Below are 57,671 nucleotides of genomic sequence, written 5' to 3' on the forward strand. Positions count from 1 at the left end.
TAAAAATGGTCAATGCTGACCCGATTGCCAGTCAAATTGCGATTAATCAATGTGAAGCAGAACTTTCAGCTTTGGGTGAAAGACGTCGTTTGGCGATGCGTGTACGTGATATCTTGACCCATTCGGAACAGCATTATTTAAGTATTGAAAATGTCGCAGATCGTCTGCATATGTCAGACCGTACATTAAAGCGTCAGTTGGCTGCCGAAGGTACTTCTTTCTCTACACTGGTAGATGAAGTACGTTATCGCCATGCCACATCGTTACTTTCCCGTACTGACTATACACTGGAACAAATTGCAGATGAACTCGGTTATAGTGATGTTGCAAACTTTAGTCGTGCATTTAAACGCTGGAGTGGTCGTAGCCCAAGTAGTTGGCGCAAAGACCCATACTTATAATGTGATTTATCACGATTATTTGTTTCGATGAATAAGTTTATCAGTATCTCTGCTTTCTGTTTTGATTAAAAAACCTGTATAACTCGTGCCAAAAATAAATTGATTAATGGAGTCATTATGAATCATCCTTCAAATTTGAAATATGCAGCTACACATGAATGGGTAAAAATTGAAGGTGATCTTGTGATTACTGGTATTTCTGACCATGCTCAAGATGCTTTAGGCGACTTAGTCTACGTTGAAGCGCCTGAAGTGGGTAGCCATGTGGTTGCTGGTGCTCAAGCTGGTGTAGTTGAATCCGTTAAAACAGCATCTGATATTCATGCGCCTGTTTCTGGTGAAGTTGTAGAAGTGAATACTGCCCTCGAAGATGATCCTGATTTTGTGAATGACGACCCGTATGGCAAAGGTTGGATTTATAAAATTAAACCAGACAATATTGCAGATGTTGAAAAGTTACTCAGCAATAGCGAATATGAAGCTGGTCTTTAATTTTTAAAATACTAATGCTTAAAAATAATGTTTAAACACAAAAAGATCAGATGAGTCTGATCTTTTTTGTTTTTGTCGTTAAATAAAGTATATAAAGGCATTTAATTAAGCCATCAGCAACAACTCCTGTTTCGAAAGCTGCTCTGCAACATCCAACAGCAATTGCTCCGTCTTATTCCACCCCAAACAACCGTCTGTAATAGATTGACCATAAGTCATATCACAAGAGATTTTTTGATTACCATCTACCAAATGACTTTCTAACATTACACCACGTACCTTGGTCACATGTCTTTCTTCAATGATTTGCTGTAAAACCAACGGTTGCTTTAAAGGATCTTTACTGCTGTTACCATGACTACAATCAATCACCAATGCTGGTAATTTCCCTTGATGCTGCTGGCGGATCTGTTGGATCGATTCTGCATCATAGTTTGTGCCTTTATTTGAACCACGTAAAATGATGTGTGCTAAAGGATTACCATGACTATGTACAAGACAAGGCAATCCCTTTTGGCCCATGGCTAGAAACTGATGAGGATGACTTGCAGATTGGATTGCATCTAAAGCAATTTGAATCGAGCCATCTGTCCCATTTTTAAAGCCAATACTAAAAGGCATATGACTTGAAATTTCACGATGAATTTGTGATTCGCTGGTACGTGCACCAATAGCCCCCCAAGCCAATAAATCATCAAAATATGCAGTTGCCATAGGGCTTAGAATTTCACTGGCGATCGGCAAACCTTTTTCAATAATTTGTAAATACAATTGGCGTGATTTTTCTAAACCCAATTGCATATCAGCAGATCCATCTAAATTTGGATCGTATAAAAACCCTTTCCAACCCACTGTTGTACGTGGCTTTTCAATATATGCACGCATCACTAGAAAGATTTGATCTGACACTTTTTCTTGTAATTGTATTAAGCGATCTGCGTATTCCAATGCGGATTTTTCATCATGAATAGAACATGGGCCTGTAATCACCAATAAACGGTCATCTGTACCATCGAGAATATTTTCAATTGTTTGGCGTTGCTCAGTGATTTGTAAAGCGAGCTTATGTTTTAATGCAAATTTTTCTTTTAACTCATAAGGTAAACTGAGTTGAGTTTCTATGGTTTGATTTTGTTGTAAAGCAATATTTAGTGCATTCATGATGTATTCCTTTGGACTCTATAAAGTCCGAACTTTTATTTGAGCGTATGGGATCTATTCAAATGGGCGATCAGGTTTTTCACTTGACCAAAGTAAGTCCAATAAAAGTTGCTAAAGTATACGTAGTTAAATTTCATCATGACATTCTCCAAAATCTTTACACTTAATTGATTCAAAATATTTTTAACATTCAGATATAAAAAAACCTGATCGGTGTTGCCGATCAGGTATTAACTTTGATGGGCAACCAATTCATTGCCCGAACGACTTCAGGCAATTATCTAAAGAATTGCCAGAAATAATAAGAAGTAGCGATTACAGGTTGCTTTTTCATCTTTATGTCGTTCATAAAAATCTATATTGAATTTACAATACCTGTAGTCTGTAGACTTTTCAAGCCCTTTTTTAAAGTTTTTCTATATTTTATGTATGGAATACAAATGATTGAGTTAAGACACAATTTAACCTAATCATTGGTGATAATCCAAAGCCCATCACTTCAACATTTCTTGTACTTGTTTAGCACAAATCGCTTGGCTAAATAAGAAACCTTGGCCAAATTTACAGCCCATGGCTCTTAAATTTTCAAGCTGCTGAATTGTTTCAATCCCTTCTGCAATAATATCTAAAGAAAGGATTGGACCTAATTTTGCAATACCTTCCACAATTGCTTTAATCGACTTTTCTTCATGCATACGACTCACAAAATTATAGTCAATTTTTAAACTATCTACAGGGTAATCTCGGATATGTGTCATCGATGAATGCCCTGTTCCAAAATCATCTAAGGCAATTCGAACGCCTTCTTGTTTAAGTTTTTTCAACGCTCTGATGACATATTCATAGCCACGGTCTGCCAAAACATGTTCAGTAATTTCAATTTCAACAAGATGGTGTGGAATTGCATACTGGGTTAAGCGCTTCAATAAAATCTCGGCATAATTATCCCGCATAAACTCTACAGGCGAAGCATTGATTGAAACAGGCAACACTTTAAAGCCTTGTTTGATCCAATGGGAAATATCTGTAAATATTTTATCATGCATTGTTTCACTGATTTTGGTTGCTAATTCAAAATCATTAAATGCTTCAGCAACTGTCGCTGGTAAATAAACATTTCCCTTTGGATCGCGCCATCTCAATAGTGCTTCGAAACCAATAATTGAGCAATCATCAAGTTTCACTTTAGGTTGATAAAATGGTTCAACTTGATTATTACGGATAATTTGACGTGCTGTGATTAATTGTTTCGCCTTGCCTTGAGCAATTTCAAACATGTCTACACCAAACATACGAATACCACCACGACCTTGTTCTTTAAGATCATTTAAAGCAGCATCTGCACATTTCAATAAACCTGAACCATCTTTGGCATCCTGCGGAAAAATTGAACCGCCAATACTCATTCCGCCATTGAGCAATTTACCACTATAAGTAATAGGTGCGTCCAATTGTTTCAATAATTTTTGGGAAACAGCCTCAATCTGCTCATGACTTTCCACATGGTCAATCACTACTGCAAATTCATCACCATCTAGTCTTGAGATATATGCATTGTCATCTAAACAATGTGCGAGACGCTTCGACAAGACTTTAAGTAAATGATCACCAGCAGAATGCCCTAAAGTATCGTTGATATACTTAAAATGGTCTAAATCAATTAGTAATAATCCAATTTTACTTCGATTCTCTCGGGCTTTAGTAATAGAGGATTTTAACTTTCTTTTAAATGCACGACGATTCATCAGACTCGTCATTTCATCAAATTCACAAATAACTCTTAATTTTTCTTCAGCAATACGTTGTTTCGTTATATCCCGTGAAACACATAAAATGCTAGTAGTTTGACCATTTTCATTGATAACAGGGGTTAAAATATTGTCCCAATACATGGTTAAGTTGCCGAACACACTTTTACCAGCAAATCTAGAATTCTTGCCTTTTACAGCTTCTTTAATGGCTTTTTTGCCTTGTTCACGCACTTCGGGTGGTAATAGTGCAAGCCATTCCATACCAAAATTTTTTACTTTTTCTTGCCCTAGTAAGGCAATACAACCAGATTTATTCATCTGTGAAACATAACCATCTGGTGTGATAATTTTAATACAGTCGACACTTACATCAAGCATATCGGTATTGGCTTTTAATGACTCATTGGTTTCACGTAATAGCATTACACGATCATGAATATTGGTACAGGTTATAGTCCAATCAAAAAATTGTTGTTTATAAACTGTACTTTGTGCAATCAACGAAAACCATTGATATTCGCCATTCACATGGCGGATACGGCATTCTTTTTCAAAACGTTGTCCAGTTTTTTGCGCTGATATCCAAATATTGTAGATATGCTCTGCATCATCTGGATGTAAGCATTTAATCCAATCTGAATCACAAATATGATGAGTATCTACGCCAATAAATTCTTTTAATGGTGTATTACAATATCCAATCCCTAACTTTGTCACCTAGATAAGGTGGGGTATCAAATCCAAGGCTTTTTTGACTTCATTCAAAATTTGCGCAGATCGAGGACTTATAGACTTTGGAAACGAATCCACCTGATTCAAACTCGAATGCAAAGGTAAATAAATGCCTGCCATAAATTAATCCTATCTATCAACGCAAAATTAAGATAAACCATCGTTCAAACTTATATGTATTTAAAATAACCACAGATTCATATATCACTTAAGCGTCGAGTCATTATTTTTTTCAAATAGTCATGTGACACAAATCACACTTTAAGTAATAAGTTTAAATTGTATACAATAAAGCTTATAAAATCTATTCTTTTAAGTTTTTAAGTATGTTTCAAATTTATGACAAATCCTTATTTATTTAAATTATCCTTAAATATCAAATTGATAAATAAATTTTATCTTTTGTAATAACAGTAATCCCGCTCTCTCTTTTGATTTTTCTAGAGAAACTTAATTCCATCATTGAGTTCTGCCCTTATTCCTAATAATCTTAACAATATGCATAATCAAATCAATCATTGCGCAATTTTCAAGCATATTAAAGAAGATTATTTTAAAAAATTAAATAAAAAATCATGATTATTAAATCTGAAAATTATTGAATAAAAATTCAAATCATTATCATTTAATAAATACATTTTAATTTAAGCAATTTACCTAAAATAATTTAAAGGTAATTTTAAATAACGAACACCATTCTTTTCAGGCTCAGGAAATTGACCTGCATTCATATTAATTTGAATAGCTGGAAGGATTAGTTTCGGCATAGACAATGTAGCATCACGTTGTTCCCGCATAGCAATAAATGCTTGTTTAGTGACTCCTGTATGGATATGGATGTTTTCTTCACGTTGGGTCTTTATGTTTGTTTGACAATGAAAATCTTGGCGTGATTCTGACAGGTAATCATGGCATAAATACAACCGAGTATACTCGGGTAAGTTAAAAATTTTCATTACAGAATCATAAAGTTGTGCAGCACTGCCCTTTGGAAAATCACAACGCGCTGTGCCATAATCAGGCATAAACAAAGTATCACCAACAAAGGCTGCATCACCAATCACATAGGTCAAACAAGCTGGGGTATGACCAGGCGTAGGGAGATTATATGCCTCTAACTTGCCAATCTTAAAAATCTCATGATCTTTAAATAAATAATCAAAGGAATGCTGTGCTTTTAAAGCCTCATAATCAAGATGATAAATTTGACTAAAAATATCTTGAACAGTCACAATTTTTTCACTCATGGCGATTTGACCACCTAACTGTGCTTTTAAGTATTGCGAAGCTGTTAAATGATCTGCATGTACATGTGTTTCAAGAATCCACTGCACTATAAGATGATGTTTTTGAATATACTCAATAATATGGTCTGCATGTGTTGTCGATGTTGTTGCAGATGCCGCATCATAATCCAATACACTGTCAATAATGGCACAGTATTGAGTTGCAGGATCAACCACCACATAACTAAAGGTATTACTGGCTTCATCAAAAAAATCTTGTACAAATGGATTCATAAAAAATTATGCTCCTGTCACTTTGCGATGAATCAACACGCCAAACAGCATGGCAGCAATAAAATATAGGGCTTGATAATGACCTAAACCAATCAATGTAAATGCTGGTGCTGGACAAATTCCAGCAATTCCCCAACCTATACCAAAAATGAAAGCGCCTGCAACTAACTTTGTATCGAGTTGGGTATTTTTTGGTAATTCGATCACTTCATTAAACACAGTCACTGATTTTCGTATCGCTTTTTGAAAAGGAATAAATGCGACTACAATTGCGCCGATCATCACAAAAGCCAGACTTGGATCCCACTGCCCGAATATATCTAAGAAACCGATGACTTTGGCTGGATTCGACATACCCGAAAGCATTAAACCTACAGAAAATAGCCCGCCAAAGATAAATGCAAAGATATTTTTCATGATTAAGCTCCAATCACATGGCGCATCACATACACTGTGATAAATCCAGCCAGCATAAAGATACAGGTTGCGACAATTGAGCGTTTAGACAAACGACTTATCCCACAAATTCCATGACCACTGGTGCAGCCTGAGCCTAATCTTGTGCCAAAGCCAACCAATAGACCTGCGATGACAAGTAAAATTGGGCTTGTCGTTAGGATCACAATTTCAGGATTAAAAATCTGTCCATAGATAAATGGTGTGATAAATAATCCCAACAAAAACCACAAAGCAGGGGTTTTAAAAATCGTGTGTGTATTGAGGACTTGTGCAATTAGACCACTTACCCCTGCTACACGACCATTTACAAATAGGTAGCCAACCACAGCAAATCCGAGCAGAAGACCTCCCCAAAAGGCCAATATAAAATCATGCATTGCTTTAAACCCATACAATATATGTTTTTATAATATATAATTATTTAAATTAATCAACTTCATCATTCAGATAAATATATGTAGAAATATGCAAATAAAAGGCATAACTGCAAATACAATCCCTATATGCTCTACCAAAGAGTTGCACAGCATTTTTTTAGTTTTGATTTAAAAATATGAATAATTTTATTTACTTTTATTTTTAAAAATCAATATTTTATGATTTATTTTAATTTTTAATACTTTCCCAATAGACTTCTTTTATAAGACCTTTTTAAGCAATGCATCAAAATAAAATCCCTCTTATCCTTGCCTTCTCAAAAACTAAGAAAGAACTTTCAATACCAATATACTTCACTCAGCAGGATTATTTTTAGGTTATGAAAGAGATATAATCATCAGATTAATTAAACTCACTCAATACTTTGTCTACAAACCATTTAGGGAAATACTCTACAACAGGATTTAGTTTTAGCACTTCACCCTTTTCTATCTCTGCAATAAAAGCTGCTTTTTCACCGTGACTTGAATTATCAAAAATATATGCACGATCTGAGGCTTCAATTGCCAACATCAATAAATCTAAACTACGGTAATAGCGCTCACAGATTTTCTGCACTGGTACAGCATGACCACCTGTAGCAACCCTATATTGCACACGTCCAATATTAATTTTTGGGTCAACGGTTGCCACATAGTACAGATATATTTTAAAGCCTTGTTTCTGGGCTTCACGTAGAAACTCAACTTTGCTGATATGCGACATCACAGTTTCAAAAGTGAAACTCATTTTTAACCTTAAAAATTCCATCCGAATAAAATCGATAATGCGTGCGCAAAGATAGGAGTCGATTTCATCTCGGTTAAATATAATGAGTCCATCCACAATTTGTGGTTTTGAGGTTAATAGCGGCACGACTTGGTCATTTTTTTTACGTTTTTTTTGTTTTAAAAATTTCAGTAACGCTGCGCTAGATAAATCATGATGATAATCATCTAAGCACAAACTTTGAGTCGCAGATAATTGTTTTTCAAGCTCATCTGCATTTAAATATGCCCCAATCTGATGGGGCGCTAAATAGTCTTTAATTGTGCTTTTACCTGATCCGTTTGGACCAGCAAACATTCTTATTCTCGGCTGTCGCATATAAAGTTATGCCATCACCTCTTGTTTCTTTTTACGTTTTAACACACTGTGTTTAAGCTTGGGAACCACATAGGCAGAAGATAAATCTTCAACAACTTTGACTTCACCATTGCTTTGTTGGACCAGCTGTTGATCTTTTACATAAGTGATTGTAGCGTTTGACTGACTTGCATGATTAAATGCCGCACTAAACGCATCGATAGCAAGCACTGGAATCGTTGCCTCCTCACGTAATGTCGTCTTCATTGCTGTAAATGTCGTCATGTCATATATCCTCAGCATAAACTTTAGCTGTAGTTACATCTTAACATATCACTTATTTTTGTCTATTTATTCATCATTGAACACAGAAAATCTATTTCCGTAGAAGATTAAAATACAATGTTAAGATATATTCACAAAATTGATTTAGAAATTCATCAAAAAACATATGCTAAAAGCCATACGACAACTTCCGACACAGTTATAATGTGCTAAATAACGGATAGAACCTGCCTATGTCTAGTGATCTTGAAATTGATGTAATGCGTGAATCAGCTTCTTCAGTGGTAACTATTTTAAAATCTTTAGCCAATACAGATCGCTTATTAATTTTATGCCATCTTGCTCAAGAAGAGTTAAATGTTTCACAAATAGAAGAAAAAACTCAGATCAACCAACCCACCCTTTCTCAACAATTGATGATGTTGCGTAAAAGTGATGTTGTTTCGACGCGCCGTGATGGAAAGCAAATTTATTATTCTATTAAAGATCAGAAAATGACGGTGGTATTGTCAACATTATATGATTTATATTGTCCACAAATTTAGCTTTTCTTTTAACATTAGATAAATTTAAAATAAAACAATACCTTATATACAAAAATTAGTTGTCACTATTTTTCTTAGCATTTTTTATGCATAATATATATGAAAATATGCTAATTAAATTCAAATGGCTGATCCTAAAGTTCAACTCAGTAAAATACTTCCTGTCTGGCAATGGCTCCAAGACTATAATGTTCCTAAATTTAGAGCCGATCTTCTTGCTGCTTTAATCATCATTGCAATGCTTGTACCACAAGGCATGGCTTATGCTATGGTCGCAGGCTTACCCCCTGTGACAGGCTTATACGCCAGTATTTTACCCATGATCATCTATGCCATTGTTGGCGGTAGCCCAACATTGTCTATTGGTCCTGTAGCACTGATTTCTATGATGACCTTTGCAACACTTGAACCCTTATATGAGGTAGGCTCACCAGTCTATATTCAAGCTGCATGTTTATTGGCACTTCTTGTCGGTATACTTTCAACTTTACTTGGCATTTTCAGATTCGGATTTTTAATTCGTTTAATCAGTCATCCTGTCATTAAAAGTTTTATCATCGCCTCCGCAGTGCTGATCGCACTTAGTCAAGTTAAGTTTATACTTGATATACCTTTAAAATCAGGCAATGTTATTGAGTTTATCCAAAGTATTTGGCAATACATTAACTTTACTAGTATTGAAACTTTGATTTTTGGGGTTTGCTCCATACTCTTTTTGCTTTACATGCCTGTTTTCTTTAAATCAAAGTTATGCAAATCATTTTCAAATTATCTTCAATTCTGGGTTAAAGCACTGCCCTTGGTTCTGGTGTTTATTTCGATTGCGTTAATACATTTCCTGCATATAGACCAATTTGGTATCAAAACTGTGGGTGAGATTCCTTCGGGATTTCCACCAATTGCCATGCCTTACTGGCGCTGGGATTTGGTGATCCAGCTTTTACCTGGTGCAGCCATGATTACCATGGTGAGTTTTGTCGAATCTATTTCTATTGCACAGACCACAGCATTTCAGCAACGTAGTGAGCTTAATAGTAATCAAGAGCTGATTGCACTGGGTTTAGCCAACTTTAGTGCAGGTGTCACATCAGCATTTCCTGTGACTGGCAGTTTATCACGTACAGTGGTCAATGCTGATGCAGGCGCAAAAACGCCTATGGCTGGCGTTATATCATCAATTTTTATCGTAATTGTGAGCTTGTATTTTACTGGGTTATTTAAAGAGCTTCCTTTGGCTATTCTTGCTGTCACCATTATAGTATCAATTTGGAAGTTAGTTGATTTTAAACCTTTTGTCGAAACATGGCATTATTCCAAAGCGGATGGAATTGCCATGTGGGTCACATTCTTTGGGGTATTGTGTATCGATATATCAACAGGTTTGATTATTGGTATTATTTCTACATTTTTATTGCTGTTATGGCGTATTAGCCGTCCGCATATTGCCGTCATTGGCTTAGTTGAAGGCACGCAACATTTCCGTAATATTTCAAGACATGATGTTTTAACAAGTACCAATATTGTGTCTATTCGTATAGATGAAAATCTAAGTTTTTTAAATGCCAATACCTTAAAAGAATTTATCATTTTAGAAGTCAGTAAACATCCAGAACTACATCATGTAGTGATCAATTGCTCAAGTATTAGTAATATTGATGCAAGTGCTTTAGAAACTTTGGAAGAAATCAACAGTGATTTAAATAAATTAAAAATCCAAATGCATCTCACAGAAGTCAAAGGCCCAGTCATGGATCGTTTAAAACAGTCCAATTTAATTAAACAGCTCAGTGGAAATATTTATTTAACGCATTACCAAGCCATGCATAAATTGGATGCTCAAACTTTTAGTTAAATAATCGTTTAAATTATCAACATTTTTCATTATGATTGCTGAAAAAGCTATATATTTTTTAATATCTTAATTTTTATGGCGAAATTGTATTATTTAAGTTTTCGCTTTTAGGTATAGAATACGCGGCTTGTTCATCGATTTTAGACCAGTTTAGGCATAAAGGTTCAACATGTTTGCTGCCCTAGCACGTTTAAGTTTAGTTACTCGTATTCTTATTGCCATTATTCTTGGTTTTATAGTTGCGTATCTATTCCCCAATTCAGCCCAATATTTCATTATTTTAGGCGAGCTTTTTATTAAAGCATTAAAATCCATTGCACCAATTCTTGTATTTGTCTTGGTTCTCTCGTCTATCGCTAACTTTAAAGTTGGCGAAGGCGCGAGCAACTTAAAACCAATCCTTGGATTATATGCAATTGGAATGTTACTGGCTGCTATTAGTGCAATTACGATAAGCACAATATTTCCAAGTACTTTAATTTTTGCCCACGCAAGTGAAGTTACTTTACAACCACCAGGTAGCGTAGCAGAAGTATTAAAAAATTTACTCCTCAGTTTTATTACCAATCCAATAACAGCTTTACATGAAGCCAATTTCATTGGGATTTTAGCTTGGGCGGTAGGCTTAGGTGCAGCACTGCGTCACGGTTCGGAAACGACTCAACAAGTGATTACAGATGTTGCAGATGCAATTAACGCTATCATTCGTGTCGTGATTGCTTTTGCTCCAGTGGGGATCTTTGGTTTAGTTGTTGCGACATTTGCGCAAGCAGGTTTAGAAACCTTAAAAAACTACGCGCACTTAATTGCTGTTCTTATTGGTACGATGCTTTTTGTTGCACTGATCATCAATCCATTAATTGTTGGTTTTGTGATGCGTAAAAACCCATACCCATTGGTTTTAAAATGCTTAAGAGAAAGTGGAATCACCGCATTCTTTACTCGTAGTTCTGCTGCCAATATTCCTGTAAACCTTGATTTAGCAAAACGATTAGGGGTAAATGATACCACTGCAAACGTTGCAATCCCTCTAGGTGCAACCATTAACATGGCTGGCGCTGCTGTAACAATTACTGTACTTACTCTAGCTGCGGTGCATACGCTTGGTATTCAGGTTGATATCGTCACTATGGTGATCTTATCTGTAGTCTCTGTGGTAACAGCTTGTGGTGCTTCCGGTGTTGCTGGTGGTTCTTTGTTGTTAATTCCTGTCGCTTGTGGTTTATTTGGTATTCCTTCAGAAATTTCAATGCAAGTGATTGCAATTGGTATGGTGATTAGTGTGCTTCAAGACTCAACAGAAACAGCATTGAACTCCTCGACTGATGTATTATTTACAGCAGCAGTCGATCTTTCTAAAAAGTAATATACAGCGTATATGAACAAAAAGAAGGAATTATGCCTCTACAGTATTTGCCCGTTTGGATTCAACTTGGTGCGTTTATGCTTGCGGTCAATGCAGGCATAATTAACGTACTTGGTTTAATTACCGTTCTACATCAATCTATTTCTCATATGACGGGCAATGCCAGTTTATTTGCGCAAGCACTTATTCATCAACAATATGAATATGTGCTTTACTTATTTATGGTGATTGTCAGTTACGTCATTGGTTCAAGTTATAGTGGCTTTATTTTAGGAAATAGCAATTTTAAACTCGAACGGAGATATGGTATTCCACTTAGTCTTGTGGGTGTGTTTATTCTCCTTTGCTGGTTATTTATTCCTTTTTATCCAAAATATGCTTTGCTTTGGGCGAGTACAGCAATGGGAATGCAAAATGCTATGGTCAGTCACTATAAAGGTACGATCATCCGCACTACACACCTTTCAGGGGTTTTAACGGATCTTGGTTTGGCTTTAGGTTATTTTTTTAGAGGCCTTGGCATTGAAAAACGCCGTGTGACACTACATCTACTGATTCTTTTCGGATTTATTCTGGGTGGACTGATTGCCAGTATAGTACATCCTTATTTACAATTAAATTCATTCCTTATCCCTGCTGGATTAAGTTTAATACTCAGCTTAACGTATTGGTTTATTTATTTTCGGCATGGTTCGAAACACATTTAATGGTTGGTTATTGTTATGGTCAAAAACGCGTTACAAGCACAGTTACTCAAAGCTGGCTTAGTAGATAATAAAAAAGCAAAGAAATTATCAAAGCAGGCACAGCATGAGCAACGTACAGGTCAGAGCAATGAAGCTGAGCTTAAAGCTAAAATTGAACAAGACAAGCAAGAAAAAATCAGTAAAGATCAAGCGCTGAATCAAGAGAAACAACGCGTTTTAGATGAAAAAGCCTTAAAAGCTTCAATTATCCAAATGATAGCTCAACATAAAATCAAAGATACAGATGGCGATGCGGTCTATCAATTTATTGATGGTTCAATTAAAAAAATCTATATCAATCAGCAAATTTATAATGCTTTAGTTTCAGGCAGTTTGGTGATCGCGCATGATAATAATGATGCGTATGCAATTTTACCCAAAGCTTTGGGTGAACGTATCAATGAAAAAATGAATGGATTTATTATTGTCAACAATTCTGAGAAGAATGAACAAGTGACAGATGAGGAAGATCCTTATGCTGCTTATGTTATTCCAGATGATTTGATGTGGTAATCCCCTGTTATATTTTTAGAAATTTCATCAGCCTAATGCTTCAATCATTAGGCTTTTTTTGATTTATAGTCAAACCATTTAATTATTCATACAATTAATTTTCATCAAGTCATTAATCAAAAATGAAGCTTAGGTTTTTATGTGAACTTTTAGAAACGATTGGTAATCAATTCGTTTTTTATACTTTTAAATCATAGATGCTTGTCCTAACGTGGGGCGACATGGATATCGCCGTTGGGCGGGGGTAAAGGACGTACCCCTCGCCCAACATGAGCAAAAACAAAGTACTGCTTTGTTTGCAGCGCAAGGTTTGGCAATCCCCACGAAAAGTGAGGCATCGCCTACGCAACGGTATTTAAACTTTGAATGTTAGATGTGGCATTGCAATGCTTTTATATCCAAGCAATTGATTTAACTAAAACTATTTTTAAGAGAAAATATATTCTTGTATCTGAGTTTTTTGACAGGTTGGCTATAAATAAAACAGTTTAAGTATTAAATTTATTTTTTATCCATGCACTTTTCCTCAAAATTTCTACATAATTGTGCGCTAATCTTACGCGAAATTACATAAATGGAACGATGCAACATGCACCGTAGAAAACTTTACTGGGGTACATTGAGTACTTTAAGCCTTACAATATGCGCTATCACCTCTGCAAGCCTTGCAAATGATGAAACGATATCTACAAATAAAACTATTGAAATGACTCAACATCAAGAAACTGAATCACCTCAACAATTAAAAACCTTGGTTTTTGCAGCGGAACAAACACCTGCTAAAGATCCTGATATCAGTGCGGTCGCTAAAACCATTGTGACACGTGAAGAAATGCTACAATTTGGCGATCAATCGGTCAATGATGCTTTAAGACGTGCAGCAGGTTTTCAAATGCCAACATTTGGACAAGGACCGCGTGGATCAAGCGGTTCAGGCAGCATGCGTTTTCGTGGTGGTGGCGCACCAGTATTTTTGATTAATGGGGAAGCTATGCAAGGTGGACCACGCGGTGGTATATCTATTGTTGACTCGATTACGCCTGAAATGATTGAACAAATTGAAATCACCAAACAACCTAGTGTAGCTCAAGCCTCAGTTGCCTCATCCGCAGTGATCAATATCATTTTAAAAGAACCCTTAGACAATGCTCGAATCAGTGGCAATGTTAAATTAGGATATGGCATCACCCAATCCGATCAAAAAGAAGAACAACGTAAAAATATCAGTGTCCAAGCAGATGGGCGTGATGGTGCATGGATTTATAGTGTTTCATCCAATCAAATGTGGAATGACAGTAAAACAAGCACAGAAATTGAAAATATAAATGGTACACGCCAACTAATACGCAGTACCAATCGTACTAATACCATGTTTGCACCACGTATTGAATATCAAATTGATGATCAACAAAAACTGGTTTCAGAAATTTTTTATCGTAAGAATGAAAGTGATGGCTCTAGCAGTAATCAAGTTCAAAATGATAAAAATGACAGTATTCGTTTAAACAGCCGTTATGAGCGTAAAGATAAAGGTGACTCAGACAAAGTCCGCTTGTCTATTGAAAAACAAAATGAAACTGAATCCACTCGTTCCAATCAATACAGTTCTTATATTGATGAAACTGTGAATGAGTACGGTTTAGCTTATGATGGGGTACGCAAGTTTGATGAAAGTAAACAAGTAAAATTTGGACTTGATGCGCGTGCCAATGAGCTAGCAAGCAATATTGCTGATACATTAGATGAGCAACGTTATGCACTTTATTTGGAAGGCAGTTTGAAATTTTCAAAACATCAAACGCTTACCGTGGGTGTGCGTCAGGAATGGTTAGAACGTTCAGGCTTGGTCGGTTATAGTGATCAAAGCCTAAGTCCTGTGCTTGCACATCGTTTAGACTTCAACGATCAATGGTCTTTGCAAACCAATATTAGTCGCGCCTATAAAAGTCCAAATAGTAACAATCTCATGCCGACTGTTTCCATTTCAACTGATGCTGATGCAGGTTCTATCAATAACCCAGACCGTGGCGGTAATCCCAATCTTCGACCTGAAAAAATCACTGCACTGGAAACGACCTTGGGTTATAACACTACTACAGGAGGTATAAATATTACGGCTTTTCATCGAGATATTGATGACTATATCGAAAAAGTGATTCGTCAAGAAGGTACACGTTTTGTTGAGCGTCCATATAATCAAGACCAAGCAACAACCTATGGTGTAGAAGTTTCCGGTCATTATGCTTTAAAACAAACTGAAAATGGTCATTCATTTATGTTGAATGGACAATTATCGACGGTACGCGCCAAAATCGAAGATACCGATCACAATACTCGTTTAGCCAGTGATGTTGCACCTTATACAGCTAGTACAGGCGTTTCATACAATTACCAGCCTTGGCAGTTAGCGACCAGTATTAATCTTACTTACACGCCAGAATTTACTCGTGCTCTAGATAATCTTGCCTATGATCGTACAAGTAACGAACGTGTAAATGTCGATATTAGTGCAACAAAACGCTTCCCTAAAGCTTGGGCAACAACACTGAGTGCTCGTAATATTTTGAGTACAGATTATAAAGAGCGTTTAAATAATCAAAGTGATGGTAGTTTATATGAAGCTCGAGTCAATGATGCTATTCCAAGTTTCTTGTTCAGTGTCGAGAAAAAATTCTAATTTTCATTGAAATAAATACATATATAAATCAAACTCTTATAAGTTACTTGCCAATAAATAATGAGTAAATAAACATAAATAAGTGATCCATTTAAAAACCGAAGTTTAGAAACTTCGGTTTTTCTTAATCTGCTTAAATATAAAAACCACAAATGATAAAACAGAGTAAACAGACGGTTTCTGCGATTTCTATACTTGCACCAATGGTGTCACCCGTAATGCCATCAATTCGTTGAATAAATTTATAGCGAAGATAAATTAAGGTCAAAATAAAAATCGTCGCGGTCACTAAACCTACCCAGACAAAATAACCTGCACCCAATAAACTAATACCAAAAATGATCATTGCCCAAGTTTTAGGAATATATTGAGCAATAGACCAACCTAAACCCTTTTCACGGACATATTCAGTGGTTAGAAATAAAAATAATGGTGTTAAACGCCCTAAAATAGGAAATAGAATCAAAGCAGTATAGTATTGCTCTTGTAATAACACATACAGTGCAGACCACTTAATCAAGCAGATAACAATTAAACTCAGCACACCAAATGGTCCACATGCTGGGTCTTTCATAATTCTTAAAGTATTTTCTTTATCACCAAAGCCACCGACCCAAGCATCCGCAGTATCGGCTAAACCATCTAAATGTAAACCACCTGTGAGTAAAATCCAGAGGACTAGAATAATAGTACTGAGTAAAACAACAGGTAAAACATGTAGAAAACTGGCAACGGCAAACAGAACCAAACCAATCAAAAGCCCAATCACTGGATAAAATAGCAGTGACTGACCATTTTGTTTTGGCGAAGGCATATTTTTTAAATGAACAGGGAAAACCGTTAGAAATTGCAATGCAATCAAAAATGGGGTCATTTATTGCTCTCCAATAACTCTAACTGCATGGTTTCACTGTCCAATATAAACCGATTTAATTGCCCAAGTTCTGCTGACATTTTTAAAATATCATCAAGAGATTGCTTTAGTGCAATACATTTTAAAAGCTTAATCACACCACCATGCGTCACAATCAAAGCAGTTTGGCTTTGGCTAATCAACATCTGCTCTTTGATTGCTTGTAATGCTTGCTTAATTCGATACTGAAAATCTAAATATCTTTCAGCATTTGGCGGGGTAAAATGTGTCGGAGATTGCCAAAAATTTTCCAATAACTCTGGGGACTTTTCATAAATCTGCTGTGTTGAAATGCCTTCCCAATCACCAAAATGTATTTCTTGTAATCGATGATCCTGCATTAGAGGTATTTTTACTTGTTCAGAAAGTGACTGTGCAAATGAAAAACAGCGCTTAAGGGGCGAGCTAAACATAAAATCCCAGTTCGTTTGCACAGAAGATTGATCATAAGAAATGGTCTGGTGCATTTGTTGCCAGCCCAATTCCGTCAATTCGTCATCAGTCGAACCACGCAAAGTATGATTCAGCGTAGTTTCCCCATGACGTAATAGATCAATCCTCAGTTTCATGCATATGCTCTTTTTGAATTATGAATAAATTTAAACTTTCTGGCCAATCACAGCTGCTTCTGCAAAGGTTGCCATGTTGTTATGTAAACTGCATGCCAACTTAATCACCCCCAAGGCAGCACCCGCACCACTGCCTTCCCCTAAACGTAAATTAAGCTTTAATAATGGATCAGCATTCAATTCTTGTAATAGACGCTGGTGTCCATATTCAGCAGACTGATGACCAAACAACATCCATTGTCGAACTTCAGGATTGAGTCGTACCGCGACTAATGCCGACACAGAACTAATAAAACCATCAACAATTACAGGAACGCCGAGTTGAGCACAACGAATATAAGCTCCTGTCATTGCAGCAATTTCTAAGCCACCTACAGCACACAAAACTTTAAATGCATCATTTTTAACATAATTTTTATGTAATTCAAGTGAATTCTGAATGATATTTTTTTTATGAATCAACTGATCAGCACGAATCCCCGTGCCTACACCTGTCAGTTGCTCAGCGGGCTCATTTAATAAGAAACATGCAATCGCTGAAGCTGAACAGGTATTGCCAATCCCCATTTCTCCAGCAATGTAAATTGAAGCACCTTGTGCAATGGCTTTTGCTACACTCTCACGCCCCAGCGCCATGGCTTGCTGACATTGTTGCTCAGTCATTGCCAATTGTTGAGCAAAATTGGCAGTCCCTTGAGCGATACTGTGACGCTCAACCCCTTGATATTGGTAAACTTCACCCACTGTACCACAATCAATGACTTGTAAAGTGGCAGCATATTCTTTAGCAATCACACTGATACACGCGCCACCCGTTGCAAAGTTTTGCAGCATTTGACGAGTTACTGCTTGTGGATATGCTGAAATATTTTCAGCCATCACCCCATGATCGCCTGCAAAAATCGTGATCCAAGGTTTGTCTACATTAGGTTTTGGGTTACTTTGCAAAGCAGCCAATTGCACGGCGACATTTTCCAAAACAGACAGTGAGCCTGTTGGCTTGGTCAATTGTAATTGACGTTCTTCAGCCTGTTGTTTTGTTTCTGCATTTGGTACTTTACATGCTTCTAACCACCAATTCATTGTTACTCTCCATCTCAAATTTTTAAAAATTCATTATTAATCGTTAAAATGCTCAAATTTCTATGATAGTAATCACAATATTTATCCTTTTAATAACATCGGAAAACCTGCGACGCAAAACACTACTTTATCAGCAATTTGACCTAATAGTTGATGTAAACGTCCTGATTCATCAACAAATTTTCGGGTTATTTCACCCATTGGTATAACACCTAGCCCAGTTTCATTACTGACTAAAACAATTTCAGACTCTAATTTAGGTAAGTTTTTAAGCAATTTTTCACATTCAATGCGTTGCATATTTGTGTCCTCATGCATCAATAAATTACTCATCCATAAGGTTAAGCAATCGACCAAAATCACTTGCTTTTCTTGATCTATTTGTTTTAAACAATCTGCTAGATAGAGTGGTTCTTCAATCAGCCGCCATTCATTAGGTCGTTGTGACTGATGGTGTGAAATACGTTGTTGCATTTCATCATCCCAAGCTTGGGCCGTAGCAATATAAATGACCTTTAGATTTGAGTCTTTCGCGATCTTTTCAGCTAATTTACTTTTTCCTGAACGCGCGCCGCCAAGGATTAATTGCAACATGAATTCCACTCCCAAGATCCATCTGTTTTTTTCGGATTGAGTATAAGCTGATGTAACGTGGCTAAAGGCCCTTGTAAGACTTGCGCTTGATATATACCAAAATTAAGCCGATCAACGCTAATTTCAAAACTTTTTTGATCAATCGTTTCGATAGCTTTGAATATTTCTTGTGCTCTAATCTCTGTTGAATACAGACCTAAGGTAATATGTGGATAATAATGTAATGCAGCAATTTCTTGGCTTGAATAGGATAATAACTGTCTAATATTGCTTAGGCTATTTTCATGATCTTGAATTTCTATAAACAAAGCACTACTAAAACTATTTATTTTTCCTGTCGTTAATTTAAAACTATTTGGCTGGTTTTGGGTCAGAATTTTAAGCTGTTGTTGAAATTTGCTTTGAATAAAATCATCATCAAATTGCATTTTATTTTTTTTTAGAAAGCCACAAATATACAATGTGATATGAAATTGGCGTGTGTTGGGTTGCAATAAATAGTTTGAGAATTTTTCTGTTAAATCATTTAAATAAGCTAATAATTCGGGATGATGAATTTCGACGTACCATAAGGCGTAGTGTTTTCTCCCTTTGTGCCACTCAGGATAATTATGTGTCTCAGTTGGAGTTGTTAAACTTTGAGAATCTAAAAACACATCAAATTCACATTAATTTTAATGCTTCTATTAAAGCACGTAATCATCATGTTTAAATCTTGAATTGACTGAGTGTTGTTCAATTGAAAATGAATTTTATTCAGTCAGATTTTATGATTGCCTGATAAAAATCCAACATAGATTCAAAATAGTAATCTGCTCTCGCCAGCATGACCTGATTCGGCGCTTTAATATCCTCAATCAAAATCGTGACTCCCCCAGCCAAATCTGCTGAAGTAATCCCATTTTCAGAATCTTCAATCATCAAGCTGTGTTGCGGATTTAGATTTAATAAAGTGCAGGCTTTGTTAAAAATTTCTGGATGTGGTTTACCTTGTATCACGTCATCGCCACAGACCAACAAGGTAAAATAATGATCAATTTTTGCAAGTTTTAAATATTTTTCAGCAATTTTTCGGGTACTAGATGTAGCGACAGCCAATAGGATATTTTGAGATTGCAAATAAGCTAATATTTCTAAAACTCCAGCTTTCACTGGTACGCCTTGCGACAAAACTATCTCAAGTTCAATTTGTTCAGCACGCTGCCGAATGTGCTGGTAAGGAATATGTTGACCATAAAACTTTTGCGCTAAATGTTCTGAGCTTAACGCATTTAGCCCTAAACATTGCATCAAATAATCTAAGCTAAACTCTACACCGATAATTTCCAACGACGCTTGTTTTAATACATTAAACCTAAGCCTTTCAGTGTCCAGCATCGTACCGTCCATATCAAAAATAGCAGCTTGAATAGTATGTTGCTGGAATTTCACAGTGTTCCTTTTATAAACCGATCAAAAAGGAGAAACCAGTTCCCCTAAAATTTTATAGCAATCTATTGAATATTATAACATTGTTTCAACTTTAAATAATCATAATAATAGCTGTTTGCTTTATAGCGGGCATAATCACAATCTTTTTTAAAAGCAATCTCTTTTTCGTTGTAGAGCATTTTTAACAAAGTCTGCCCTTGCGAATTTTGATAAATATCCCACTGTAAGTTTGCTGCCATCGGTGAGATATCTTCACCACGCCATGCGCTATTTGAATAATTAAACGTCTGTGTAAAGGGCACAGATTGCATCATCCCCTTTAACTCTAAGCTAGTTGCTAAAGGGATAATGATTTCAGCATGAGCAAATCTTAATACAGCAACATTCTTTTGTGTGTTGCTCATAACATCATCAACTTGTTTAAATAAATCCTGTTTAAGTGATTTGGCAATATCTGTTGTTACAGCTTTTCCTGTATCAAAGCTTGGGCCTTTACTATAAAAATCATTGGCATCATTATATTGCGCATAAAACTTAGCCGCGTTGATAGGCATATATTTTTTAAAATGGGTCGCACCAAGCTCGTCTTGCATTCCATCGGTGATTGAATACAACTCGTACACATAAGCCGCAGCATCTACTGCACTGGCAATAGTATTTTTACCTTTTCCTTTTTCAGTAATCTGTTCTCCTTTTGGACTTGTTACAGTGAATGATCCTGAATTACTAAAGCTATAGCCAGTTTGACCAATTTTTTGAATAAACGCTGTTTTAAAAATTGGGCTTAATACATCTGTTGCGATTTTTTGCGCATTAGGATCTGCACTCAATGCTTTAATTTTTTGTTTTAAGTCTGGATCGTTCTCTTCAAAATCTTGATATTTTAAGCTAGCAGCATAGACTGTTTTGTCTAAATCCGTTTTAACATTGGTCAAATCGTCTTGTACATTTAAACTATGAAAATACAGATGAAAGCGATTTACCCCACCATCAACAATACTTGGTATAGAGATACTGTTGAGACTTTGATAACTTGCTGGTGTAATTACAGTTTTTAAACTCGGTTGCTGTTTCAATAATTCATGGGTAAAAAATTTAGCACTGTCCACCGCTCGATCCACACCCGAGCTGATGACTTGTACAGATTTACCTTGTTGGCTAGCTTGATTAAATAATTGTGGTAAGCGTAGTAATAAACGATCTGCAATACCCTGATGCTCTTTAATACCCACAGAAGTTTCGTTGCCATAGCCATACTGACGTATACCTTCTACCCCATAACCCAATAGAATATTGGCTTTCATCATAGCTTCTAAATCGGTACCCAATTGTTCACCCAATGGCGTTAAGGCATTTTCCTGTTTTGCTTTTAACCACATGTTGTATAAAGCTAAATCATATTTAATACTCGATAAACCTCGTGAACCATGTCGAGCAACTAATTCTGTAAAAACTGCATGATAACCAACGGGTGTTGCTTCATAACTGCTTAGTTTCTGCTGAGGTTGATAGGGTTGTTTAGTCTGTAAATATAGTGATGTATCTGCCTTGGGTGGTACTACAACAGCTGAATTATCATCATGATCATTATTGCAGGCTGTTAAAAAAATTCCTGAATAGAAACAAATGATTAGAGAATATTTAATTTTAAATGGTTTCATCATTGAAATATCATATTAGGTTGAATGCAGGCAAACTAATCAAAGAACATGACACTGATATGACCATTATCTATTTATTCCATTTAAAACAACAAAATAAAAGACAGCAATAAGAAAATACCAACCATTAAGAAATATAGTGACGAGTTGATACACTCCTATACTTATTAAAGACCATCTAATTTCAATAAAAACTATCAACTTACCCAAAAACCCGCTTAAAGCACAAACAATGTCTTGGATTATTTTAGCTAATGCCAAAGTAAGCCAGGTAAAAATTTACAGGTTTGATCTAACCAACATAGTTGTTCTTTACGATCTAACCTGTCATGTCCCCCCATTAGATGTAATATATAACGATCTAAATCACCAGCATCAATTGGTCTTTCACTTCTTATACCTTTAGTTGGCATTTGATCATACCAAATAACAATGGGAACACGATATCCAGCCTCGGTACTTGCACTATGTCCAGCATAGTTCTGATCATGTCCAACTTCATTACCATGATCTGATAAAAAGGTAAAAGATCTAAAATCTGATTGAGTGGAAGTTAGAAGGTCAAACAGCTTTGAAACAATCCAGTCTTGGTAAAGTATGCTGTTATCATATTCATTTCGCTTCAGTTGGATTAAATGGCTTATCTCATTTTTTTCAAGTTTTTCTTCTACTTCATCATTTGAATAATCGCTAAATTTAGAAAATTGTTCTGGATAGCGCATTTTATAATTCGGATGTGAACCAATAAGATGTAGAATTATAAATTTACGAGGTTCTGGATCATTTAAAGCAATTTTATATGCAGGAAGAATCTTTTCATCTAATGAAGTACTACTACGGCCTGATTTCTTATTTATAAATACTGCTTTATCTGCATAAGCTGCAAAAAGCGAAGAAATATAAACATCGTCTTGGTTACTAATCCAGTAAACTTTAAAACCTGCAGCCTTTGCATATGCCATGATATTTTCTGGCGCATTATCATCCATTACATCCCGTGTACCATCATTAAATAAATAACGTAAAGATTGAATAGTAGAAGATGCAGGTGCGTATCCACGACAAAATACTTTGAACTGATCACTACGTTTAGTTAGTTCAGGTGTTGTATTTCTTGGATAACCACATAATCCAAAATTAAAACTTGTAATACTATCTGTTAAAACAATCGTATGTATCTGTTTTTTATTAAATTTACCATCAATAATCAACCTCTTTTTTGCATTAAGGGTCCATTCTTTATGTATTTTATCATGCTGTAAAATACGGAGTTTGAAGTCTGCAATATTGCCATAATATCCATACCAAAAAAGTAATGGATGTAAAGCAATTGAAGGCTTAAACGCATAACTCACTATACATAGTAATATTAACAAACCTACAGCATAGCGTCCCACTCGGTTTACTTGCTGATCATGTAAATCTGTTTTATTAAAATATTTAAATAATATAGAAAAATATAAAATTAGAGCAATTAAAATAAAGCCAATAAAGAGCGTAAAAAAAACCACATGTAGATGAAAAAACTCTAAACTTTCATTAAATGTTGTATTCGCAATAGATTCTACAACTGTATATGCTTCAGCATCACTATTGAACAATAGCCAACTTACTGAAAGTAAACTTGTATGAAATATAAAGATAAACCACCAAAGTATGGAAAAAAATTTCCACAATAAGTTTGATTTTTGGGTCGCTTGAAAACACAGCCAGCAACCTGGTAGTGATAAAAGTGCCAATCGTACACTATCCGACCAGTTACCTGCTAAACCCAATAGCAGTAAAGTAATAAGTGGCGGAGTAAGTAGATACAAAGTAAAAAATAAGCGGTGCCAATATATGGGCATTAGTTTAAATCGCCTCATTATAGTTAGAAAAAGTAATATTGAATGAGTACAGTGATCCAAATAAATAAAAAGACAAGTATGCCAATTTCATGAATTAATGGAATAGGAAGTTTTCCAGCAAGCTTATTTCCAATGAAAACTGTAGGAGCATTCACTAACATTATCCCCAAACTCTTCCCTATAGTTACTCAGGCTATGCTGTCAAAACGCGCTGTTAAAGCCACCATAGCTAATTGAGTTTTATCACCAATTTCTGCAAAAAGAAAAGTATAAAGCTTGCACCAAAGATGCCATATTTTTGCCATTTTTAATACTTTCGGATTCATCGCCTAGTTCATCTGGAATAAGCATCCATACAGCCATACCGATAAATCCCACAGAAGCTATCCAAACAATAATGTAGGACTAAGAACAGTAGTAATCCACTGCCCTAAAACAGCTGAAACACCATGTTTTAGTAATGTTGCGAGAAATATAGCGACAAGAATAGGAGTAGGCTTTTGGAGTCGAGCTGAAAGTAGTAACGCCAATAATAGGGTTTTATCCCCAATTTCGGATAAAGCAAATACGGAACGAGATATTAGCAAAGCGGATAGCATAATAATTTCTCTGGCTAGCAATAATTACCAATGATTTGTCACTCTTTCTAGCCAGAGCAGAGTCATAAATCAAAGGTCTTGCCAGCAAAAAGAAATATATACTCGAAAGATCTTTTAGTTCTTTGCTAGGATGACCATGCCCATTTGAGCAATTATGTTGATCATCACCTCTTTACCTGAGTAAAAAGCGGCTACTTGCCAATGAAGTTTTTGTATTCTAGTAGAAATAAGATTAGTTTTCAATCATGCATTATGTAGATAAATTAAATCTATAATGTACTTTCAATATCATATTAATATAAATTCTATACCTACTATATACTTTAAATTATTGGATTTTTATGCCTTAAAAAGATCACCTAGCAGCATGTTTAAGTTCATTTTGAATCTGAATATTAAGTTGAAAATTAACTTTCTGATTTTGGCGAGCACTATTACGCATCTGATAAACTTGTATTGTGTATTCACCACTCAAAGGTAAAATAAGCTCACCAACTTGACCACCAGTAGAACCAATAAAAATTGCCTCATCCCTACCCGGCTTACTATTAGGAGAGAAAAAATTAATATTTGCTAAATTTTTATTACTGTTTATTTTAAATTTAAGAACTTGTCCTTTTTTTGCATAAATTTTATATTGAATATCATCATATCCCTTAAAACTTCCTGTCTGTGTTTTTTGATCTGTACCTTTGGAAAAGGTTATAGATTCTTGAGAAGTTTTAGCAAATGCAGATAGTGAACTAAATGATACTAAAACTGATAAAAGCGGAACACTTATGATTTTTTTCATTTTAAAACCTAATAATATTACTTGTCTCTAAGTATAGGAAAATTTAAATATTTATTATTTAAGTTATGTATAGGTTTATTAAAGATATCGCTTACCTTGTATCAAAGTTGATCAGAAGTTACATATATGCCCTCCAAGTCCGACTCCAATTACCATAAAAAGCCATGTTTGTAGGCTGAAATACGCATCTTATTAAAACAACCTATTGATTTATAATGAAAAAATATTAATAATTTTGTATAAAAAGTATAAGGTGTATTATCCTAGTTTTAGGATGTATAAGTGTACTATAAATTTTATGTTAAAAAATCGCGATATTCATCTTCCGATTATTATTATTGGTGCCGGTATTGCTGGAATAGCATGCGCTAAAAAACTACAAGAAAGTGGTAAAAAAGTTACCCTACTTGAAGCCAGATCTCGTATAGGTGGACGAATAGATTCATTGAAATCTGATTCTGATGTTTTTGATTTAGGTGCATCATGGATTCATGGTATTAAAGATAATCCTATATGGAAAATTACCCAAGAAAACCACATTGAAACAAAAATATTTAACTACTATAAATCTCAATATTTTCATGAAAATGGTTTGCTATTTTCTGATCAAGAAGTTCAGGAGTTTGAATCTCATGTAGAAAAAATAGAAATGCTACTTTCTCAAACACAAACAATATCTGCCCTGAATGCAATTAAAGAAATAATATCTTCTTTAGATTATTCAGGTAGCAAATTTTCAGAGTGTTATCTTAAAAAAATATTATTTAACTTTTTCGAGCGAATAGCAAATGATCCATTTGCGACAAATCTTGACCAACTTTTAGCAAATTATAAAAATTATGAAGGTTATTTTGAAGGAGATGAAGTAATATTTCCCACGGGCTATCATCAAGTGATAGATGTACTTTCAAAAAAATTAGATATTAAATTAAATGTAGATGTAAAAAAAATCATCTGCAAAAATGATTATGTAAAGATTATTGATTCCAATAATAATTTTTACATAGGTTCTCGTGTGGTGGTTACTGTACCACTCGGTGTTTTACAAAAAAATCATATCGAATTTTATCCCTTGCTCCCTAATCACTATGCTAATTCTATTAAAAATATTGGATTTGGTTCATTCAATAAAGTATTTTTTGAATTAGAACAACCGCTTTCTTTTAGATTAAAACTACCTGCCAGACATATAAGTGATTTCTATTGGAATGATATTGGCTGTTTTAATATTTTAGACTTATCTGAAATTTATAAAAAACCAGTTTATTTGATGCTGTTTGGAGGAAAACAATCAGAATTTATCGATAATTCAACGAATAATCAAATATACCAGTTTATTTATAATAGCTTAAAAAAACAATTCGGCAGTATTCCCCATAAGCCTAAGAAGCTCATCATTACACGTTGGGGTTCTGATGCTTATAGTTATGGTTCCTTTAGTTTTCCATCACTGAAGCACACAGATGATCTGGTTAAAGTATTACACAAACCCATTCGAGAACAAATTTTCTTCGCTGGCGAGCATTGTAGTTTGAAATATGCAGGTACTGTTCATGGAGCATATTTAAATGGTAATGAAATAGCTGAAAAGATATTGGGAATAGTTTCACCTATTTAAAATAGTGGCTGTTATACAACAGTAAAACTTACTCAACCAAATAGATATGCGTCTGTAAATATTCAAAAGTAGCAGCTTCATGTCTATATCAACATCTAAAAAATAATTAATATCTAGATCTCTATTTATTATTTCATCATCATTGGTATGAGCAAGCTCATATACTGATACAATATTTCACATATATCATAATGTTGTTTTGGAGCCCATTTAATTATTTTCCATGTATTAAAGGGGCTTACGCCCCTTTAATTATAAGATAATACTTTGACATTATTACTTCGTGTTAGGAGCTTGCTGCTGTTCTTTTGCATTATTATCTTGTTTAGGATTAACACCAGAATTTTGCTGATCTTGATTTCCTTGTTGCTGTTTTTGAGGTTGATTACCTTTATCGCTATCAGGTTGTTTAGATGTTTGGTTATTTTGATTTGAACCAGGTTGATTAGTGGAGTTAGACATAATAATTATCCTTTTTTTATCATTAACATTAATGACAAAATCAAGCATGATCCTTTGCTTTATTAATAGCTACTCTTTATATGTATCAACATATATTAAAATTATAAAAATAAATTCAAAAGCATTGATTTGATTGAAATATTATTTCATTATTTTTTAATAATATTTATTTAGATCAATTCAATATAAACATTTAAAAATCAATCAAAAATAAAATTTGCAAACACTTATAATCCACTTAAGATATTTAAATAATATTCATTCAAGAAACTATAAATCTTATTAATACTATTAATTTTAATGATTTTATATATAAAAAAGCCCTCAATTGAGGGCTTTCATTCACTTCTTAATAACCAACAGTAAAACGTTGATGAATATGGTTATTACTTTCAATTTCATCAGACAATGCTATTGCAAAATCTTCAGCTGAAATTTTGCTACCATCTTTACCTATTATAAGTTCATCTTTTCCTAAACGAAACTCCCCTGTTCGTTTGCCAGGTGCAAACTCAGCAGAAGGTGATATGAAAGTCCACTCGATATCATCAACTTGTTTGAGTTTTTCAAGAAAATTTGTAGCTGCTTCTGCTTCAGGTTTATAAGCAGCAGGAAAATCATCGGTATCCAATAAACGTACATTTTTATTAGGAAGCGTTAATCCACCAGCGCCGCCTACGACGAGGTAACGTTTAACTTTTGAATCCCTAATTGTATTGATCAATGCATTAGCATCTAATCCATGGAAAGGAACTGAGCTTATAACAGCATCCTGACCTTTTAGTACTTCTACGAGTGCATCATGATCATTTAAGTCAACATCTAAAGATAAAACACGTTCCGTATCTGGTATTTTATGTGTATCACGTGCAATAGCTTTAACATAATGACCACGTGAAACAAGTTCTTCTAAAATACGTGAACCTGCCATACCTGTTGCACCAATCAAAGCAATTTTCATAATAATTCCTCAAGTGTTTAAGATAATTTCAAATAAAAAAGATCTATAAATTATCAGATATAAAATTTTTAAAGCTCAAAATTTCAACAACAAAATAATCAATAATTTATAAGCTAGTTATTTCCGATAATTTATAATCATATATATCCTTAAATTTTACATTATAATTTAAGTTAACTTTATGTCAAAATTATGTAAGTAATGTCTTATACAATAAAACTATATATTAATATTTGTTTACAGCATTATTATTTTTGTAATTTTTTAATGTGATTTTAATCTTAATAAAGACCCAATTACACCTTTTAAGCGAAATATAAAATACATCCCACCATCAAAACCACTTTAAAACTTTAAAACTTTAAAACTTTAAAACTTTAAAACTTTAAAACTTTAAAACTTTAAAAATTGATTAAAAGATAAAAATTTTAACAATCTATTTATCACAATTTTAATCACACATTCTTAATACAATAAAACATCACGGATTAAATATTTTATATTGCAACCTAATATAAGCCTTATTTATAGAAAAACACTGAATTTTCAATAAAAAATAAAATCTTTAAAATAATATTTATTTAAATTACCTCTATTAAAAATACATCCCACAAATATAATCCAACAAAATATTTATTATAATTATGTAAAATCTATGAGAAAAACAAATTGAAAAAACATCTTAAAAGATTGAATAAATCTAGAAAAGTAGTTCATCGAACTCCTCTAGCGTTTCATATGGTTAAGTTGAGCTACCGTAATGTGTAGACAATTATCCATTGAAATGGCTGTGTTGCTTTGATTGATCTTATTAGACTCAACTGTATGCTTACCAATGTGTCATCTATACAAAATTTAAATAGTTATATTTTCATTTTTAAGATATTCTACAAAAGCTTTGCTAGTTATTTTAACGTAAAATCTTTTCTGAGAAATTTAGTAATGATTAAAAAATGCCTTTATCTTTTTATACTTTGTGGGCAATCGTATTCTATGCCAGCATTTTCTGAGCAAAACTCAAAAGAAAGATCATTAATGTTTAGTTCTGAACAAAATGAAATTTCACTTGAAAGCACTCCTTCAGTTGATTTTTTTGATTTTAAAAAACAACAAGAAGAATTATCAAAAAAACAAAGATATGAAAAGGCGGTAAAAATTCAAGAAGACTCATTAAACACATCTACTATGAATACGTATGAAAAGACTCAATACTACTTAAAGAAAAATGATATGAATGCAGTAGAGTCTCTACAAAATCAACAAAACATTCAGTATTTACAAAAAGCAAAAGATCGAGGGCTTATTTCAAATGATGAGTATCAGAGAAAATTCAATAATCTAAATACACCTTTATTAAATCAGCGTAATATTCAAAATCAATAACCCAAAGCTCAGAGGCTTAAATGCGTTTTCTTCGAAACACTTGAAGAAATACACTGAGTGTACTTTTGAATAGTCTAAACATCGTAAATCGATATTTTTTGCTAGTCCTGATTCTATGAGTTAGGACTAGGCTATGTTGAGGTTATCTATAATTAAGCGATATAATCGAATAAATTATATACTTAGTCATTATTGATTAATTTCTCAATCTGCATTATGCGTATAACATTCATTATTTCGGGAATCATTTCCATGCCTTTATTCAAATATAGTTGTGTAACCCTTATGGTGTTTACCATCACCGCTTGCGCTACCTTTGTCTCCAAACCCAATGAAGTCGAAGTGGCTGCACAAAAACTAGTAGGGCAACCAGCCAGTAATGCATTTAAATTATTTGGTAAACCTGATCATGGTCTGGGTCCATCATCGTATGGTAGTGGTGGCTTCTATGGGTGGAATCGAGTGCAGACCCATGTAACACCAGAAAGAGTTTTCGTGCAGACAGGTGTTGAGTATATTGGCCAAAAGACGACAATGGTTGGAATCGGAGGTGGTGGCGTGATTGGCCAAATGCCAGTTGGTAGCGAACCTGTATATCGGAAAACTGGATATACAGAGAATCGGACTGTTATCGATTATTTTTGCAATATCACTCTGTACACCGATAAAAAGAATATCATCACAGATGCCAGTGTGATCGGCTGTAATAAGAAGAAGTGATAGTGTAGCTTAAAGCCTATAATTTCAAATGAGTTTATAGCTTATTTAGTCTCATTCTAACACATTGTTTTTCGCATCATTTAAAGCACTACATTCATTGTATTTGGCGACAGTATCAATGATCTATAACAGGAAAAAATATGTCTAAACAGCCAGAATGGATAACACGTGGAAAAACTATCAAACAATTAATTAAAGAGTTGGAATCTTTCGAGGATCAAAACTTATTTGTTGAGATCTCTCTAGACGATGGAGATACATCGAAACCAATAAGTTCGGTTGGTAAAATTGATGGCAAATGTATTCTACTAAATTGTGAAAATTCAAAAGAATAACAATCTCATTAAACCTAATGGTCTTTAAGGGAACTACTCTCAATCTAAGGGTCATGCTTCATCTAATTTTCATTATCAATTCGCACTGCATTCGCTCGTTCTAAATTATTTATTTTCCTAAATAACAAATAAGTTTAAGTCAAATATCCACCCCCAAACCACTTTGTCCATTATGACGAACATAGTAGTTATCAAATTCACTACTTTCCACGAATTGAAAACCATGACGACTATAAAATCGATTTGAAGCACTCTCTTTTAAAGCTCCTACTTTCAATGACAAACCAAGTTCATCCACCTCCATGAAGATATGACGAAGAACTACAGAACCTATGCCTATACCTTGTGCACCTGGTTTAATATAGAGATGGTCAAGTAACATTCCATCGATATAAGGTTTAACAACCACGAAACCTACTCGTTCACCAGAAACTTCTATATAGCGAGTAAACTCAGGATTAAAGCCTTCTCGAAAACGCTCTCTTACACGTATGGGATCAAAACGACCAAGACGCTTAAGGCTTTCAAACATTGCTTCAATTCGAATAGCAACAAGCGCTTCAAAGTCACTAGATTGAGTCTTAACAAGTGTAACAACGCTCTTATTTAGCGAATATAATTTAATATCTGACAATTACTTTTCATCCCAATATTTTAAAAGATTATACAAAATTAAAAGTTTAACCCTCACTTAAAAGCCTTATTCTTTGCATCTTTCAATGTATTACACTCATTGTAATTAGCAATAGTAAATGATACATCGTGTGATTTGTTTACCCTGCCCTGACGCTAATTTTAAAAGTTTAGGGCAAGGTGTCATTCTATTATTTGATGTGTGAAGCTTATCTAGAGTTCTGGATAGCTATATCATGTTAATTTTATAAAACTAAAAAAGAGAAATTCTATTGATGCTATAAACAAAGCACCTCATACTTAGACAATGGTTTACTCCAAAAAAGAAACTCAGTATTTACCTGCTTAATGCGGGTTTCTTATTGCTTAAAAAATATGTCAGACTCAAATACCCTTTATAACAATATACATAAACATGAAGAATATTAATATTAGGAGCACCGAAATAAAAAAACGAAAAAATAAGGTCACTGTTTAATCATCTAAGATGTAACATGGTAATTTACAACTTAATTTTAAATCAGTCAATTCAATAACATAATTATAAAACTGATAAATTTAAGATTTTAATTTTGTCCTTTTTTTAGGATGTAATCCCTTATCGAGGAGGGCTTACTTACTTGCATCAACAACCTGAATAGTTATTTTTACTGATGTAAGATCATCAGTACCTTCACTATCACCGCTTTTAATTCTGTCTATTTCAAGCTGTTTAAGATGCTCATCTCATAATTTGAATTTCATAACCTGCATTTCATCCTTAAACTGTTTAATTGTGATTCAGCTCATGCTCAATTAAAGCACAAAATTCAGCTAAAGATGATGAAAAAGCTCATAATCAAGAGTAACAGGATCAAAAAATCAATCACTAAGTAGCCGATAAAATTTAAAAAAATCATTATGGTATTTTCATTGGTTCGATCTATATCGAATAAGTAATTCTATTTAGCAATATCGACTAATGAATTTTTAGCATCGCTAGAAAGTTTCAAGATGTTATTTTTATTTCGTGCTTGTGAAATCTTATAAACGGAAAAACCTAGTAAAAATATGCTAACTATTAATACAGAAGTAAAAACTATTATAAAAATTTATTTTTATTCATTAGCGTAGGATACTAATATAATATTTTAATCTAATATTGCACTCAATTTTCAAAATAAGTAAACCAATTTTAATTTTCATGCTAATAGGATCTTCAAAAATTCAAGAAAAACATCTAACCTCAAGCTGATTATCATCTTGGGTTACTTTTATTTTAATATTTTTATAAGTTCGTTTGCTGGGTTTCATTGATGAGCCCACTACATCTTCAAAAAATTTTCGGTCATTCATAAGATCACTATATGATTTATAGCCAATTAAAATTATTTTTGGAATTCTTTTACTTTCAAATAATTTACTAAGAATATTATCAAGCTTTTTAACATTAACGATTGGCATGTAAAAAACCATGGAAGAAAACATAATTATCCATTAAATATATAAATATGCAATGCCAGATAATCTCTATCTCAATGAAATACGTAACATTCTATAATTTTCTAAACAATCACTATCAATCTATATCTTTTAACGACTATATGTTTTCTCTATTGAATTTGAAAATTTTTTACTAAATAATCTTTAATTATTTCATCAGCCTGCATATCTAATAACTCATCAGATACCCAAAATACATACTCTTGATTTTTAATCTTAACTATTTTTTTATAATAGGTTGTAATTGATTTTGATGTAGAACCTTTAATTTTGAAAAATTTCTCATGGCTTACATTCCCAAGCAACTTACTTCCATGCCAAGGACCACCAATACAAATGTTCATGTTTTTTCCTATTCTTCAATAGTATCTTAGCACCTAATCATTACAGATTTGTTTTTTATGAAAAAAAAACTCACCTTTCGATGAGCTCCTTAAAAATTAATTTATTTGGTTAGCATATAACAAATATTCATATTGCCTTGCTCTTGCTTGTAACAACTCCATTGATCTTTTTTATAATTTTTAGCAGACAATACATTTTCTGGAGTTGTACCCAAATAAGGTTTACATTTACCACCACATGTTGTTGATTGCTCAATTAAATATTCTTTTTGATCAAATTCTATGTATACAAACTTTCCACCAGCACTTACACCTTTTTGAATTGAACAGGAATAAGTTTTTTTCTCATTTTGTGTAAAACATTTCCCTGAATAATCTGTAATTTGATAAGCAAAACTTGTCGTAGATACGATTATAAGAGTTAGCGATAAAATCCATTTCATTAGCTGTATATCTCAAAAAAATACCCACTTGATGGAATCAGTGGGTATACAAATCTATTAAACTGTGTGGATTACCATAAATTCGTCCACTACAGCTAAAATATGCCATACGCCTTGATCCAGATCAAGTAACATTCTTAGAAAAAACTTCAGTTTAACTATTAAGTCAAAACGGGATCAATCAACTGCTTGTAAAATATGTCGCGTCGCATCTACAGTTCCCAGTGTAATAAATCCCCTAGTATCATCTCTAGCTGTTGAACCGCTAAAACTGACTTCACTTGTTCTGTAGTAAACCTTAATAGCAGTTAAATTTGGTTATTGCATAGCTAGTAATGCGATTGCTTGTTACATGAACAGTTCTGATAATATTAATCAGGCTGAACAATTAATTATTAATTCTACTCAATCTATTGCTGCTGATATGAAGCGCACTAGAAAGAAAGCTTGTTGAGGTGATGAAATGGTCGCATTAAAAATTGAATCTGAATCTCTCAAACATTTAACAAGACTTGTTGAGCAACTGGTAAGCCAAAAAGAAGAACGCAGAATTGGGCGAGCCGAATTTGCTCACTTGCTGAATATAGAACCAGAAACTCTAGATGCCAGAATTAGAGAAGGACGCTACACGAAGCCATTTAAGGATGGTCGGAAGATTTATTGGTTTAGTTCATATGTCCAGTCTGTAATATTAGATATAGATTCAAAAAATAAAGCCACTTCAGTGGCTTTATTTTTGAGCAAATCTTTTTGTGAGTAACATAGTGAGTAACATTATTATTTTTAATTAAAATTCATCAATAAAAGGATGGATTATTCATCAACAATATCAGCAAAATTCGCACTCAAAACCTTCGCTAAATCTAGTGGATTAACCCCAATATCCAAGCCCCTTTTCCCACCACTCACATACATTTTACTTAACGGCTGTGCACTTTCACAAATTACCGTTTTTAAACGCTTTTTTTGACCTACAGGACTGATTCCACCAACTAAATATCCAGTTAAACGCTCTGCATCTTTAGGATCAGCCATATGTAGTTTTTTACAAGCAAAGGCGCTCGCTACTTTCTTTAAATTTAATTGATGATTCACTGGAAGGATGGCAACAAAATAGTTTTTATCATCTGTTACCATCAGGGTTTTAAAAACTTCTTCGACATTTAAACCTAATTTTTCAGCAGCCTCTAAGCCAAAACTTTTTGCATTTACATCATGTTCATATTCATGAACAGAAAATTCAATTTTATTTGATTTTAAAACTTTACAAGCAGGTGTCATAGCATAAACAAGATCAAAATTAAGATGATATTTGAATTATAGGACCATTCATAGAAATTTTAAATTAGGGTCTGTTGATAATTTGTCTGCGTTTGCGGCTACAAATGATTTTAGATGATACGAGGCATGAAATATTGAATTTAGACACTCTAAAAGATGAGCAACATCATTTCACAAGCTAACGACGTTGCTGAAAAAATATTCTAGTCCCCGCACACCCTCTCTATAAACAAAATATTTCTTGGTTCTTGCTCAGGTGATGGCTAAATTATCTCAGCCTGAGCAGTAAAACTCGCCAATAGTTTCTCTAATCAATCTCACTCAATACACTACGATGTATACGTCTCATATGCAATTTTAGCCCACAACGCGAACCTTTTATGAAATGTCAGTAGCTCCCAACATCACGAATTTAAATGATGAAAATTAATACTTGTAAAATCATGGAAAACTTGATTAAAATCCTATCATATACCTTATATTACTAGAACAATGCCATCAATCTATCAATTAAAACCAGCATTTCAAAACTTACTACGCCCTTTTGTTAAAAAGCTTTTTAATATCGGAATCACGGCAAATCAAGTCACATTATTAGCGATGTTTATATCGCTCGGTTTAAGCTTTTTTCTATACCAGTATTATTTGAATCATGCTGTAAATGGATGGTTATTGCTCTTTCCTTTGTGGATGCTGCTACGAATGGCTTTCAACGCCATCGATGGAATGCTTGCCCGTGAATTTAAACAACAATCCAACTTAGGTGCGTTTTACAATGAGTTGTGTGATGTTATTTCGGACACAGCACTCTATCTATGCTTGATTGCTTTTGGCTTTATTAATGCAAAATTACTCTTATTAGTCGCTTTTCTTGCAATTTTAAGTGAATACACGGGCGTTATGGCCCCACTGATTGGTCAAGAACGTCGTTATGACGGCCCAATGGGGAAAAGTGATCGCGCATTTTGGTTTAGTTTAATCACTGTCGTGATTGTCATCACGCCATTATTCACTACAAATTTACAACTTCTCAGCTTAATCTGTAATGGCATACTCATTTTAATTGGTCTACTACTTAGTTTAACCATCTATAACCGAATTAAAAATAGTTTAAAAACAGCGTTATAAAACAGTTTCATATTTAGGGTAAATTCGTATGTATAACAACAGTCATCACACCTTTAAGAGTCATGATGGAACAGAATTGTTTTATCAACATTGGTCGACCAACACTCCAAGCGAAACAAAAAAAGCCATTCTTCTGTTTCATCGCGGCCATGAACATTCAGGACGTATGGCGCATTTAGTTAATGAACTCAATTTAAGTGAATTTGATTTCTTTGCGTGGGATGCCCGTGGGCACGGCGATTCACCAGGTGAACGTGGTGATGCACCTAGCTTCTCCACATGTGTAAAAGATATTCAATATTTTGTACAGCATATTGAAGAAAACTATGGCATCGACGCCAAAAACATTGCTGTGGTTGCACAAAGTGTAGGTGCTGTATTAGCTGCAACATGGGTACATGATTATGCGCCAAAAATTCGCGCCTTGTGTCTCGCTTCCCCTGCTTTTGATATTAAGCTTTATGTGCCATTTGCCGAACCAAGTTTAAGAGTCATGGAAAAAATTCGTGGTAATTTTTTCATTCAAAGTTATGTTAAAGCCAAAATGCTGACCCATGATGAAGAACGTGCTCAAAGCTATGATACCGATCCTAAAATTGCTAAAGCAATTTCGGTGAGAATGTTGCTTGGACTCTATGATGCCTCTAAGCGTATTGTTGCTGACTCACAAAATATCTTTGTGCCGACTCAGGTGTTATGTTCAGGTTCAGATTTTGTAGTTTTTCAAAAACCGCAACGTGAATTTTACCAAAAGCTTCCACATCCTAAAAAAGAATTACATATTTTAGAGGGTTTCTTTCACGATACTTTAGGCGAAAAAGATCGCCATATTGCAACAGAAAAAATACGCAGATTTATCCAGCAATGTTTTGCGGTTGAATATCAAGCTCCAGATGTTTTAAATGCGGACAAAATTGGTCCAAGTTGCGCTATAGCTGAAGATCTCAGTTCACCATTACCCGCTAAATCAATAAAGAATGCATTTTGGGAAATTACAAAAAAGAATCTAAAAATTGGTAGTCATTTATCAAAAGGCTTAAAAATTGGTGAAGACACTGGCTATGACTCTGGAAGCACTTTAGATTTTGTTTATCGTAACCAACCTGAAAGTTCTAATCCTATTGGCAACATCATAGACCGCCAATATTTAAATGCGATTGGTTGGCGTGGAATCCGTGTTCGTAAACAGAATATTGAACTTTTAGTTCAGAAATATGCGGATATTCTGATTAAAAACCATAAACCATTGAGCATTATGGATATTGCTTCTGGTCATGGGCGTTATATTTTAGATGCTGTGGTTCAACTACCAAAACGACCAGATTCAATCTTATTGCGTGATTATAGCGATATCAATGTACAAGCTGGTCAGCAAATGATTGCAACACGTGGACTCAATGACATTGCTGAATTTGTTCAAGCAGATGCATTTGATACACAGTCTTTGGCCTCTGTTAAACCAAAACCTTCACTTGCAGTGGTTTCGGGTTTATATGAGTTATTTGCAGACAATGATTTGCTACGTCAATCACTTGAGGGCTTAAGTAAAGCAATCCTTAAAGATGGTTATTTGATTTATACTGGTCAAATTTGGCACCCGCAGCAAGAGTTTATTGCGCGCGCACTAACCTCACATCGTGAAGGTGATGCATGGGTAATGCGTTTACGCTCACAAGCGGAAATGGATGCACTTGTTGAAGCTGCTGGCTTTAAAAAGGTCGACCAATGTATTGATGAGTTTGGAATATTTACCGTCTCAGTCGCACAGAAACTTTGACACCATGTAATCAAGTTAGGATCAATCAAATGTGCAAGGATGCGCACTTAACTTAGAAATGGATTAAAGAATATGTACACACTTGAAGATATGCGTAGATTTCCACTTTGGCCTAAAAACCAATTCCGTCTGAATTATGATGTAGATTTTGATGGTGATAATTATGAATGGCGTGAGTGTGTAACACATATTTTAAATGTATTAGAAAAAATTTATCCTATTGAGGTCATTTCAGGATCGCCTTTTGAACCATATGAAGATTTTGTTGAACTTATTTATTTAATTGGCGATGAAAAAATAACAATAGGAAATGATTTTGCATTTTCTACAATTTGGATTCAAGCAGATAGCGTAGAATTTGCATTGGAAATTAAAAATATCCTTTCTCAAGAGGTTCACCTACCTAAAGAAAGACTTTTAAAACCAAATCATTCAATAACTGAAATGAATACTCTATCTGATTCTGAATCACACATTACGGATACAGAGATTGTTTCCGATTATTCTAAAAATCTCCAACTTTATCAACCTAATAAAAATTTTATGAGCAGTAATCTAATCAAAGAAACTGGGACATGGAAATGGGGCGTACTTTGCTTAGTTTTTCTTGCGCCTTTCTTTTTCCTCACTTATGGCTTTGCAAATCAATATGCGTCAGGTCTTAAGGATGTTCCAAGTATTGTCTTTGCTTGGGAAAAGCATATTCCACTTTTGGCTTGGACGATTGTGCCGTATTGGTCAATTGACCTGTTTTACGGCCTCTCCTTATTGCTTTGTTGGAACAAATTTGAGCTTAAACAACAAGCGCTTAGGCTATTTTTAGCGCAAGTCATTTCGATTAGTTGCTTCTTACTGTTCCCTTTAAAGTTTAGTTTTGAACGTCCACCTTTAGATGGTTTTTTCGGTCTATGGTTTGATGTCCTGATGGGCTTCGATAAGCCCTTTAATCAAGCACCCTCATTACATATTGTTTTGCTGATTATCCTTTGGGATTTCTATCGTCGCCATGTATCTGGGGCATGGAAATATGTGGTCGATTTTTGGTGTGTGCTGATTGGAATTTCTGTACTCACGACATGGCAACATCATTTTATTGATCTTCCTACAGGAATACTTGTTGGCGCTTTATGCTTATGGTTATTTCCAATTTCAGTAAAATCCCCATTTAGAAAAGATGGGCTGCAACTGTTAACAGCAAAACATTTAAAGCTTGGTAGTTATTACCTTTGTGGCTCAGTGATTTTCCTTATCTTAGCTTATGAGTTTAGACCTTGGGGATTGTGGCTAATTTACCCTGCTGTGAGTCTATTTATCGTTGCACATAGCTATAGTTTTGTACGTCCACATTTTTTTCAAAAACAAGAAAATGGCAAAATGACGGTTGCAGCACAAATACTGCTTGCGCCTTATTTAATCTTTGCTTGGCTTAATAGTCGTGTTTGGACCAAAAAACATCACGAAGATTCTTTTATCATTCAACATGAACTTAAAAAAATCTATATTGGAAGAGTTCCAACACAACAAGAGCACCTCCAATACAATGCAATATTTGATTGTGTTGCTGAGTTACCCTTAAACCAAGTAACGGCATATCAGCAATATCTCAGTCTAGATCTGATTCCATTACAAGCCAATCAGCTTGAGTTAGCCGTAGCACGATTAAATGATTTGATGTCAAAGCTTGAAGCAAGCTCTATCCAAAATATTCTGATTTTTTGTGCCTTAGGTTATTCAAGAAGTAGCGCTGTACTCACCGCTTGGCTGATTCAACAAAACCAAGATGCTAATATTGATGAAATGGTAAACATTATTCGTAAAGCTCGCCCTTGGGTGGTATTAAAACAAGCCCAACTGGAAGAATTAGAAATTTACCATCTAAAACTGAAAGGTTTAGCGCCATGAAAATGAATTTTTATGTGGTTGCGCAACTGTTGTCTGCAACCACAGCTATATTACTTTCAGGTTATTTGGCTTTTGCGTTATCTATTTTTGCCATCCTGTTCAAAGGTTGGCAATCCTTTGAGTTTTGGACGTTCATTGTCATTACATTGTTATTATCTGGGCTTCATCACTATCTCTCATTTAGAGTTAAGTTTGATGCTCAAATCATTAAAATGATTGCACGAGAATCCCAAACTGAATCTATTGAAAACTTAACCCTACAATTTGATCAAACCCTAATGAGTATGAAATTGATGCCCGCATCCAAAGCAGGACGTGATTGGTCACAGCGTTTTGTAGGATGCTTTAAACTTTTAAAACTACAAATTGCTTTATTATTGGTACAATATCTGGTTTTAATGATTTTGATTTCTAGAATGATTTAAAGCGATTTTAACCTCAACTGATACAGTTGCTGATATATTCAATTGTTATCGTATGATAGTTTTAATGATCTTAAATCAAGAAAATTATCAGCTTCTCAGCAGTGAAGATCTTGAAATGCTATAAAATTCTTCTATGATTCAAAAAATAGAAATGATAAATTTGAAAAGGAGACCAAGCTTTTTACTTTTTATTCAAAACTAAGTTTGGTTATATTTTATTTTAATCACTTAAAAAGTAGAATTTTGTACTTTAGTCATCTTATTATACAGCTTGCCCCACAATAAAATGCTTCAATATCAATCGGCTTAAAGAATGAATCAACTACCTGAACCACGTTCCGAACAAGATAAAGAGTCATACAATAAACAGTCTTTAGAGCAAAAGACTCAACACTTAGATTCTTCTAATGGAAATTTAGCATCACACTCTATTGCTCGCTTTATCGCATTTTTGACACGCCGTGGCGCACGACTGTTAACTGGTGCTCGTAGCTTATGGGTTGGTTGTCAGCCTGAGATGAAACAACGTATTTACTATGCCAATCACAATAGTCATATCGACTTTATCTTACTATGGTCCTCACTTCCCAAACTGATGCGTCGAAAAACTAAACCTGTTGCTGCTTCAGATTATTGGCTGAAAGATGGTTTTAGACAATTTTTAATTAAAGACACCTTTAATGGTGTCACGATTCAACGTAATCGCGAAGATAATGCAGACCCTTTACAACCTGTAAAAGACGCTCTTGCTCAGGGGTATTCCATTATTTTCTTTCCTGAAGGTACTCGAAATCTTGATGATGATCTTGAGCTATTACCTTTTAAAAGTGGCCTCTATAACTTACATAAACAATTTCCTGAGATTGAGATTGTCCCTGTTTGGATTTCAAATCTAAGACGTGTCATGCCAAAAGGTTCTTTTGTTCCTTTGCCTTTACTGTCTACCGTATGCTTTGGCTTTCCTTTAGAACAACATTTAGAAATGGATAAAGCCACATTTATAGATTATGCACAGAAGCAGCTAGTACTATTAAAAGAGGTTGAGAATCAATGATTTTAGATAATCTGAATAAAACCTATCTTTTATTTGGTATTTTTGCGGGAATTTTAGTTTTTGCATCTAGTGTAGGCTTTATTCTCAAACAAAAAGCTGGGCAAAAACCCTCATCAGTGATTGATAATTTAAATGCACGGATCAATGCTTGGTGGGTGATGTTGATCGTCATTGGCGCAGCAATTCTATTGGGTCAAACTGCATTTATTATCTTATTTGGGATTATTTCCCTGTTCGCTCTACGAGAATTTACCAGTCTATTGCCGACAAGGCGTGGTGATTATTTTCCTTTACTTATCGCCTTTTATTTTGTTATTCCCTATCAATATTATTTGATCTATATCGACTGGTACGGCTTATATTCAATTTTTATTCCACTTTATGTATTTTTACTGATTCCGATTGCCAGTTTAAAACAAGAAGATACCAAACACTTCCTTGAACGTAGTTCTAAAATTCAATGGGGACTCATGGTCTGTGTTTTCTGTATTTCCCATGTGCCTGCATTACTCAATTTAAAACTTAATGGTTTTAAAGGTGAACCGATTTGGTTAGCAATCTGGCTGATTATGGTCGTTCAGGCATCCGATGTTTTGCAATATGTCTGTGGTAAGCTTTTTGGAAAGCACAAGGTTGCACCCGTCTTGTCACCATCAAAAACAGTTGAAGGCTTAGTGGGTGGGATCGTTTTAGCCACAGCTTTAGGTGTTGCTATGGCATGGCTTACTCCATTTAGCTATCTACAAGCTGCATTGATAGGACTAGTTGTGTGTATCTTTGGCTTTTTCGGTGGTTTAGTGATGTCAGCCATCAAACGTGACCGTGGTGTCAAAGATTGGGGGCAGTTGATTCATGGTCATGGTGGGATGTTAGATCGGATTGACTCTATCTGCTTTTCTGCCCCTATCTTCTTTCATATTTTAAGATATTGGTGGAGTTAATCTGCCAATATCAGTTAATCAGCAAAATTTGGGGTGAAATCAATGGAAGTAACGAATATTGGTTATATCCTTAAATTTTGATTTATTTTTTTAAACTCATTTTTTCCCATATTTTTCTTCATCATATTGTTTAGCCAAATCTAAACGATAAGTGTATTGCTCCCAACGATCAGGATATTCGTCCCTTTTTATTTTGTTCTTTATGTTCATTGAGAAAACTGAGAAATCATTTAAATTTGCCATACTGGGTTTATTAAATCCGAGTTTTTTTAATATTGCCTCTAACTCAATACTTTGTTCATCAAAACTTCCTCCAACAACCCAACCACCAAATAAACAAATAAATAAATAAATAAAATGAGCCTAGTAACTTCATGTTTTAATGTAGCTATTCCATCTCCTATTAACATTAACAAAGGTATGAATATAAAAAGACCTATGATACCTATACTCAAAAATAATTTTATAGTAGAAAATCTGTACCCTACTCTCCCTTTAACGACTTCTTGACTTGTCCATATATAATTGTTTTGTTGATCAATAACCGCTACTGCACAAGCATATTTATTTTGACCAGAAAGTGGTTCTGCGATCACTTTAACCATATCTCTTTTTTTAAACATTACTACTGGAAAACATCCAGTGAAATAATGCTTTTGATTATTTTTATCTGTGATTTCTAGAGCAAAATCACTAACTTCAATACCTTCATCACTAGCAGCAAAACTAGCTAAAGCCGCATTCCCAATTTGACCGACAAGTGCTGAGCCTACAGCCATTGCACCTGTACCTGTTTGCATATTGGAATTTAAATTCTGCATGGTTTCACTGGTCAATAGATCAGTTACTTCACCTTCAACAATAAAAATCCTATTTGTCAATTCGTCAATCATTCGGTCTGTTTTTTTTAAACTCATTTTTTCCCATATTTTTCTTCATCATGTTGTTTTGCTAAATCAATACGGTAGGTATAATCTTTCCAGCGTTCATGGACATATCCTTTATTATCTTCTTTATTTTTCCAACTCAAATCGTTGAGAGCATAATGTTGTAAATCCATTCGACTAGGTTTATTAAATCCTAATTTTTTTAATATTGCTTCTAATTCTATACTTTGATCATCAAAGCTAGCACCTACTCGCCAACCAATGAATATAAAAACTAATATAAATGAAAAAGAAATTATTTGAATACCAATATTATTAATTAACATTTGCTTTATTGAATTTGTTATAAAAAAATCAAAAAGCAAAGCAAAAATTACTACAATAATACTAATGACTCCAAATAATTTCATTACAAAAACCCTATAGCGAATCCTTCCTTTAACAACCTCTTGCCCAGTCCATGTATAATTGTTCTGTTGATCAATAACAGCTACTGCACGAGCATATTTATTTTGTCCCGAAAGTAGTTCTGCAATTACTTTAACCATATCTCCCTTTTTAAACATCACCACAGGAAAACATCCTTTAAAGTAATGCTTTTGATTATTTTTATCCGTGACTTCTATTGCAAAATCACTGACTTCTATCCCTTCATCACTGGCTGTAAAACTGGCTAAAGCCGCATTCCCAATTTGACCGACAAGTGCTGAACCCACAGCTATTGCACCTGTAGCCGTTTGCAAATTGGCATTTAGGTTTTGCATGGTTTCACTGGTCAATAAGTCTGTGACTTCACCGTCAATAATAAAAAGCCTTTCTGCTAATTCGTCAATCATTTGGTCTGTTTTTTTAAACTCATTTTTTCCCATATTTTTCTTCATCATATTGTTTTGCTAAATCAATACGATAGGTATAATCTTTCCAACGATCATGGATAAAATCTTTTTCTTTATTTTTCCAACTTAAATCACTCAATGCAAAATTTTGTAAATTCATTCTGCTGGGTTTACTAAATCCTAATTTTTTTAATATCGCCTCTAACTCGATACTTTGACCATCAAAGCTTGCACCTACTCGCCAACCAATAAATATAAAAGTAATTAAAATTGTTAAAATTGTTAAAATTGTTAAAATTGTTAAAATTGTTAAAATTGTTAAAATTGTTAAAATCATATAATTTTCTAATAAACTATTAAATGCACCCATAAATGAAACTGTAATTATACCTATTAATAATGCCCCTCCTCCCATTATACCAAATAATTTTATTCCAAATATTCTATATCGAAACCGTCCTTTAACCACTTCTTGTCCAGTCCATATATAATTGTTTTTTTGATCAATTATTGCACTGACTTGAGCATATTTATTTTGACCCGAAAGTTGTTCTGCAATGACTTTAACCATATCTCTTTTTTTAAACATTACTACTGGAAAACATCCAGTGAAATAATGCTTTTGATTATTTTTATCTGTGATTTCTAGAGCAAAATCACTAACTTCAATACCTTCATCACTGGCTGCAAAACTAGCTAAGGCAGTATTCCCAATTTGTCCGACTAGTGCTGAACCGACAGCTATTGCACCTGTAGCCGTTTGCATACTGGCATTTAAGTTTTGCATGGTTTCACTTGTCAGTAAGTCCGTTACTTCACCTTCAACAATAAATAGGCTTTTCGACAATTCATCAATGATTTGGTCTGTTTTTTTATAATTCATTTTTTCCCATATTTTTGTTCATCATATTGTTTAGCTAAGTCTAAACGATAAGTGTATTGCTCCCAACGATCAGGATACTCATCCTTTTTTATTTTATTCTTTATATTTATTGAGAAAACTGAAAAATCATTTAAACTTGCCATACTTGGTTTATTAAAATCCAACTTTTTTAATATTGCCTCTAATTCAACACTTTGCTCATCAAAGCTTGCCCCCACTTTCCATCCAATAAATAAACAAATAAATAAACAAATAAAAAAAGAGATAAATATAGGCTGACTTAAAAGAAATGAGATACCATTATCCTCAAATATCGAAAATAAAATAAAAATTATCATGACAAATATTCCTACACCACCTATTAATTTTATCCCAAAAATCCTATATCTTATTCGTCCTTTTATAATTTGTTGACTTGTCCATATATATTGATTTTTTGGTTCAATAACTGCTTTTACTATTGAATATTTTGTTGTAAAAGGCTCAGCCATAACTTTAATATTGTCACCAATTCTAAAATTAACTTCTGGAAAACATCCTTTAAAATAATGCTTTTGATTATTTTTATCTGTGATTTCTAAAGCAAAATCACTAACATCAATACCTTCATCACTAGCTGCAAAACTGGCTAAAGCAGCTGTACCGATCTGCCCGACAAGTGCTGAACCTACAGCTATTACACCTGTACCTGTTTGCATATTGGTATTTAAGTTCTGCATGGTTTCACTGGTCAATAGATCAGTTACTTCGCCTTCAACGATAAAAAGCCTTTCTGCCAATTCATCAATCATTTGGTCTGTTTTTTTTAAGCTCATTTTTTTCCATATTTTTCTTCATCATATTGTTTGGCTAAATCAATACGGTAGGTATAATCTTTCCAACGCTCATGGATAAAATCTTTTTCTTGATTTTTCCAACTTAAATCACTCAATGCAAAAATTTGTAAATTCATTCGACTTGGCTTATTAAACCCAAGTTTTTTTAAAATAGATTCTAATTCAATACTTTGCTCATCAAAACTTGCACCAACACGCCAGCCTATAAATAAGAAAAAAAATAAACAAATGAACAGAGTACCGCCTATAGGAGGATTAAATATAAGTGAAATCCCATATTTACCAAATATTGCAAATAAACAGAAAGTTAATACTGATAGGAACCCAACAATCAGTCCAAACTTCATAGATGTGATTCTATGTTGCATTCTTCCTTTTACAACTTCTTGCCCAGTCCATATATAATTATTCTTTATATCAATAATAGTTGCTGCATAAGCATATTTATTTTGACCCGAAAGCGATTCTGCAATCACTTTAACCATATCTCCCTTTTTAAACATCACTACAGGAAAACATCCCTTAAAGTAATGCTTTTGATTATTTTTATCTGTGAGTTCTAAAGCAAAATCACTGACTTCTATTCCTTCATCACTGGCAGCAAAACTGGCTAAAGCAGCTGTACCGATCTGTCCGACAAGTGCTGAGCCTACAGCCATTGCACCTGTACCCGTTTGTATATTGGTATTTAAGTTCTGCATGGTTTCACTGGTCAACAGATCAGTTACTTCGCCTTCTACGATAAAAAGCCTATTTGACAATTCATCAATCATTCGGTCTGTTTTTTTTAAACTCATACTATGACTACTCTATTATGCAAATAGTGTCTGAAAATCTTCGACTTCTTGTTGTTCCGACATTAGCTTATTGGTTTTTAAAGCTCTAAAAGTAGAATACTGACACCAACGTTGAAGCTTTGTTGCCTCCATATATATTAAAAAGGCGACTTCAACTAAAGTTAAAATTAAACCTATACCACTTGCCCAAGCAATCCAACGCAGTAAAGCATTCCGTACTATCTCTCGAGTAAGCTTTTTAACACTATATTTAGCCATAGTTTCACCAAAAACTTTAGCGCCCATCTTTTGAATCAATGGACTACCTCCAACACGGTTTAAATATGTCATTAAAGGTCCTATATAGGTTAAAGTTGCGCATAATCCCAAAAGAGCAGCAGCAGCTCCTGTAACTACACGAGCTGAATATAATATAATTAAGGAGGTAGGTATTCCTTCCTTTCCAGTCAAATTTTCAACTTTGTTGTAATCTAACCAAGCAGTAATTCCCCCTGCAATAGTACTTAAACTACCTGCTGCCCATTTAATACCTGCTCTTTGAATATTTGCTGCGCCTCGTGTGGCTGCTGCGCCAGCACCTGCATAAGATGTTTGAGTCGCCACTTCTCTTGCACCTTTTGCTAGACCATAAAAGATATCCAAAGCAAAAGCCATCAATGCGGATACAGATGCCACCAAAGCAGCAATTTGTACCGAGTCTTTATATTTTCCAGAGTTAAGCATATGCGCTAAATTAATCGCCTCTATAAATACAAGAATGCCTGATGCCCTCACCTGATGATAATTGTTGGTATTGTTCGCCATACCTTTACTACCCGCTTTTTCAATTTCTTCTAAGGTCAATGCCACTTGTTGTTTTTTTGCCATCGCATCATCGATCAATACATCCAAAGAACGCATTGTTGCTTCTTTTGCATTTTTTGAAAGCTGACTAGCTGCTCTTTCACTGAGTTCTGGACTGAGTTTGATATTTCCATAATTTTGTTTTTCAGGATTTATATTATGTACAATTTGATCAAATCTTAATTTTTCAGCCAAATCCCCCATCTGAGCAAAAAGTAACTTTTGAGAAATTGCACTTACAAATCGACTTTCTGCGGTTGTCCCCATACCTGCTCTAAAGACCACTCGAGAAAAGTTAGAAACATAAAGCATCACTTTCTTTTCTGTTTTAAAAAATCCGATATTGCCTTTATTTTTGTCTATTCCCTGATTCCTTGCCCATTCATCCCATGCAGAATCAGTTTTCTTTAAAAAGTCTATTGTGCCTTTCATGGCTTTTAGACCAACAGCGGTAAAATCAGTTGCAGCTTTTTTCAGTTCATCATGCTTTGCCTTGGCCTCTAACTGATTACTATACAAGCCACGAATAAATAAATTTTTACGTTCAAATTCTGGCTTTTTAACCCAGTCATCTAACTGTTTTGCACCTACTTCTGCACCTTCCATTCCAAATAACATAGACGCTACATGAGCTTTAAATGCACAACCACTTCGTAAATTTTTCTGATCATAGGCATCTAAAGCATCTAATAAACTTTCAGAAACAACCCAGTTCAAATGCTCTTGAGCACGTTGGTTTGCAACCTTCAAGGCTGTGTCATATTTTTGTGCTGCTTCCTGCTTAAACGCTTCTATTTCTTTATAGTTTAAGTTATCGAGTAGAACTTTGCGGTCAGCTTGGTAGTTGGCTTCCCCAACCTCTTCACCATAACCAGCACGTTTTTTCATTTTACGTTCATGATCTTCTATATGAGTTTTTTTGCTTCGTTCTAGTTGCTCAATATCTGCTGTATCATTTCTTCTCCTTGCATCTGCAAGTTGCTGTTCAATAATATTTAACGTCCATTGATACCTTGTCTCGATTGCTGGTGCTGTTTGTTCATGAATTTCATTTTCGCGCTGTACGATTTTTGCCTTATTTTTAAGCAATGATCCTTCGATGCTTTCCACACGTTGCACTGAGTCCAGTTTACGCTGATTGGTGACACCGTATTTATCTTTTGCTTCTAAATAATCATCTACAGGGGCATAAGCTTCATTTCGATATTCATTTAGCTTTACAGTGATGCCAATTGGGTCATACAGCACTATAGATGCAAAGGCTTTAGGTTTCTCAGCAAATTTAGTCAGCAGTTTACTCCAGCGGTCAGAGCCAAATGACAAAGGGAAACTCACGCCGTCCTTTAAAGTTGAATTGTTTAAACAATGTTCTTGTTGTGATGATCCTTTAGCCCATCCTGCAACATCTATAGATTGCCATTTGCCTGAACTGACATATTCATCCGCTTTCGCTTGGTATTCTTTTCTTTTTTCATCAGTCATGGGGGCGTGGGTGTATATCAAATATGCCTTCTCGGCCAAATTCGTTGCAATATATTCAATGGTGACAAATGAGGCAAATAACGCATGTTCATTTCCTTTACATGCAAACTCAAGCACAGATACGGGTGCAGGTTTGTCTAATGGAAAAGATGATAAATAGCCTTGCGGTGTGACGATGTAGCCGATCCATTGATAACCTTTTTTTCGCTTCACCATTGCATAAATATAACTAGAATCAATCATTTCAGTTGTATATTTGGAGTATGACAGTGCTATGTTTTTTACATTTTTCCCAAGTTGTGATGAAAGTTGTGGAGCTTTTTCTTGAGTTACCGTATAACGTAAAGGCAAAATCTGCAAACCAAGTTTTCGGCAAAAATTACATTGGTCTTTACTGCCTTTTGCATCTGAAGTTTGTTGATTGACTTGTATTGCTGCATTAGCAGCTTTTGTTATCGCATTTGGAGCAGCTAAAATCTCTTCTCCCTGTCTACGTTGTTCGGCTTTTTTGTTTTCTCTTCTTGCAAAAGCTTCTTTATCACCGCCCATTTTATTTTCCTTATTCCAATGTTTCTGTTTTAATCAATGCCCAAGAATCTTCAGCAACAAAATTCATCGCTTCAGTAAAATTATAATTTTCAGGTTCAGTGTTCCAGTATTGTTGAAGTACTTTTACAATATAAGGATGCTTCATAAAGCTGTGCCCAAGTACCTCTGCATATAAGCCATAACTGACTAAGTCGACATATCTGGTAATGTGGTATTGTTCATGTCCTTGATATAAATTTTTAAGAATCTGTTGTGATTTCAAATGATTGATATCAACTTGTTCTAATTCATGCGCTTTTCGAAAAACAATATTACTTATTTCAATCAAATCTAAAGCTAAGGATTGTTGTTCATTCACTTGCGTAATGGCTTTTTTCAGCAATTTTTTCTGTTGGATATTTTCCCAGTGAAAATATCCACTAGGATGGATAAATTCCCATTGAGTAAAATTTCCCAATAAACTATTCATTTGTTGTTCATTGAATATATGATCTAAATAAATCATTACTCGTGGGTCATACCATCGAAATAAAATTTTGGATTCAATATCTTGCAACACCAAACTGGTTTTAAACTTTTGGTTCAACTGATCATTTTCATAATGAGAAGCCCCAAAACCATGTACTAAATACTGATCATTGGAAATTTCAAAATTATTAAGTAAATGTTCTGCTAGCTGTGGTCCGATCTCTTTTAATATCTTTTCATCTAATATTTCTATAAAAAACAGATGTGTGTCTTTATAGCGATTGCCTTTTGCCAAGGGAATATAAATAATATTGTGTTCTCTTAAACACTTCTTTAAATCATCAAAAACATCGGGCGCTAATGTTTCATCAAGCAATACTAACAGCCGATGATGCTGGCTAAAGACTGCTTGCATTTTTTGATAAATTGCTTCTACGGAATGAAGTTCAGAGGATATCGCCGTTTGTTGTAGAAAGTTCTCACTCATCATAAGATCACCTTCGCTGATCCATTTTGAGCTGCCTGTCCTTGTTTCGCAGAGCAATCAGGCAAGTCTAAAGCTGGCGGATTTATAGAAGCTGGGGAAGTCAGTTTCTGTTGCCCAGATTTCACCTCAAATAAGCCACCTGTGGTTGAAAACACACCTGAACCATTAATCTTGAGTTCAGAACCATCACTGACCAACTTAATTTCCTTCGGACTGATGATATAAACTGCGTCTTCGGTTGAAATGATTTGAATGCCTTTACGTGCGATCATATCCAACCCATCACCCTGCGCTTGGATCTCAACTTTACCTTTTCCAGCAAATAACTTTGCACCTTCTTGTGCCGCAAAAAGGCTAATTTTAGCGCTGGCATGTCCAATCAAAGCCTTTTGTGTACTTAGGTTAATGCTGTCGCCTGATGTGTGGCTAATTTGCCCATCTGCTGAAAGATGAATATCTTCATTACTGGTAAGCGCAATTGAGTTTGGTGAAGCCAACATCATCACCGCAGACTTAAATTCATCTGCTTTTTTCGGATCTTGTTGAGCCAATACGTCGATAAAGCCTTTGATATTATCTAAAACTTCTAAAGGATCAGTCTGCTGATTCTTGGCAACCTCACTTAATGCTTTAGAGTTATTGAGACTACTTTCTAACTGATTTATGCCCGCGGTCACATCAAGGTGATTGCCCGAGGCTGAATCCTGAGCATAAGTACTCAGTAATAAACCTTGTCCTGCTCTTAATGCACCCCACTGGTCAGTTCTCAGTTCAAAGCCTTCACCTCGTCCTTCGCTAGTGTCTGTCTCTTTGGGATGACTTAAATTACCGAGGTTAAGTTGACTCACCCCATGACTGCTCTGTAACTGACTGCTGATTTGCTCAGTACTATCATCAAATCTAAGTTGGTTATAGCCACTGCCTTGATACTCTCGACTTTTTATTCCTGACAGTTTTTTGGTATCAGGCAGTTTACCTTTTTCATCAAACTTGCTTGGATGACGATGCGCTTCATGAATACGCCCCACCACAAACGGCCTGTCAATGTTGCCATCGAAGAAATCTATAACGACGACCTCTCCAACTCTCGGTAAGAATCGTGCACCATAGCCTTCACCAGCCCACGGCGTCAGTACATCCACCCAAGCTGAATCGGTGTCGTTATCATTGGAACCAGCACCACCATCGTGGCTATGATCTTGATTGCGGGTAAACAGAAAACGTACTTTGATCCTTCCCCACTCATCCACATGGATTTCTTCTCCACTTGGACCAACCACTCTGGCACGTTGGGGTGACGCAATCGGACGATGTTTTAATGGATTGTATTCTGGAACAGTGGTGATATTGCGACGTTGTAGCACCAACTGATTGGCTTGGCGTTCATCACTATTGTTTGTCGTGATATTGGTTATTTGCCAATTGCTTTGCTTAAGCAAATTTTCAACCTGATGGGTCAACTCTTTTGGTAGATTATTTTGATTATAAAAGTGCTTCGATATGATTAGGAATTGCTTATCGGAAAAATCGTGTTGATCAATTTCGGGATGCCCATTTAATTCAAAGATATAACCCACATGTGCATCACGTACTGTAGATATTGCGGTAAATTGTTTGGCTTGTGAGTCATAGTAGTTACTCAGATTTTCATTAAAACGTTCAATTTGACGATTACCTGATGCTGTTGCACCATCTTCTCCATTCAAGTCTTGGATCCATGCTGGGCTAAAGTGCCAAACTTGCTCAAGAGCTAAACTAGCATTGTCGTAGTTTTCACTATGCTTGTGTTTGCTTAGAACACTGCCTGCACCTTCTTCTATTTCCAGTACATCGGCTTGCCAACGTTGAATATGTACTGATGTAGGCTGAATAGAACGCTGTCCAATAAATGAGATAATGCTGTCCTGCCTTTCGGTGGGACTGCTACGATGAAAGCGAATATTCTTGCGTTCTAAGCTGGTGTATTGAGTATTGTTGTCAATCAAACGAAGCTTTTGAGGTTGAATTTGTTCACTGAAACTCGATACTTTAAGTTGGGCTTCATCAATTAAAGTATTAATCCCTTCAGAAAAAAGCAGACGTTGAACAAAGTCTATATCCCGTTCATTATTCTGCATAATAAATGGGCGAACATCGTAGTCTTTGGTTAAGCCACTTTTATCCAATGTTAGACTTGAAGCAAACAATGGACTTCGCTCGCGCCATTCCTGAAATATAACTTCAACTGCTTGAGGCGCAGACATATTCATAAACACTCTGGAATTTCTACGATGCTTCCAAAGTGCGGTTGGATCTTCAACTGTCAGGCGGTAAATCGTCAGCGCACCATCGCTCGCGCCCACATCTGCTTGGGTCACAATCCCTGAAATTCGATTGAGTTCTGATTTATCATTCACAATATCGACAGCCACTTGGCTACCGATAAATTGCTTTAATGGAATATTCATTGACGTAGACAAGCAAATCAATTGTAAATGAATGCCTTTGTTTAATTCATGCATCCCATCAATACGTTGTAAAAATACCAGTTGATTAAGATCAGTGTTTGAAAAAGACGCATGCATGACACGCTTTTGAGCAGTAAGACCCAATTTTTCCAAAGCAAAATAAATATTATTAAACATGAGTTATTGTATAGTTGTTCTAAATTAAGCACACTCTACAAAAAAGATCATATTTTGTCCACATTTAATTTTATCTACATAATTTATTGTATTTCATTTCGTTTCGATAGTTTTCTCCGATACATTACCGCCCCCACAGTTAAATTAAATTTTTCGCATAATTCTTTTATAGAAAGTGTATTTAATTCCTGTTGATGCTCTCTTACCCAATTTAGAAGAGAAACTCGTTTTTTTTCACCTAATAATTCTTTTAAATAAGAACGAGAAGTTAAAATCTCCTGTTCAGTTTTATTGAGTCGTATCGCAATCTCTTTGATTGAATACTGTGTACTCAAAATGATCTCTTTATGTTCTAATCGCCACTCTTTTTTTTCATTCAAACGTTGTACACGTATGTCATTTAATGTAGGTATACCAAGTTCTTTACATACCAGATTATGCGCTCGCCTTGCAGCTTTAAGATTTTTTTTATTCAATAACGATTGTACTTCAAAAATATTTTCAGATTTAGCTAGTGCGTCTTTGTTGTTTTGTACAATTTTACGATTTGCATAACCAATTTTATTCTTACGTAGTTTGTTACTACGCTGAACTCCTTCCTTTCTTAAAAAGGTGCAATACTTTGTAACTTCAGTTTGAGTTAATCCATATTTTTCTTTTAACATCTGAAAGCTTTGAGTAAACAACTCATCTTGATGTTCAAACATCCAATCTCTTAAAGTAGATAAAGTATAGTCATATTTTTTTTGAAGACCCAATGCACGTCTAAATCTAGTGATTATTTTAACCGATAATCCTAGTAATTTCATAGATTTAGCCCGATCATGTTTCTTTAAAAACTCAGCTAAATCATTGGTCAAAATGTAAACATATTGACTCTTTGCAATTTGCTCGTACATCCAACCTTTGTAGATCATAATCCCAGCTTGTGTATTTCGCTCTTCATAAACATCCCAGTCTTCACCTTGCCAGTCCTTAATTGTCTTTATTGGATAAATTTTATATCTTTTAGCCATAATCATTAACATTTTTTGTATTCATCAACAATTATTCTTTTATCAAATTTTACTTACAACTTAAAGAGATTTATCAAGAATAACTTAAAAAACAAAAATTATCTTTCAATGCATTGAACAAATTAATTTTTCAAGCAATAACGCCTAAATAGCAAGCAACCAACAGCTTAAGATACAAATCACGAATAAATCTACCAATTTTCATAGATTGACAGGTTTAAATCAGCTACTTAACATCAGGGCAATCTTGGATACATAACATTGGTTTTATTTTGAATTTTCAGTATCAGTTAAAAATAATTTCTACAGTAGGCTTAACACTTGCGATTACAGCATGCTCGTCTTTGGGTGGTGGCTCTGTGCAAAAACGTGCTGCTAAACTTTCGACTGGAATCCAAAAAGCCTATTCTGTCTCTCCAGATGTTGCTAATCGCGTATCCCCAATCATTGTACAAAGCGCAGATCAATATGATGTAGATCCTTTACTGATTGCAGCGACTATACGTCAAGAATCGAGCTACCGTAGTTATGTTACCTCTCCATCTGGTGCTGTTGGGCTTACCCAAATCATGCCGCGTTATTGGCAACAAGCCTGCCCTGGTGATTTGTTTGATGAATATACCAATGTACGCTGTGGCACCATGATCTTGGCTAAATACAATCAAAGTGCAGGAAGCTGGAAAAAGGCCTTAGCCTACTATAATGTTGGACCCACAAATTACCAAACAAATCGTAAAATGAAACGCCAAGGTAAACGATACGCGAAACAAGTCAAACAACATGAAAAACAGTTAAAGTCTTCATTATAAAGTTTAAGAATAGAAACTGAATATCAATAAAATAAACCCACTCTTGCTGATACTTGAGCGGGTTTATTTTTTAGTCCATAGCAACAATAAACAGCATAAACATAAATGATTTAATTCAATCTTAATCTGCTGAAATATCTTCAAACAAAACGGAAGACAAATAACGTTCACCCGCATCAGGAAGAATCACCACAATAGTTTTGCCTGTATTTTCAGGACGGGCAGCTAATTTTGCTGCAGCAGCTAAAGCCGCACCACTAGAAATACCGACAAAAATACCTTCTTGAGTGGCACTTTGACGGGCAAAATCAATCGCTTCTTGGTTGTCGATAGCAATAACTTCATCTACTAAATCTAAATCCAAGTTTTTAGGAATAAAGTTTGCACCTATCCCTTGGATCTTATGTGGCCCAGGCGTTAACGTTTCACCACGTTTGGTTTGTCCAATAATTGGTGAATCTGCGGGTTCTACAGCAACGGAGTAAATCGCTTGCTGCTTGACCTTTTCAAAATAATTTGAAATACCTGAAATAGTACCGCCAGTTCCGACACCAGCAACAAGGATATCGACTTTACCGCCTGTTGCTGCCCATATTTCAGGACCTGTTGTTGTCTCGTGTATTTTAGGATTGGCCGGGTTTTCAAATTGTTGTGGTAAATAATAAGTTTCAGGTTGTTCAGTCGCTAAACGTACCGCCTCGTCAACTGCGCCTTTCATACCTTTTGCGGGTTCAGTTAAAATTAAATTTGCACCCAACGCTTTTAATACTTTACGGCGCTCTATACTCATACTTGCAGGCATAGTTAAAGTAATAGCATAACCTTTTGCCGCTGCTACAAATGCCAATGCAATACCAGTATTCCCGCTGGTTGGTTCTACAATATGCATACCTTTTTTCAAAAGCCCCTTCGCTTCTGCATCAGCAATAAGTGCAGCACCAATTCGATCTTTAACAGAAAAAGCAGGATTACGACTTTCAATTTTTGCTAAGACCGTTGCACCACCTGTAATAAGACGGTTGATACGAATCAGTGGTGTATTCCCAATTGCCTCAGCGTTATTAGAATAAACAGCGATACCTAAGTTTTCAGTTGCTGGAAAATTTGGATCTGTAGACATGACCTTTCCTTGAATTTAAATGAATTTATATCAATCTATCATAATGCTTTTCTATGAAACTTTGATATTGAGTAACTGAATTTAATTATACCAATATCGAAATAGTTTATTGATAAAAATCATAAGTTTAGTTTTTAGGAAAAGTGTTTGACCGATTTGTCGTCAAATCAAACTATATATTTGTATATTATTTCAAGCATAATAACAATATGACTCATATTTAGAGAATATTATGGCAAGCAATGCTTATCAAAAATTTTATCGTCAATTTACAAAAAAAATCTTAGATAAAATCGTCAGCCCACAAGTATTAGGCGATACAAAAACTCTTGAAAATACAGTTAATGATCCAAACACAGCCAATTTTCCGATTTGCTATGTCATTCAAGATGACTCAACTTCAAATAAAGTCTTGATCGACAATGAAACAGAAAAAAGAAAACTCAGCCCTGCTTTTGCGCCACTTAACCTAGGGTCAGATTATCAGGAAGATGATCGTTTTATCACTTTAGAACCGACCAAAAGCAACGCCTCTGCATACTACCCAGACAAAATTATTCGTTTGGTCGAATATTTATTAAAACACCCTGAACAAGATGTGCTTTTAGTACCAACAACGATTTTATGGGGGCGTGCGCCGGAAAATGAGGACAGTTGGTATAAAGCATTGATGACCGATGCTTGGGCGAAGCCAACGGGCATTAAACAAGCACTCAACATTACCCTCTATGGCCGTAACAATTATATTGAATTCCATCAAGCAGTTTCTTTACGCCAGTTAATTGACTCAGCCATTGAACTCACACCCAATTTTTCACCAGCGCACTATGTGGTGACTGAGCTCAATAAACAATTTAATGGCTATAAAGAAGCAATTCTTGGTCCTGATATTTCAGATCGTCGCAATGTGATTAACAAACTCATGCTGAGTGATGCGGTCAAAGAAGCCATTCTCAATGAAAGCATTCATAAAAAAATCAGCATCAATGAAGCCGAAGCACTCGCGCATAAATACCTCGATGAAATCGTCTCTGATTTTTCTTATTCAACCTTACGCTTTGCTGAAATTGCTTTAACTAAATTATGGACCCAACTCTATGACGGTATCGAAGTACATAATTTCGATACGGTTCGTGAACTTGCCAAAGATTATGAAATTGTCTATACCCCTTGTCATCGTAGCCACATTGACTATTTATTATTGTCTTATGTGATTTATAACCGTGGCTTGATGGTTCCCCATATTGCAGCAGGTATTAATTTAAATATGCCTGTGGTTGGGCAACTGATGCGTGGTGCAGGCGCATACTTTATTCGACGTAGCTTTAATGGTAATGCGCTTTATACGGCTGTTTTCAAAGAATATATCTACAGTATGCTCAATCGAAATACCCCTATGGAATACTTTATTGAAGGTGGTCGTTCTCGTACTGGACTTTTATTGCCGCCTAAAAAAGGGATGCTCGCAATGACCATCCAAAGTTATTTACGTGGGAATAGCAAACCGATTGCCTTTATTCCGACTTACTTTGGATATGAAAAACTGATCGAAGGCAGTTCATACATAAAAGAGCTGGGTGGGCAGAAAAAACAAGCTGAATCACTATTTGGACTACTTAAATCTATTCAAAAAATTGAAAAAGTCTTTGGTG

57 protein-coding genes (2 of these 57 only partly in view) are annotated in these 57,671 nt (G+C 34.8%); 21 read left to right on the forward strand and 36 right to left on the reverse strand.

Annotated elements, in window-relative coordinates; translation table 11 throughout:
* Both AC4CUY_RS10430 and gcvH read left to right on the forward strand, forming a co-directional pair.
* On the forward strand, window positions 1-401 hold the 3' end of the coding sequence (locus AC4CUY_RS10430; protein WP_004720255.1) for an AraC family transcriptional regulator. The gene continues 631 nt to the left of window position 1, outside the view; 401 of the gene's 1,032 nt are visible here — the last part of the coding sequence; the start codon falls outside the window, past its left edge; it ends in the stop codon at window positions 399-401.
* 117 nt (window positions 402-518) lie between these two features.
* Window positions 519-893, forward strand: coding sequence for a glycine cleavage system protein GcvH (gene gcvH / locus AC4CUY_RS10435; RefSeq protein ID WP_419327245.1), 375 nt, complete (start codon window positions 519-521; stop codon window positions 891-893).
* 105 nt (window positions 894-998) lie between these two features.
* Here gcvH and AC4CUY_RS10440 read toward each other — a convergent pair whose 3' ends face one another.
* The 7 genes from AC4CUY_RS10440 to AC4CUY_RS10470 form a co-directional block, all read right to left on the reverse strand.
* The gene (locus AC4CUY_RS10440; RefSeq protein WP_419327246.1) at window positions 999-2,054 is read right to left on the reverse strand and encodes a 3-deoxy-7-phosphoheptulonate synthase; all 1,056 of its coding nucleotides are present in this window, start codon (window positions 2,052-2,054) and stop codon (window positions 999-1,001) included.
* A 494-nt stretch (window positions 2,055-2,548) separates the two neighbouring features.
* Window positions 2,549-4,522 (reverse strand): sensor domain-containing protein, encoded by a 1,974-nt coding sequence (locus AC4CUY_RS10445; protein ID WP_490774083.1) that lies wholly within the window; start codon window positions 4,520-4,522, stop codon window positions 2,549-2,551.
* Between the two features lie 668 nt (window positions 4,523-5,190).
* Window positions 5,191-6,057 (reverse strand): MBL fold metallo-hydrolase, encoded by an 867-nt coding sequence (locus tag AC4CUY_RS10450; RefSeq protein ID WP_419359710.1) that lies wholly within the window; start codon window positions 6,055-6,057, stop codon window positions 5,191-5,193.
* Window positions 6,058-6,063: 6 nt separating this feature from the next.
* Window positions 6,064-6,474 carry a DUF6691 family protein gene (locus tag AC4CUY_RS10455; protein WP_490774084.1) on the reverse strand — a complete coding sequence of 137 codons (411 nt, stop codon included), beginning with the start codon at window positions 6,472-6,474 and terminating at the stop codon, window positions 6,064-6,066.
* A 2-nt stretch (window positions 6,475-6,476) separates the two neighbouring features.
* Window positions 6,477-6,893: a YeeE/YedE family protein gene (locus tag AC4CUY_RS10460; RefSeq protein WP_419359712.1), complete on the reverse strand. Its 417-nt coding sequence runs from the start codon at window positions 6,891-6,893 to the stop codon at window positions 6,477-6,479.
* Between the two features lie 403 nt (window positions 6,894-7,296).
* The gene (locus tag AC4CUY_RS10465) at window positions 7,297-8,040 is read right to left on the reverse strand and encodes an ATPase (RefSeq protein ID WP_490774085.1); all 744 of its coding nucleotides are present in this window, start codon (window positions 8,038-8,040) and stop codon (window positions 7,297-7,299) included.
* Between the two features lie 6 nt (window positions 8,041-8,046).
* Complete coding sequence (locus tag AC4CUY_RS10470) at window positions 8,047-8,304, reverse strand: hypothetical protein (RefSeq protein ID WP_303576033.1); 258 nt, start codon at window positions 8,302-8,304, stop codon at window positions 8,047-8,049.
* A gap of 233 nt (window positions 8,305-8,537) precedes the next feature.
* Here AC4CUY_RS10470 and AC4CUY_RS10475 point away from each other — a divergent pair, with 233 nt between their 5' ends.
* From AC4CUY_RS10475 to AC4CUY_RS10500, 6 genes are all read left to right on the forward strand, one after another.
* Window positions 8,538-8,849, forward strand: a complete 312-nt coding sequence (locus AC4CUY_RS10475) for an ArsR/SmtB family transcription factor (RefSeq protein WP_336951009.1) — start codon at window positions 8,538-8,540, stop codon at window positions 8,847-8,849.
* 124 nt (window positions 8,850-8,973) lie between these two features.
* The gene (locus tag AC4CUY_RS10480) at window positions 8,974-10,701 is read left to right on the forward strand and encodes a SulP family inorganic anion transporter (protein WP_336951008.1); all 1,728 of its coding nucleotides are present in this window, start codon (window positions 8,974-8,976) and stop codon (window positions 10,699-10,701) included.
* Window positions 10,702-10,870: 169 nt separating this feature from the next.
* The gene (gene sstT / locus AC4CUY_RS10485) at window positions 10,871-12,067 is read left to right on the forward strand and encodes a serine/threonine transporter SstT (RefSeq protein WP_419327249.1); all 1,197 of its coding nucleotides are present in this window, start codon (window positions 10,871-10,873) and stop codon (window positions 12,065-12,067) included.
* A gap of 32 nt (window positions 12,068-12,099) precedes the next feature.
* Complete coding sequence (locus AC4CUY_RS10490; protein ID WP_336951006.1) at window positions 12,100-12,774, forward strand: YoaK family protein; 675 nt, start codon at window positions 12,100-12,102, stop codon at window positions 12,772-12,774.
* Between the two features lie 15 nt (window positions 12,775-12,789).
* The gene (locus tag AC4CUY_RS10495; RefSeq protein WP_336951005.1) at window positions 12,790-13,326 is read left to right on the forward strand and encodes a DUF2058 domain-containing protein; all 537 of its coding nucleotides are present in this window, start codon (window positions 12,790-12,792) and stop codon (window positions 13,324-13,326) included.
* Between the two features lie 589 nt (window positions 13,327-13,915).
* Window positions 13,916-16,003 (forward strand): TonB-dependent receptor plug domain-containing protein, encoded by a 2,088-nt coding sequence (locus tag AC4CUY_RS10500; protein WP_490774086.1) that lies wholly within the window; start codon window positions 13,916-13,918, stop codon window positions 16,001-16,003.
* Window positions 16,004-16,136: 133 nt separating this feature from the next.
* Here the strand turns inward: AC4CUY_RS10500 and AC4CUY_RS10505 are convergent, their stop codons facing one another.
* From AC4CUY_RS10505 to AC4CUY_RS10555, 11 genes are all read right to left on the reverse strand, one after another.
* Window positions 16,137-16,877: an adenosylcobinamide-GDP ribazoletransferase gene (locus AC4CUY_RS10505; protein WP_419327252.1), complete on the reverse strand. Its 741-nt coding sequence runs from the start codon at window positions 16,875-16,877 to the stop codon at window positions 16,137-16,139.
* Window positions 16,874-17,485 (reverse strand): histidine phosphatase family protein, encoded by a 612-nt coding sequence (locus AC4CUY_RS10510; RefSeq protein ID WP_336951000.1) that lies wholly within the window; start codon window positions 17,483-17,485, stop codon window positions 16,874-16,876. The genes AC4CUY_RS10505 and AC4CUY_RS10510 overlap by 4 nt, the downstream gene beginning before the upstream one ends.
* 30 nt (window positions 17,486-17,515) lie before the next feature.
* A complete protein-coding gene (cobT, locus tag AC4CUY_RS10515) occupies window positions 17,516-18,568 on the reverse strand; it encodes a nicotinate-nucleotide--dimethylbenzimidazole phosphoribosyltransferase (protein WP_490774087.1) in 1,053 nt (350 codons plus the stop codon).
* Window positions 18,569-18,649: 81 nt separating this feature from the next.
* Window positions 18,650-19,162: a bifunctional adenosylcobinamide kinase/adenosylcobinamide-phosphate guanylyltransferase gene (gene cobU, locus AC4CUY_RS10520; protein ID WP_336950998.1), complete on the reverse strand. Its 513-nt coding sequence runs from the start codon at window positions 19,160-19,162 to the stop codon at window positions 18,650-18,652.
* Entirely contained in the window at window positions 19,150-19,818 is a 669-nt protein-coding gene (locus AC4CUY_RS10525; RefSeq protein WP_419327255.1) for a 2'-5' RNA ligase family protein, read from the reverse strand. Before AC4CUY_RS10525 ends, cobU begins: the two co-directional genes overlap by 13 nt.
* Before the next feature lie 100 nt (window positions 19,819-19,918).
* On the reverse strand, window positions 19,919-20,593 hold the full coding sequence (locus tag AC4CUY_RS10530; protein ID WP_336950996.1) for an HAD family hydrolase: 675 nt from the start codon (window positions 20,591-20,593) through the stop codon (window positions 19,919-19,921).
* 62 nt (window positions 20,594-20,655) lie between these two features.
* Window positions 20,656-22,254 carry a histidine-type phosphatase gene (locus AC4CUY_RS10535; RefSeq protein WP_490774664.1) on the reverse strand — a complete coding sequence of 533 codons (1,599 nt, stop codon included), beginning with the start codon at window positions 22,252-22,254 and terminating at the stop codon, window positions 20,656-20,658.
* Between the two features lie 251 nt (window positions 22,255-22,505).
* Window positions 22,506-23,993 (reverse strand): phosphoethanolamine transferase, encoded by a 1,488-nt coding sequence (locus AC4CUY_RS10540; protein ID WP_490774088.1) that lies wholly within the window; start codon window positions 23,991-23,993, stop codon window positions 22,506-22,508.
* Window positions 23,994-24,289: 296 nt separating this feature from the next.
* Window positions 24,290-24,427, reverse strand: coding sequence for a TMEM165/GDT1 family protein (locus tag AC4CUY_RS10545; protein WP_490774089.1), 138 nt, complete (start codon window positions 24,425-24,427; stop codon window positions 24,290-24,292).
* A gap of 57 nt (window positions 24,428-24,484) precedes the next feature.
* Window positions 24,485-24,700, reverse strand: coding sequence for a TMEM165/GDT1 family protein (locus AC4CUY_RS10550; protein WP_419327259.1), 216 nt, complete (start codon window positions 24,698-24,700; stop codon window positions 24,485-24,487).
* Between the two features lie 355 nt (window positions 24,701-25,055).
* A complete protein-coding gene (locus AC4CUY_RS10555; RefSeq protein WP_490774090.1) occupies window positions 25,056-25,493 on the reverse strand; it encodes a DNA breaking-rejoining protein in 438 nt (145 codons plus the stop codon).
* A gap of 298 nt (window positions 25,494-25,791) precedes the next feature.
* Between AC4CUY_RS10555 and AC4CUY_RS10560 the strand changes: the two genes are divergently transcribed.
* Window positions 25,792-27,111, forward strand: a complete 1,320-nt coding sequence (locus AC4CUY_RS10560) for an NAD(P)/FAD-dependent oxidoreductase (protein ID WP_490774091.1) — start codon at window positions 25,792-25,794, stop codon at window positions 27,109-27,111.
* 276 nt (window positions 27,112-27,387) lie between these two features.
* On the opposite strand, the gene AC4CUY_RS10565 is transcribed toward AC4CUY_RS10560, so the two are convergent.
* Window positions 27,388-27,621 (reverse strand): hypothetical protein, encoded by a 234-nt coding sequence (locus AC4CUY_RS10565; protein WP_419359725.1) that lies wholly within the window; start codon window positions 27,619-27,621, stop codon window positions 27,388-27,390.
* Between the two features lie 301 nt (window positions 27,622-27,922).
* Complete coding sequence (locus AC4CUY_RS10570) at window positions 27,923-28,534, reverse strand: NAD(P)-dependent oxidoreductase (RefSeq protein ID WP_490774092.1); 612 nt, start codon at window positions 28,532-28,534, stop codon at window positions 27,923-27,925.
* Window positions 28,535-29,527: 993 nt separating this feature from the next.
* On the opposite strand from AC4CUY_RS10570, the gene AC4CUY_RS10575 reads away from it, so the two are divergent.
* The 3 genes from AC4CUY_RS10575 to AC4CUY_RS10585 all read left to right on the forward strand — a co-directional run bounded on the left by AC4CUY_RS10575 (window position 29,528) and on the right by AC4CUY_RS10585 (window position 30,972).
* Window positions 29,528-29,917: a hypothetical protein gene (locus tag AC4CUY_RS10575; RefSeq protein WP_336950989.1), complete on the forward strand. Its 390-nt coding sequence runs from the start codon at window positions 29,528-29,530 to the stop codon at window positions 29,915-29,917.
* A 252-nt stretch (window positions 29,918-30,169) separates the two neighbouring features.
* The gene (locus AC4CUY_RS10580) at window positions 30,170-30,637 is read left to right on the forward strand and encodes a hypothetical protein (protein WP_490774093.1); all 468 of its coding nucleotides are present in this window, start codon (window positions 30,170-30,172) and stop codon (window positions 30,635-30,637) included.
* A 140-nt stretch (window positions 30,638-30,777) separates the two neighbouring features.
* Window positions 30,778-30,972, forward strand: a complete 195-nt coding sequence (locus AC4CUY_RS10585) for a hypothetical protein (protein WP_336950987.1) — start codon at window positions 30,778-30,780, stop codon at window positions 30,970-30,972.
* Between the two features lie 139 nt (window positions 30,973-31,111).
* Here AC4CUY_RS10585 and AC4CUY_RS10590 read toward each other — a convergent pair whose 3' ends face one another.
* The 4 genes from AC4CUY_RS10590 to AC4CUY_RS10605 all read right to left on the reverse strand — a co-directional run bounded on the left by AC4CUY_RS10590 (window position 31,112) and on the right by AC4CUY_RS10605 (window position 33,874).
* Window positions 31,112-31,504, reverse strand: coding sequence for a GNAT family N-acetyltransferase (locus AC4CUY_RS10590; RefSeq protein WP_336950986.1), 393 nt, complete (start codon window positions 31,502-31,504; stop codon window positions 31,112-31,114).
* 1,307 nt (window positions 31,505-32,811) lie between these two features.
* Window positions 32,812-33,048, reverse strand: coding sequence for a hypothetical protein (locus AC4CUY_RS10595; protein ID WP_419327266.1), 237 nt, complete (start codon window positions 33,046-33,048; stop codon window positions 32,812-32,814).
* A gap of 149 nt (window positions 33,049-33,197) precedes the next feature.
* Entirely contained in the window at window positions 33,198-33,431 is a 234-nt protein-coding gene (locus AC4CUY_RS10600) for a hypothetical protein (protein ID WP_419359728.1), read from the reverse strand.
* 101 nt (window positions 33,432-33,532) lie between these two features.
* On the reverse strand, window positions 33,533-33,874 hold the full coding sequence (locus AC4CUY_RS10605) for a hypothetical protein (RefSeq protein ID WP_336950983.1): 342 nt from the start codon (window positions 33,872-33,874) through the stop codon (window positions 33,533-33,535).
* Window positions 33,875-34,337: 463 nt separating this feature from the next.
* Between AC4CUY_RS10605 and AC4CUY_RS10610 the strand changes: the two genes are divergently transcribed.
* Window positions 34,338-34,634 (forward strand): hypothetical protein, encoded by a 297-nt coding sequence (locus AC4CUY_RS10610; RefSeq protein ID WP_336950982.1) that lies wholly within the window; start codon window positions 34,338-34,340, stop codon window positions 34,632-34,634.
* Window positions 34,635-34,687: 53 nt separating this feature from the next.
* On the opposite strand, the gene ybaK is transcribed toward AC4CUY_RS10610, so the two are convergent.
* On the reverse strand, window positions 34,688-35,155 hold the full coding sequence (ybaK, locus tag AC4CUY_RS10615; RefSeq protein ID WP_419327269.1) for a Cys-tRNA(Pro) deacylase: 468 nt from the start codon (window positions 35,153-35,155) through the stop codon (window positions 34,688-34,690).
* Between the two features lie 492 nt (window positions 35,156-35,647).
* Here ybaK and AC4CUY_RS10620 point away from each other — a divergent pair, with 492 nt between their 5' ends.
* From AC4CUY_RS10620 to AC4CUY_RS10645, 6 genes are all read left to right on the forward strand, one after another.
* Complete coding sequence (locus tag AC4CUY_RS10620; RefSeq protein WP_336950980.1) at window positions 35,648-36,283, forward strand: CDP-alcohol phosphatidyltransferase family protein; 636 nt, start codon at window positions 35,648-35,650, stop codon at window positions 36,281-36,283.
* A 28-nt stretch (window positions 36,284-36,311) separates the two neighbouring features.
* Window positions 36,312-38,060, forward strand: coding sequence for a bifunctional alpha/beta hydrolase/class I SAM-dependent methyltransferase (locus AC4CUY_RS10625; RefSeq protein WP_336950978.1), 1,749 nt, complete (start codon window positions 36,312-36,314; stop codon window positions 38,058-38,060).
* A gap of 543 nt (window positions 38,061-38,603) precedes the next feature.
* Entirely contained in the window at window positions 38,604-39,962 is a 1,359-nt protein-coding gene (locus AC4CUY_RS10630) for a phosphatase PAP2/dual specificity phosphatase family protein (RefSeq protein ID WP_490774665.1), read from the forward strand.
* On the forward strand, window positions 39,959-40,387 hold the full coding sequence (locus AC4CUY_RS10635) for a hypothetical protein (protein WP_336950977.1): 429 nt from the start codon (window positions 39,959-39,961) through the stop codon (window positions 40,385-40,387). The genes AC4CUY_RS10630 and AC4CUY_RS10635 overlap by 4 nt, the downstream gene beginning before the upstream one ends.
* 313 nt (window positions 40,388-40,700) lie before the next feature.
* Window positions 40,701-41,441, forward strand: coding sequence for a lysophospholipid acyltransferase family protein (locus AC4CUY_RS10640; RefSeq protein ID WP_336950976.1), 741 nt, complete (start codon window positions 40,701-40,703; stop codon window positions 41,439-41,441).
* Window positions 41,438-42,382, forward strand: coding sequence for a phosphatidate cytidylyltransferase (locus AC4CUY_RS10645; protein WP_004719987.1), 945 nt, complete (start codon window positions 41,438-41,440; stop codon window positions 42,380-42,382). Before AC4CUY_RS10640 ends, AC4CUY_RS10645 begins: the two co-directional genes overlap by 4 nt.
* 96 nt (window positions 42,383-42,478) lie before the next feature.
* Here AC4CUY_RS10645 and AC4CUY_RS10650 read toward each other — a convergent pair whose 3' ends face one another.
* The 10 genes from AC4CUY_RS10650 to AC4CUY_RS10695 form a co-directional block, all read right to left on the reverse strand.
* On the reverse strand, window positions 42,479-42,625 hold the full coding sequence (locus AC4CUY_RS10650; protein WP_262775000.1) for a hypothetical protein: 147 nt from the start codon (window positions 42,623-42,625) through the stop codon (window positions 42,479-42,481).
* Between the two features lie 38 nt (window positions 42,626-42,663).
* Window positions 42,664-43,299 carry a putative type VI secretion system effector gene (locus tag AC4CUY_RS10655; RefSeq protein ID WP_490774094.1) on the reverse strand — a complete coding sequence of 212 codons (636 nt, stop codon included), beginning with the start codon at window positions 43,297-43,299 and terminating at the stop codon, window positions 42,664-42,666.
* On the reverse strand, window positions 43,296-44,153 hold the full coding sequence (locus AC4CUY_RS10660) for a putative type VI secretion system effector (RefSeq protein ID WP_490774095.1): 858 nt from the start codon (window positions 44,151-44,153) through the stop codon (window positions 43,296-43,298). Before AC4CUY_RS10660 ends, AC4CUY_RS10655 begins: the two co-directional genes overlap by 4 nt.
* On the reverse strand, window positions 44,125-44,988 hold the full coding sequence (locus AC4CUY_RS10665) for a putative type VI secretion system effector (RefSeq protein ID WP_490774096.1): 864 nt from the start codon (window positions 44,986-44,988) through the stop codon (window positions 44,125-44,127). Before AC4CUY_RS10665 ends, AC4CUY_RS10660 begins: the two co-directional genes overlap by 29 nt.
* A complete protein-coding gene (locus AC4CUY_RS10670; protein ID WP_490774097.1) occupies window positions 44,985-45,803 on the reverse strand; it encodes a putative type VI secretion system effector in 819 nt (272 codons plus the stop codon). Before AC4CUY_RS10670 ends, AC4CUY_RS10665 begins: the two co-directional genes overlap by 4 nt.
* Window positions 45,800-46,621 (reverse strand): putative type VI secretion system effector, encoded by an 822-nt coding sequence (locus AC4CUY_RS10675; RefSeq protein WP_419327277.1) that lies wholly within the window; start codon window positions 46,619-46,621, stop codon window positions 45,800-45,802. Before AC4CUY_RS10675 ends, AC4CUY_RS10670 begins: the two co-directional genes overlap by 4 nt.
* 15 nt (window positions 46,622-46,636) lie before the next feature.
* A complete protein-coding gene (locus AC4CUY_RS10680; protein WP_490774098.1) occupies window positions 46,637-49,495 on the reverse strand; it encodes a T6SS effector BTH_I2691 family protein in 2,859 nt (952 codons plus the stop codon).
* Window positions 49,496-49,505: 10 nt separating this feature from the next.
* Entirely contained in the window at window positions 49,506-50,453 is a 948-nt protein-coding gene (locus AC4CUY_RS10685; RefSeq protein WP_419327280.1) for a hypothetical protein, read from the reverse strand.
* Window positions 50,450-53,074 carry a type VI secretion system Vgr family protein gene (locus AC4CUY_RS10690; protein ID WP_490774099.1) on the reverse strand — a complete coding sequence of 875 codons (2,625 nt, stop codon included), beginning with the start codon at window positions 53,072-53,074 and terminating at the stop codon, window positions 50,450-50,452. Before AC4CUY_RS10690 ends, AC4CUY_RS10685 begins: the two co-directional genes overlap by 4 nt.
* Before the next feature lie 83 nt (window positions 53,075-53,157).
* Window positions 53,158-54,090 carry a hypothetical protein gene (locus tag AC4CUY_RS10695; protein WP_490774100.1) on the reverse strand — a complete coding sequence of 311 codons (933 nt, stop codon included), beginning with the start codon at window positions 54,088-54,090 and terminating at the stop codon, window positions 53,158-53,160.
* 272 nt (window positions 54,091-54,362) lie between these two features.
* Between AC4CUY_RS10695 and AC4CUY_RS10700 the strand changes: the two genes are divergently transcribed.
* Complete coding sequence (locus tag AC4CUY_RS10700; RefSeq protein ID WP_336950969.1) at window positions 54,363-54,899, forward strand: lytic transglycosylase domain-containing protein; 537 nt, start codon at window positions 54,363-54,365, stop codon at window positions 54,897-54,899.
* A gap of 121 nt (window positions 54,900-55,020) precedes the next feature.
* On the opposite strand, the gene cysK is transcribed toward AC4CUY_RS10700, so the two are convergent.
* A complete protein-coding gene (gene cysK / locus AC4CUY_RS10705; RefSeq protein ID WP_336950968.1) occupies window positions 55,021-56,019 on the reverse strand; it encodes a cysteine synthase A in 999 nt (332 codons plus the stop codon).
* Window positions 56,020-56,251: 232 nt separating this feature from the next.
* On the opposite strand from cysK, the gene plsB reads away from it, so the two are divergent.
* Window positions 56,252-57,671, forward strand: partial view of a glycerol-3-phosphate 1-O-acyltransferase PlsB gene (plsB, locus tag AC4CUY_RS10710; protein WP_419327283.1) — the 5' portion only. 782 nt of this gene lie beyond the right edge of the window; only the first 1,420 of its 2,202 coding nucleotides appear in the window; its start codon is at window positions 56,252-56,254; its stop codon lies beyond the right edge, outside the window.

The organism is Acinetobacter sp. 778_lipA (genome assembly GCF_058242985.1).

What these genes read in the sequence shown, in the direction of transcription:
- gcvH (WP_419327245.1), top strand. Translation starts at nt 519, where the DNA reads ATGAATCATCCTTCAAATTTGAAATATGCAGCTACACATGAATGGGTA.
- AC4CUY_RS10440 (WP_419327246.1), bottom strand. Translation starts at nt 2,054, where the DNA reads ATGAATGCACTAAATATTGCTTTACAACAAAATCAAACCATAGAAACT.
- AC4CUY_RS10450 (WP_419359710.1), bottom strand. Translation starts at nt 6,057, where the DNA reads ATGAATCCATTTGTACAAGATTTTTTTGATGAAGCCAGTAATACCTTT.
- AC4CUY_RS10455 (WP_490774084.1), bottom strand. Translation starts at nt 6,474, where the DNA reads ATGAAAAATATCTTTGCATTTATCTTTGGCGGGCTATTTTCTGTAGGT.
- AC4CUY_RS10460 (WP_419359712.1), bottom strand. Translation starts at nt 6,893, where the DNA reads ATGCATGATTTTATATTGGCCTTTTGGGGAGGTCTTCTGCTCGGATTT.
- AC4CUY_RS10465 (WP_490774085.1), bottom strand. Translation starts at nt 8,040, where the DNA reads ATGCGACAGCCGAGAATAAGAATGTTTGCTGGTCCAAACGGATCAGGT.
- AC4CUY_RS10470 (WP_303576033.1), bottom strand. Translation starts at nt 8,304, where the DNA reads ATGACGACATTTACAGCAATGAAGACGACATTACGTGAGGAGGCAACG.
- AC4CUY_RS10475 (WP_336951009.1), top strand. Translation starts at nt 8,538, where the DNA reads ATGTCTAGTGATCTTGAAATTGATGTAATGCGTGAATCAGCTTCTTCA.
- AC4CUY_RS10480 (WP_336951008.1), top strand. Translation starts at nt 8,974, where the DNA reads ATGGCTGATCCTAAAGTTCAACTCAGTAAAATACTTCCTGTCTGGCAA.
- sstT (WP_419327249.1), top strand. Translation starts at nt 10,871, where the DNA reads ATGTTTGCTGCCCTAGCACGTTTAAGTTTAGTTACTCGTATTCTTATT.
- AC4CUY_RS10490 (WP_336951006.1), top strand. Translation starts at nt 12,100, where the DNA reads ATGCCTCTACAGTATTTGCCCGTTTGGATTCAACTTGGTGCGTTTATG.
- AC4CUY_RS10495 (WP_336951005.1), top strand. Translation starts at nt 12,790, where the DNA reads ATGGTCAAAAACGCGTTACAAGCACAGTTACTCAAAGCTGGCTTAGTA.
- AC4CUY_RS10500 (WP_490774086.1), top strand. Translation starts at nt 13,916, where the DNA reads ATGCACCGTAGAAAACTTTACTGGGGTACATTGAGTACTTTAAGCCTT.
- AC4CUY_RS10505 (WP_419327252.1), bottom strand. Translation starts at nt 16,877, where the DNA reads ATGACCCCATTTTTGATTGCATTGCAATTTCTAACGGTTTTCCCTGTT.
- AC4CUY_RS10510 (WP_336951000.1), bottom strand. Translation starts at nt 17,485, where the DNA reads ATGAAACTGAGGATTGATCTATTACGTCATGGGGAAACTACGCTGAAT.
- cobT (WP_490774087.1), bottom strand. Translation starts at nt 18,568, where the DNA reads ATGAATTGGTGGTTAGAAGCATGTAAAGTACCAAATGCAGAAACAAAA.
- cobU (WP_336950998.1), bottom strand. Translation starts at nt 19,162, where the DNA reads ATGTTGCAATTAATCCTTGGCGGCGCGCGTTCAGGAAAAAGTAAATTA.
- AC4CUY_RS10535 (WP_490774664.1), bottom strand. Translation starts at nt 22,254, where the DNA reads ATGAAACCATTTAAAATTAAATATTCTCTAATCATTTGTTTCTATTCA.
- AC4CUY_RS10545 (WP_490774089.1), bottom strand. Translation starts at nt 24,427, where the DNA reads ATGAATCCGAAAGTATTAAAAATGGCAAAAATATGGCATCTTTGGTGC.
- AC4CUY_RS10550 (WP_419327259.1), bottom strand. Translation starts at nt 24,700, where the DNA reads ATGCTATCCGCTTTGCTAATATCTCGTTCCGTATTTGCTTTATCCGAA.
- AC4CUY_RS10555 (WP_490774090.1), bottom strand. Translation starts at nt 25,493, where the DNA reads ATGAAAAAAATCATAAGTGTTCCGCTTTTATCAGTTTTAGTATCATTT.
- AC4CUY_RS10560 (WP_490774091.1), top strand. Translation starts at nt 25,792, where the DNA reads ATGTTAAAAAATCGCGATATTCATCTTCCGATTATTATTATTGGTGCC.
- AC4CUY_RS10565 (WP_419359725.1), bottom strand. Translation starts at nt 27,621, where the DNA reads ATGCTTGATTTTGTCATTAATGTTAATGATAAAAAAAGGATAATTATT.
- AC4CUY_RS10570 (WP_490774092.1), bottom strand. Translation starts at nt 28,534, where the DNA reads ATGAAAATTGCTTTGATTGGTGCAACAGGTATGGCAGGTTCACGTATT.
- AC4CUY_RS10575 (WP_336950989.1), top strand. Translation starts at nt 29,528, where the DNA reads ATGCCAGCATTTTCTGAGCAAAACTCAAAAGAAAGATCATTAATGTTT.
- AC4CUY_RS10580 (WP_490774093.1), top strand. Translation starts at nt 30,170, where the DNA reads ATGCCTTTATTCAAATATAGTTGTGTAACCCTTATGGTGTTTACCATC.
- AC4CUY_RS10585 (WP_336950987.1), top strand. Translation starts at nt 30,778, where the DNA reads ATGTCTAAACAGCCAGAATGGATAACACGTGGAAAAACTATCAAACAA.
- AC4CUY_RS10590 (WP_336950986.1), bottom strand. Translation starts at nt 31,504, where the DNA reads ATGTTTGAAAGCCTTAAGCGTCTTGGTCGTTTTGATCCCATACGTGTA.
- AC4CUY_RS10595 (WP_419327266.1), bottom strand. Translation starts at nt 33,048, where the DNA reads ATGCCAATCGTTAATGTTAAAAAGCTTGATAATATTCTTAGTAAATTA.
- AC4CUY_RS10600 (WP_419359728.1), bottom strand. Translation starts at nt 33,431, where the DNA reads ATGAACATTTGTATTGGTGGTCCTTGGCATGGAAGTAAGTTGCTTGGG.
- AC4CUY_RS10605 (WP_336950983.1), bottom strand. Translation starts at nt 33,874, where the DNA reads ATGAAATGGATTTTATCGCTAACTCTTATAATCGTATCTACGACAAGT.
- AC4CUY_RS10610 (WP_336950982.1), top strand. Translation starts at nt 34,338, where the DNA reads ATGGTCGCATTAAAAATTGAATCTGAATCTCTCAAACATTTAACAAGA.
- ybaK (WP_419327269.1), bottom strand. Translation starts at nt 35,155, where the DNA reads ATGACACCTGCTTGTAAAGTTTTAAAATCAAATAAAATTGAATTTTCT.
- AC4CUY_RS10620 (WP_336950980.1), top strand. Translation starts at nt 35,648, where the DNA reads ATGCCATCAATCTATCAATTAAAACCAGCATTTCAAAACTTACTACGC.
- AC4CUY_RS10625 (WP_336950978.1), top strand. Translation starts at nt 36,312, where the DNA reads ATGTATAACAACAGTCATCACACCTTTAAGAGTCATGATGGAACAGAA.
- AC4CUY_RS10630 (WP_490774665.1), top strand. Translation starts at nt 38,604, where the DNA reads ATGAGCAGTAATCTAATCAAAGAAACTGGGACATGGAAATGGGGCGTA.
- AC4CUY_RS10635 (WP_336950977.1), top strand. Translation starts at nt 39,959, where the DNA reads ATGAAAATGAATTTTTATGTGGTTGCGCAACTGTTGTCTGCAACCACA.
- AC4CUY_RS10640 (WP_336950976.1), top strand. Translation starts at nt 40,701, where the DNA reads ATGAATCAACTACCTGAACCACGTTCCGAACAAGATAAAGAGTCATAC.
- AC4CUY_RS10645 (WP_004719987.1), top strand. Translation starts at nt 41,438, where the DNA reads ATGATTTTAGATAATCTGAATAAAACCTATCTTTTATTTGGTATTTTT.
- AC4CUY_RS10650 (WP_262775000.1), bottom strand. Translation starts at nt 42,625, where the DNA reads ATGGCAAATTTAAATGATTTCTCAGTTTTCTCAATGAACATAAAGAAC.
- AC4CUY_RS10655 (WP_490774094.1), bottom strand. Translation starts at nt 43,299, where the DNA reads ATGAGTTTAAAAAAAACAGACCGAATGATTGACGAATTGACAAATAGG.
- AC4CUY_RS10660 (WP_490774095.1), bottom strand. Translation starts at nt 44,153, where the DNA reads ATGATGAAGAAAAATATGGGAAAAAATGAGTTTAAAAAAACAGACCAA.
- AC4CUY_RS10665 (WP_490774096.1), bottom strand. Translation starts at nt 44,988, where the DNA reads ATGAATTATAAAAAAACAGACCAAATCATTGATGAATTGTCGAAAAGC.
- AC4CUY_RS10670 (WP_490774097.1), bottom strand. Translation starts at nt 45,803, where the DNA reads ATGAGCTTAAAAAAAACAGACCAAATGATTGATGAATTGGCAGAAAGG.
- AC4CUY_RS10675 (WP_419327277.1), bottom strand. Translation starts at nt 46,621, where the DNA reads ATGAGTTTAAAAAAAACAGACCGAATGATTGATGAATTGTCAAATAGG.
- AC4CUY_RS10680 (WP_490774098.1), bottom strand. Translation starts at nt 49,495, where the DNA reads ATGGGCGGTGATAAAGAAGCTTTTGCAAGAAGAGAAAACAAAAAAGCC.
- AC4CUY_RS10685 (WP_419327280.1), bottom strand. Translation starts at nt 50,453, where the DNA reads ATGATGAGTGAGAACTTTCTACAACAAACGGCGATATCCTCTGAACTT.
- AC4CUY_RS10690 (WP_490774099.1), bottom strand. Translation starts at nt 53,074, where the DNA reads ATGTTTAATAATATTTATTTTGCTTTGGAAAAATTGGGTCTTACTGCT.
- AC4CUY_RS10695 (WP_490774100.1), bottom strand. Translation starts at nt 54,090, where the DNA reads ATGGCTAAAAGATATAAAATTTATCCAATAAAGACAATTAAGGACTGG.
- cysK (WP_336950968.1), bottom strand. Translation starts at nt 56,019, where the DNA reads ATGTCTACAGATCCAAATTTTCCAGCAACTGAAAACTTAGGTATCGCT.